The 42,414-nt window shown below is 69.7% G+C and carries 31 protein-coding genes; 19 read left to right on the top strand and 12 right to left on the bottom strand.

Annotated features, from left to right (window positions below):
- Window positions 1–323: 323 nt before the first annotated feature.
- Both QTI51_RS38485 and QTI51_RS38480 read right to left on the bottom strand, forming a co-directional pair.
- Entirely contained in the window at window positions 324–1,601 is a 1,278-nt protein-coding gene (locus tag QTI51_RS38485) for a branched-chain amino acid ABC transporter substrate-binding protein (RefSeq protein ID WP_116914354.1), read from the bottom strand.
- Window positions 1,602–1,627: 26 nt separating this feature from the next.
- On the bottom strand, window positions 1,628–2,317 hold the full coding sequence (locus QTI51_RS38480) for a TetR/AcrR family transcriptional regulator (protein WP_116914353.1): 690 nt from the start codon (window positions 2,315–2,317) through the stop codon (window positions 1,628–1,630).
- A gap of 85 nt (window positions 2,318–2,402) precedes the next feature.
- On the opposite strand from QTI51_RS38480, the gene QTI51_RS38475 reads away from it, so the two are divergent.
- From QTI51_RS38475 to QTI51_RS38460, 4 genes are all read left to right on the top strand, one after another.
- Window positions 2,403–4,064, top strand: coding sequence for an AMP-binding protein (locus QTI51_RS38475; RefSeq protein ID WP_286518393.1), 1,662 nt, complete (start codon window positions 2,403–2,405; stop codon window positions 4,062–4,064).
- Window positions 4,065–4,074: 10 nt separating this feature from the next.
- Window positions 4,075–7,377, top strand: coding sequence for a carboxyl transferase domain-containing protein (locus tag QTI51_RS38470; RefSeq protein WP_286518395.1), 3,303 nt, complete (start codon window positions 4,075–4,077; stop codon window positions 7,375–7,377).
- Window positions 7,378–7,443: 66 nt separating this feature from the next.
- Complete coding sequence (locus QTI51_RS38465) at window positions 7,444–8,766, top strand: SGNH/GDSL hydrolase family protein (protein ID WP_116914351.1); 1,323 nt, start codon at window positions 7,444–7,446, stop codon at window positions 8,764–8,766.
- Between the two features lie 154 nt (window positions 8,767–8,920).
- A complete protein-coding gene (locus QTI51_RS38460; RefSeq protein WP_116914350.1) occupies window positions 8,921–9,292 on the top strand; it encodes a YXWGXW repeat-containing protein in 372 nt (123 codons plus the stop codon).
- 58 nt (window positions 9,293–9,350) lie between these two features.
- Here QTI51_RS38460 and QTI51_RS38455 read toward each other — a convergent pair whose 3' ends face one another.
- A complete protein-coding gene (locus QTI51_RS38455; RefSeq protein ID WP_286547719.1) occupies window positions 9,351–10,646 on the bottom strand; it encodes a S1 family peptidase in 1,296 nt (431 codons plus the stop codon).
- A 72-nt stretch (window positions 10,647–10,718) separates the two neighbouring features.
- Window positions 10,719–11,585 (bottom strand): formyltetrahydrofolate deformylase, encoded by an 867-nt coding sequence (gene purU / locus QTI51_RS38450; protein ID WP_116914348.1) that lies wholly within the window; start codon window positions 11,583–11,585, stop codon window positions 10,719–10,721.
- 70 nt (window positions 11,586–11,655) lie between these two features.
- Between purU and aptA the strand changes: the two genes are divergently transcribed.
- From aptA to QTI51_RS38430, 4 genes are all read left to right on the top strand, one after another.
- Window positions 11,656–12,990 (top strand): omega-aminotransferase AptA, encoded by a 1,335-nt coding sequence (gene aptA, locus QTI51_RS38445; protein ID WP_116914347.1) that lies wholly within the window; start codon window positions 11,656–11,658, stop codon window positions 12,988–12,990.
- A gap of 217 nt (window positions 12,991–13,207) precedes the next feature.
- Window positions 13,208–13,807, top strand: a complete 600-nt coding sequence (locus tag QTI51_RS38440) for a hypothetical protein (protein WP_286518397.1) — start codon at window positions 13,208–13,210, stop codon at window positions 13,805–13,807.
- A 14-nt stretch (window positions 13,808–13,821) separates the two neighbouring features.
- The gene (locus QTI51_RS38435; RefSeq protein WP_116914345.1) at window positions 13,822–15,288 is read left to right on the top strand and encodes a CsgG/HfaB family protein; all 1,467 of its coding nucleotides are present in this window, start codon (window positions 13,822–13,824) and stop codon (window positions 15,286–15,288) included.
- 60 nt (window positions 15,289–15,348) lie between these two features.
- Window positions 15,349–20,673, top strand: a complete 5,325-nt coding sequence (locus tag QTI51_RS38430; RefSeq protein ID WP_165840579.1) for a beta strand repeat-containing protein — start codon at window positions 15,349–15,351, stop codon at window positions 20,671–20,673.
- A gap of 57 nt (window positions 20,674–20,730) precedes the next feature.
- On the opposite strand, the gene QTI51_RS38425 is transcribed toward QTI51_RS38430, so the two are convergent.
- Window positions 20,731–21,618, bottom strand: a complete 888-nt coding sequence (locus tag QTI51_RS38425) for a ChaN family lipoprotein (RefSeq protein WP_116914344.1) — start codon at window positions 21,616–21,618, stop codon at window positions 20,731–20,733.
- Between the two features lie 121 nt (window positions 21,619–21,739).
- Between QTI51_RS38425 and QTI51_RS38420 the strand changes: the two genes are divergently transcribed.
- Window positions 21,740–22,795 (top strand): AbrB family transcriptional regulator, encoded by a 1,056-nt coding sequence (locus QTI51_RS38420; protein WP_116914343.1) that lies wholly within the window; start codon window positions 21,740–21,742, stop codon window positions 22,793–22,795.
- A gap of 103 nt (window positions 22,796–22,898) precedes the next feature.
- On the opposite strand, the gene QTI51_RS38415 is transcribed toward QTI51_RS38420, so the two are convergent.
- Window positions 22,899–23,210: a BTH_I0359 family protein gene (locus tag QTI51_RS38415; RefSeq protein WP_116914342.1), complete on the bottom strand. Its 312-nt coding sequence runs from the start codon at window positions 23,208–23,210 to the stop codon at window positions 22,899–22,901.
- 103 nt (window positions 23,211–23,313) lie between these two features.
- Complete coding sequence (locus QTI51_RS38410) at window positions 23,314–24,546, bottom strand: DUF3108 domain-containing protein (RefSeq protein ID WP_116914341.1); 1,233 nt, start codon at window positions 24,544–24,546, stop codon at window positions 23,314–23,316.
- Between the two features lie 172 nt (window positions 24,547–24,718).
- Here QTI51_RS38410 and QTI51_RS38405 point away from each other — a divergent pair, with 172 nt between their 5' ends.
- The 3 genes from QTI51_RS38405 (at window position 24,719) to QTI51_RS38395 (ending at window position 27,445) form a co-directional block, all read left to right on the top strand.
- A complete protein-coding gene (locus tag QTI51_RS38405) occupies window positions 24,719–25,795 on the top strand; it encodes a fumarylacetoacetate hydrolase family protein (RefSeq protein WP_116914340.1) in 1,077 nt (358 codons plus the stop codon).
- A gap of 154 nt (window positions 25,796–25,949) precedes the next feature.
- Window positions 25,950–26,192 carry a helix-turn-helix domain-containing protein gene (locus QTI51_RS38400; RefSeq protein ID WP_116914339.1) on the top strand — a complete coding sequence of 81 codons (243 nt, stop codon included), beginning with the start codon at window positions 25,950–25,952 and terminating at the stop codon, window positions 26,190–26,192.
- A complete protein-coding gene (locus tag QTI51_RS38395) occupies window positions 26,189–27,445 on the top strand; it encodes a HipA domain-containing protein (RefSeq protein ID WP_116914338.1) in 1,257 nt (418 codons plus the stop codon). The genes QTI51_RS38400 and QTI51_RS38395 overlap by 4 nt, the downstream gene beginning before the upstream one ends.
- A 23-nt stretch (window positions 27,446–27,468) precedes the next feature.
- Here the strand turns inward: QTI51_RS38395 and QTI51_RS38390 are convergent, their stop codons facing one another.
- A complete protein-coding gene (locus QTI51_RS38390; protein ID WP_116914337.1) occupies window positions 27,469–28,245 on the bottom strand; it encodes a helix-turn-helix transcriptional regulator in 777 nt (258 codons plus the stop codon).
- A 98-nt stretch (window positions 28,246–28,343) separates the two neighbouring features.
- Between QTI51_RS38390 and QTI51_RS38385 the strand changes: the two genes are divergently transcribed.
- The 3 genes from QTI51_RS38385 to QTI51_RS38375 are packed head-to-tail and all read left to right on the top strand — an operon-like array spanning window position 28,344 to window position 31,351.
- Window positions 28,344–30,128, top strand: coding sequence for an FAD-dependent monooxygenase (locus QTI51_RS38385; RefSeq protein ID WP_116914336.1), 1,785 nt, complete (start codon window positions 28,344–28,346; stop codon window positions 30,126–30,128).
- A complete protein-coding gene (locus tag QTI51_RS38380) occupies window positions 30,125–30,373 on the top strand; it encodes a hypothetical protein (RefSeq protein ID WP_116914335.1) in 249 nt (82 codons plus the stop codon). The genes QTI51_RS38385 and QTI51_RS38380 overlap by 4 nt, the downstream gene beginning before the upstream one ends.
- 3 nt (window positions 30,374–30,376) lie before the next feature.
- Entirely contained in the window at window positions 30,377–31,351 is a 975-nt protein-coding gene (locus tag QTI51_RS38375) for a Bug family tripartite tricarboxylate transporter substrate binding protein (RefSeq protein WP_116914334.1), read from the top strand.
- A gap of 137 nt (window positions 31,352–31,488) precedes the next feature.
- Here QTI51_RS38375 and QTI51_RS38370 read toward each other — a convergent pair whose 3' ends face one another.
- On the bottom strand, window positions 31,489–32,643 hold the full coding sequence (locus tag QTI51_RS38370; RefSeq protein ID WP_165840580.1) for a toxin-antitoxin system YwqK family antitoxin: 1,155 nt from the start codon (window positions 32,641–32,643) through the stop codon (window positions 31,489–31,491).
- A gap of 96 nt (window positions 32,644–32,739) precedes the next feature.
- Window positions 32,740–33,153 (bottom strand): VOC family protein, encoded by a 414-nt coding sequence (locus QTI51_RS38365; RefSeq protein WP_116914333.1) that lies wholly within the window; start codon window positions 33,151–33,153, stop codon window positions 32,740–32,742.
- 64 nt (window positions 33,154–33,217) lie between these two features.
- On the opposite strand from QTI51_RS38365, the gene QTI51_RS38360 reads away from it, so the two are divergent.
- The 4 genes from QTI51_RS38360 (at window position 33,218) to QTI51_RS38345 (ending at window position 38,315) form a co-directional block, all read left to right on the top strand.
- A complete protein-coding gene (locus QTI51_RS38360) occupies window positions 33,218–34,534 on the top strand; it encodes a TraB/GumN family protein (protein ID WP_286518401.1) in 1,317 nt (438 codons plus the stop codon).
- Between the two features lie 11 nt (window positions 34,535–34,545).
- Complete coding sequence (locus QTI51_RS38355; RefSeq protein WP_116914331.1) at window positions 34,546–34,917, top strand: DUF2946 family protein; 372 nt, start codon at window positions 34,546–34,548, stop codon at window positions 34,915–34,917.
- Window positions 34,918–35,034: 117 nt separating this feature from the next.
- Window positions 35,035–37,371, top strand: a complete 2,337-nt coding sequence (locus QTI51_RS38350; protein WP_503011592.1) for a TonB-dependent receptor — start codon at window positions 35,035–35,037, stop codon at window positions 37,369–37,371.
- Between the two features lie 32 nt (window positions 37,372–37,403).
- The gene (locus tag QTI51_RS38345) at window positions 37,404–38,315 is read left to right on the top strand and encodes a copper chaperone PCu(A)C domain-containing protein (protein WP_116914330.1); all 912 of its coding nucleotides are present in this window, start codon (window positions 37,404–37,406) and stop codon (window positions 38,313–38,315) included.
- A gap of 6 nt (window positions 38,316–38,321) precedes the next feature.
- Here the strand turns inward: QTI51_RS38345 and QTI51_RS38340 are convergent, their stop codons facing one another.
- Complete coding sequence (locus tag QTI51_RS38340; protein WP_116914329.1) at window positions 38,322–40,088, bottom strand: phospholipase D family protein; 1,767 nt, start codon at window positions 40,086–40,088, stop codon at window positions 38,322–38,324.
- Between the two features lie 113 nt (window positions 40,089–40,201).
- Window positions 40,202–42,109 carry an ATP-binding cassette domain-containing protein gene (locus QTI51_RS38335; RefSeq protein WP_116914328.1) on the bottom strand — a complete coding sequence of 636 codons (1,908 nt, stop codon included), beginning with the start codon at window positions 42,107–42,109 and terminating at the stop codon, window positions 40,202–40,204.
- Window positions 42,110–42,414 lie beyond the last annotated feature (305 nt).

Below are 42,414 nucleotides of genomic sequence, written 5' to 3'. Positions count from 1 at the left end.
TCTCGTTCATGGGGCTTCTCCTTCCAAAGGTTTCAGATTGACTTCGCACATCAATCTTGGTACTCGATACCGTGACCAGGAAGCGAGAAGTCCCTTTGCATTCATTTCTCGCAAAGGGGCACCGCGCCGTCGTGATCGTCATGCGCTGCGGTGCTTGATCAGCGGAGCACCGGCAGCGTGCCCAGGTGAGCAGGGCGTCGGGTACTCCCCGCAGCGAAATAAAGGAGGAGGCCGCAGGCCGGGGGACATTCGCGGAGGGGAGTACCCGGCGGCCTTCGCACCCGTCCCGAACAAGAGCGCCCGGAACAGGGACAGAACAAAAATCAGGGACGAACCATCTTGCAGTCAGTGCCCTGTGCCAGCTCGTTCCCCGTGTAGATCGCGTCCGTGCGAAAGCCATAGTTCGTGCCTTCCCAGCCGACCTTCACCGTCTTGCCGTCCACCGGCGCAATGGTGTTGACCACCTGTGGCAACAGCAGCTGGTGGTCTTCGCCGCGCATGCGCACCGGCCCCACCACCGAGTCGAAGTTCAGGTCTTCGAGCGCGTGCGCCACCTTCACCGTGTCGGTGCTGCCCGCCTTGTTGATCGCGGCGGCCAGCAGGCGCGGCGTCATGTCGATGCGCGGCGCCAGAAAGTCCTTGCCCGTCTTCGCCTTGTAGGCCTTGGCCAGCGCGTCGACCTTCGGCGTGTCGGTCTCGCCCGGGTGCCATTCCGCCACCCACGTCAGCTGCCCCAGCTTGGCCTGCGACACCGCCGTGACCGTGCCCGGCACCGAGCCCGCGCTGTGGTTGAAGTAGCGCAGGTTGTAGCCCGCGTCGCCCGCCGCCTTCAGCAGCAGCGTCATGTCCTGGCCCCAGTTGCCGGTGATGACCGAATCGGCGCCGCTCTGCTTCACGTTCGCGATGTAGGGCGCGAAGTCTTTCACGCGGCCGATAGGGTGCAGCGTCTCGCCCACGAACTGGATGTCGGGGCGCGCCAGGCCCACCAGCTGGCGGCCGTAGCTGGCCCACTGCTTGCCGTGCGCATAGTCCTGGTTGAGCAGGTACACCTTCTTCACTTCCGGCGTCTTCTTGATGTAGTTGGCCAGCGCCTTCATCTTCATCGCCGTGTTGGCCTCGGTCTGGAAGTGCCAGAAGCTGCAGGCCTTGCCCGTCATCTCGGGGTCGATGGACGAGTGGTTCAGCACGATCAGTTCGCGGCCCGGGTTGCGCTGGTTCCAGCGCGCCACCGACTGCACCAGCGCCGTGACCACCGAGGAGCCCGAGCCGCCCGTCACGATGGCCTTCGCACCCTGGTCGATGGCCGCCTGCAGCGCGCTCTGGCTCTCCTGCGCCGAGAGCTTGCTGTCGAACTGCAGCAGCTGCAGCTTGGTGCCGCCCAGCACGCCGCCCTTGGCGTTGATGTCCTCGATGGCGTACTGCGTGTGCATCAGCATGAGCTCGCCGACGTTGGCGAAGGGGCCCGAGAGCGGGTCGATGTAGGCGATCTTGTAGGTCTGCTGCGGGGCCTGAGTCTGGGCTTGGGCCGGGTTGGCCGTGGCCATGGTGGCGACCAGGCAGGCAAGGGCGATCCGCGCCAGGGGCGCATTCTTCAACTTCATGGTGTGTCTCCGGGGATGGTGATCGGTCAGTTCTTCGCTTGCAGCCCGATCACGCGGCTGGCGAGCTTCGTCAGTTCGGCCGCGACCTCGTCGGGCGAGAGCCGGCCGCCGGGGCGGTACCAGCTGTACAGGAAGCCGGGCAGGCTGCAGGCCGCGAGCGCGGTGATCTTGGTTTCCGCAAAGTCGAGGTCGCCGTCGCGCCGCGCTTCTTCGAGCAGCGGGCACAGCAGGTCGTAGAAGTGGTGCGCGAGCTTTTTCTGCGCCGCGATGTACTCGGGCCGGTACACCTGCGGCTCGCGGTACGCGAAGAAGGCGCAGGGGTGGTGCGTGATGGTGGCGCGTATCAGTCGCTCCAGGCCCTCGAGCACCTTCTCGCTGGCGCGGCGCGGGTCGTCGGCCGCGAAGTCGAGCGCGGTGAAGCAGTCGACCGCGGGGCGCCACGACAGCGTTTCGAAGATCTCCTGCTTGTCGCGGAAGTAGTAGTACACGAAGGGCTTGGTCACGCCCAGCGCGCGCACGATCTGCGCCATGGTGGTGTTGGCGTAGCCCTGCGCCGCGAAGAGCTGCGCGGCCGCCTGCAGGATGCGCTCGCGCTGCACGTCGGTGCTCTGCGTGGCCGCGCGCTGGCGGCCGGTGCCCTGCGGCAGGTGGGGCTGTGTCGTTGCGTCGCTCTGGTCTCCAGAGGGTTTGTGCCGTGTCGCGGAAGTTATACCCATGGGTAGGATTGTTCGTGCACCATGCGGCATTGGCAAGCGCCCGCCCTGCATGGGCGGCTATCGATAACCCTGAGAAAGTGACGCCATGGAGACAACCAAGCCCGCCGCGCAGCACCTGCGCGAACTGCCACCGCGCCCCGAGCAGCCGCTGCACGAATACCTGCGCGGCCACGCGCGCGAACGCGCCGACAGCGCCGCCTGCGTCTGGTACGGCCACGCCATGAGCTGGGCCCAGCTCGACCGCGCGAGCGACGCCTTCGCCGCGCGCCTGCAGGCGCTGGGCGTGAAGAAGGGCGAGCCCGTGGTGCTCTTTTTGAACAACTGCCCGCAGTACCTGGTGGCGCACTTCGGCATCCAGAAGATCGGCGCCATCGTCTGCCCGAGCGGCCCGTTGAACAAGGAGCACGAGCTGGCCTACCAGGTCAACGACCTGAAGGCGCGCGTGATCGTCGCGGCCGCCGCGCTGCTGCCGGTGGTGCGCAAGGTGCAGCCCGAAAGCGCGCTCGAGCATGTGTTCGTGGTGCACTACGCCGACCTGCTGCCCGCGGAGCCTTCGCTCGACCTGCCTGCGGAGCTTGCAGCGGAACGCAAGGGCGAGCGCACCCTTCCCGAAGGTTGTGAAGGCGTCGAAGGCTGTGAAGACTTCCTCGCCGCGATGCAGTCCGACGCCAGGCCGCAGCCCGTCGCCATCGACATGGACGACATCGCGCTCATGACCTACACCTCGGGCACCACGGGCCTGCCCAAGGGCGCGATGCTGAGCTACGGCAACGCGCTCTTCAAGACGCGCGCCGCGGCCGACTGCAACGGCGTGGGCCCGGCGGACGTGCTGCTGTCCATCGCGCCGCTGTACCACATCGCCGGCATGCTGATGGGCGTGAACGTGCCGGTGCTCAGCGGCGCCACGTCGGTGCTGCTGCACCGCTTCGACCCGCGCACGGTGCTGCAGGCCATTGCCGCCTGCAAGGTGAGCTGGTGGTACAGCATCGCGCCGATGAACGTGGCCTGCATGCAGGTGCCCGACATCGCCGGCTTCGACTTGTCGAGCCTGCAGATGAACCCGGTGACCAGCTTCGGCATCACCTTCACCGAGCCGCTGGCACGGCAGTGGCGCTCGCATGCGCCGAACTGCACGTCCTTCGAGGCCGCCTACGGCCTGAGCGAAACCCACACCTGCGACACCTACACGCCGCACCACGCGCCGCGCTGGGGCACGCAGGGCATCGCGGTGCCGGGCGTGACGATCCGCATCGTCGACGCTGACACCCAGGCCGACCTGCCCGCGGGCGAGGTCGGCGAGATCGTGCTCACCAGCAAGGGCGTGTTCAAGGGCTACTGGAACAAGCCCGAGGCCACCGCCGCCACCTTGCGCAACGGCTGGGTGCACACCGGCGACATGGGCAAGCTCGACGCCGACGGCTACCTCACCTTCATCGGCCGCTTCAAGGAAATGATCAAGGTCTCGGGCTACAGCGTGTTCCCCGAAGAGGTCGAGACCATTCTCATCAAGCACCCCGCGGTGGCGCAGGCGGCCGTCATTGCGCAGCCCGATGCCGAGAAGGGCGAGGTCGTGAAGGCCTTCATCGTGCGCAAGCCCGGCGCCACGCTCGAGGCCGATGCGCTCGTGGCCTGGGCGCGCGACAACATGGCCAGCTACAAGGCGCCGCGCGCCGTGAGCTTCATCGATGCATTGCCCACCACGGGCGCGGGCAAGGTGCTGCGTCGCCTGCTCAAAGACCCAAGCTGAGAGGTTTCGTTTGTTCTCCAAAGTCCTGATTGCCAACCGCGGCGAGATCGCCGTTCGCCTGGTGCGCGCGCTGCGCGACCTGGGCATTGCCAGCGTGGCCGTGCATGCGCGCGACGACGCCGCGGCCCTGCACGCGCAGCTGGCCGACACCGCCGTCGCGCTCGACGCGACCGGGCCCGCGGCCTACCTCGACGTTGCCGCGCTCATCGCCATTGCCCGTGCGCAAGGCTGCGACGCGGTGCACCCCGGCTACGGGTTCCTCAGCGAGCGCGCCGATTTCGCGCAGGCCTGCGCGGACGCCGGCCTCGTGTTCATCGGCCCCACGCCCGAGCAGCTCGGCCTGTTCGGCGACAAGGCGCGCGCACGCGCGCTGGCCACGCAGTGCGAGGTGCCGGTGATGCCGGGCAGCGCGGGCGCGGTCACGCTCGCGCAGGCGCAGGCCTTCTTCGCCGAGCAGCACGCGCAGGGCGCGGGCGTGATGGTCAAGGCCATCGGCGGCGGCGGCGGGCGCGGCATGCGCGCGGTGCTCGACGCGCAGGCGCTGCCCGAGGCGCATGCGCGCTGCATGTCCGAAGCCAGGGCGGCCTTCGGCATCGAGGGCGTGTACGTGGAGCGCCTGATGCGCAATGCGCGGCACATCGAGGTGCAGGTGCTGGGCGATGGCACGGCGGTCGCCAGCCTGGGCGAGCGCGAGTGCACGCTGCAGCGGCGCTTTCAGAAGCTGGTCGAGATCGCGCCGAGCCCGTCGCTGCCCGAGGCCCTGCGCGCGCAGGTCACGCAGGCGGCGCTGCGCATGGCGAAGGCGGTGGGCTATCGCGGCCTCGGCACCTTCGAATTTCTGGTCGACGCGGCATCGACGAGCCTGCCCTTCGTGTTCATCGAGGCCAACCCGCGCCTGCAGGTGGAGCACACGGTGACCGAGGCGGTGACCGGGCTCGACCTGGTGCAGCTGCAGGTCGAAGTGGCCGCGGGCCGCTCGCTGGCGGACCTTGGCGTGCAGGCCGACCGCACCGCGTCGCAGCGCGGCTTTGCGCTGCAGTGGCGCATCAACGCCGAGACGCTCGACGCGCAAGGCAACGCGCGGCCGTCCGGCGGCACGCTCGCGCGCTTCGACCTGCCTTCGGGCCCCGGCGTGCGCGTCGACACGCACGGCTACGCGGGCCTGGCGCCTTCGCCACACTACGACACGCTGCTGGCCAAGCTCATCGTGCAGTCGCCGTCGCCGCGTTTCGAAGACGCGCTGCGCCGCTCGCTGCGCGCGCTGGACGAATGCCACATCGAGGGCATCGCCACCAACCTGTCGCTGCTGCGCGCGATTGCGGCGCGCCCCGAGTTCGCGACGCAGGCGGTGCACACGCGCTTCGTGGAGGCGCACCTGGGCGACCTGCTGGCGGCGGCGGCCGCGCTCGACAAGCAAGCGAAGAAGACGATGGCGGCGCCTGTCGCCAATGTCGCCTCTGTCGTGGTTGCTGACGACGGCTCGGACGAGCTCACCGTGAAAGCGCCGATGCCCGCGCGCCTCGTGCAGTTCGAGGTCGAGGTGGGCGACGTGCTGCCCGCCGGCGCGCAACTCGGCGTGCTGGAGGCCATGAAGATGGAGCACCTGCTGCACGCCCCCGTGGCGGGCCGCGTGGTCGCGCTGCTGGCCGCGCCGGGCGACTACCTCGTCGAACGCCAGTCGCTGGTGCAGCTGGAGGCGGTCGATGCGCACGCCGTCGAGGCCGAGGCGCGCACCACGCACGATCTCGATGCGGTGCGCCCCGACCTGCGCAAGGTCATCGACCGCCACGCGCCCACGCTCGACATCAACCGCAAGGCGGCCGTCGACAAGCGCCACGCGCAAGGCGGGCGCACCGCGCGCGAGAACATCGCCGACCTGTGCGACACCGCCAGCAACCCCGGCAACTTCATCGAGTACGGCGCGCTCGCCATCGCCGCGCAAACGCGCCGCCGCACGCTCGAAGACCTGATTGCCAACACGCCCGCCGACGGCATGGTCACCGGCCTGGGCAGCATCAACGCGAAGCAGTTCGGCCCCGAGGTGTCGCGCTGCGCCGTGCTGGCCTACGACTACACGGTGCTGGCCGGCACGCAGGGCATGCGCAACCACCACAAGACCGACCGCCTGCTGGCGGTGGCGCACCAGCTGAAGCTGCCGGTGGTGCTGTTCGCCGAGGGCGGCGGCGGCCGGCCGGGCGACACCGACATGCCCATCGTGGCGGGCCTGAACAACCACACCTTCAGCCAGTTCGCGGCGCTGTCGGGCAAGGTGCCGGTGGTGGGCATCGTGCACGGCCGCTGCTTCGCGGGCAACGCGGCGCTGCTGGGCTGCGCCGACGTCATCATCGCCACCAAGGGCAGCAACATCGGCATGAGCGGGCCCGCCATGATCGAAGGAGGCGGGCTGGGCACCTTCGCGCCCGAGCAGATCGGCCCGAGCAGCGTGCAGTCGCGCAACGGCGTGATCGACATCCTGGTGGAAGACGAGGCCGCCGCCGTGGCCGCGGCCAGGCAGTACCTGTCGTACTTCCAGGGCGCGACCACCGACTGGCAATGCGCCGACCCGCGCACGCTGCGCCACGTGGTGCCGGAGAACCGGCTGCGCGTGTACGACGTGCGCGCGGCGATGCGCGGCGTGGCCGACACGGGCTCGCTGCTGGAGCTGCGCGCGGGTTTCGGCGCGGGCATCGTCACCGCGCTGGCGCGCATCGAGGGCCGCCCGGTCGGCCTGATGGCCAACAACCCGCACCACCTGGGCGGTGCCATCGACGTGGAGGCGGCCGACAAGTCCGCTCGCTTCATGCAGCTGTGCAATGCGCACGGGCTGCCCCTGGTGTCGCTGTGCGACACGCCCGGCTTCATGGTCGGCCCCGAGGTCGAGGCGCAGGCGCAGGTGCGCCATGTGTGCCGCATGTTCATGGTGGCGTCGCACCTGCGCGTGCCCTTCTTCGCTGTGGTGCTGCGCAAGGGCTACGGCCTGGGCGCGCAGGCCATGACGGCGGGCGGCTTCGACGCGCCGGTGTTCACCGTGGCCTGGCCGACCGGCGAATTCGGCGCGATGGGCCTCGAAGGCGCCGTGCGGCTGGGTTTCCGCAAGGAACTCGCGGCTGTGGCCGAAGGCGCGGAGCGCGACGCGCTGTTCAAGCAGCTGGTGGCGCAGCAGTACGCCAATGGCGAGGCGATCCACATGGCGCAGACGCTGGAGATCGACGCGGTCATCGATCCGGCGGACACGCGCACCTGGTTGGTGCGCGGCCTGGAGTCCGCCACGCGGGCGCGGCAGCCGGTCACGCCCTACGTCGACACTTGGTAACCACGCAACTAGACCCGGTCACGCAAAGGACAAAGGAGCTGCCTAAACTTAGTCGTTTTTGCCTAAATGAAATCGGTTTCCAGTTGGCTCGCCCGCCTGCGCGAGGTTGCTCTCGCGCATTGGGTGGCCGCTTTTTGCCTGGCGGCGCTGGCCGTGGGCGTGCATGCCGTTCCCACCGAGAGCGGTGCGCCCAAGCAGCCGGCGGAGGCGCACTGGGTGGCCGCATGGGCGGTGGCGCCGCTGGACTTTCGTGAGCTGGCCGCGGTTCCGGGCATGGGGCAATTGCCAGGGCTCACCGGCAACGCGTTCAAGGCGCAGACCTTGCGGCAGCTGCTGGAGCCCACGCTCGATGGCGAGCACATCCGCATCCGCTTTTCGAACCGCTTCGGCAAGGTGCCGATGCGCATCGCGGCAGCGAGCGTGGCGCGCAGCACCGGCGCGGACGCTATCTCGCCCATCTCGTTGCGGATCCTGCAGTTCGGCGGGCGCTCCAGCCTCACTATCGCGCCCGGCGCCGATGCCTGGAGCGACGGCGTGGACCTGAAGATCGAGGCCGGGCAGAACGTGACGGTCAGCGCGTTCTTCGACGGCAACACGCCCGCGGCCACCGTGCACATGCGCTCGAGCGACACCAGCTGGGTGGTGCACGGCAACGCGGTCGCGACGCCCAAGCTGCGCGACGCCACCGCGCAGGGCATCAACCACATCGTCACGGGGCTGGACGTGCTGACGTCGAAGCCGGTGCGCACGGTGGTGACCTTCGGCGACTCCATCACCGCGGGCAGCGGCGAGACCGGCGAAGGCGCCTACCCCGACCTGCTGGCCACGCGCCTGCGCGACAGCCCCGAGGCACCGCAGGAGGTGACCGTGGTCAACACGGGCATCGGCGGCAACCGCCTCCTGCTCGACGGCATCGGCCCGAGCGGCCTGTCGCGCTTTGCACGCGACGCGCTGGCGCAGAGCAGCGTGACCCACGTCATCGTGCTGATGGGCACCAATGACATCGGCCGCAGCGTGCTCGCGGGCCTGCCGGGCCTGGCGGTGGCGCCGCGCGACATGCCGACCGCCGAGCGCATCACCGAGGGGCTGGCCCAGCTGGTCAAGCAGGCGCGCGCCAAGGGTGTGAAGGTGCTGATCGGCACGGTGCCGCCGTTCAAGAACACGCCCTATTTCAACGAGGGCAACGAGGCCATGCGCAACGCCGTCAACCGGTGGATACGCAACCTGCAGGACGTCGACGGCGTGATCGACTTCGATGCCGCGCTGCGCGATCCGGCCGATCCGCAGGCGCTCAACCCGCAGTTCGACAAGGGCGACCACCTGCATCCCAACAAGGCCGGGCACGCGGCGATGAGCGCGGCCGTCGACCTGAAGGAACTGCAGGAGTGAGGGCTCGCGCGGCGTGAGGAGAGCGCCGTCGGAGGTCGTTGGGAGCCGTCGGCGTGCGAAACAGCTTTACACAAGACTTCGCGCCCCGCTTACAGGCGGTTCACATGGGCTCGGCAGCATGAAGGCTCCTCCAACAACTCATGAGGAGTCCTTCATGAAAACAATCGCATTGGCTTTTTCCATCGGCGCTGCTTCGCTGCTGTCGGTGGGTGCAATGACCGTTCCCACGACCGCGCAGGCCCAGCCTGTGGTCATCCAGGTCGCTCCGCCGCCGCCGCGCTTCGAACGCGTGCCGCCGCCGCGCCGCGGCTACGTGTGGGCGCCGGGCCACTATGAATGGCGTGGTGGCCGCCACGCCTGGGTGGGCGGCGTGTGGGTGCGCGAACGCCCGGGCTACGCCTACCGCGCGCCGGAGTGGCGCCAGGACGGCGGCCGCTGGCAGTACAGCGCCGGCCGCTGGGACCGTGACGGCGACGGCGTGCCGAACCGCTACGACCGCCGGCCGAACAACCCCTACCGCAACTGACGCTGCGACTGACACTGCAACTGGCGCCACAACTGGCGCCGCACCCCCGCGAAGTCCTCTAGCGAATGTCGACGAGCTCGAGGACTTCGTTGATGTGGAAGACACCGGTCAGGGAGCCGCCACGCGTCTGCACCTCGAAGCGCACGACGCGGCCCAGTTCGGGTGAGAACCAGGCATCGGCCCGGTAGTGGCCGTACTGGTTGCCCACCACGGCGCCCGCATTCGCGAAGCGCTGGGTGAAGCCCCGGTACTCGATGCGCACGACGTTCAGGTTGCGGCCCGCCACCGCGAGGGTGGTGTTGTCCGCCGCCACGGCGTTGAGGTCCATGTTCACGCGCATACCGCCGAGCACCGAGCTGTAGCGCGTGCTCCACACCGTCTTCTGCTTGAGGATTTCGCCGGCCCAGCCGCCGGGCGGCATCACCGCGTCGAACTCCCCGGCGATGGCGGTGGTGACGCCCACGACCTCGCCGCCGGGCTTTTCCACCCAGCCACCGTTGTTGAAGCTGAGCGCTCCGTCCGGGGGACTCGCGTCCGCGCGGTAGACGACCTGGCGCGACATGCCGGTCAGCCGGTCGAGCAGCCGGTACTCGACCACGCTCGGCCGCGCGACCGATGCGCCAGCGGATGACGCAGATGGGGGCAACGCCGCCATGCGCTCGACGGCCACCCGGCCGCGTGTCGGCAATTCGGCGATCCATGACGCGGGCATTGCCAGTTCCGCGGACCCCGTCACGATGGAAGCCGCGCTGACCAGCCCGGCCAGCCGACCCTGCGCGTCGAACAGGCCGGCGCCGCCCATGCCGGCCGCCGGTGCGGTGTTGAGCTGCAGGGCTTCCAATTGGCCCGCGTTGCCGCGCCGCAGCCCGGCCAGCATGCCGATGCCCAGCGTCAGTTCCCTGCCGCGGGGCGAACCCACGGTGTACAGCGGCATGCCGACCTGCAGCGAGCCCGCGGGCGCGAGGGCCAGGGGCGGGCCGGGGAGGTTGGGAACGCGAAGCTGGCAGAGGTCGCGCTCGGCGTCCGGAAACTCCAGCGTCGCGCCATAGCTCACGTTGTCGCGCTTGAGCGTCACGCTCGCGGCCTTGGCGAGCAGTTGGCAGCTTGTTACCGCGCTGCCCGTGCCGGTGGCCACGGCGGTGCCGACGGCGAGCACCTTGCCCTGGGCGTCGCTGGCCTGGAGCACCCAGACAGCGGGCGAGACACGGGCGAAGAGGGCGTCTGGCGCCAGTGGCGCCAGCTGTGTCAGCTGTGCCGGGGCCGAGGAGGCTTGGGCCGAAGCGTTGGAAATCGTCAGCGCCGTGAGGCCGACGGCGAGCGCGAAGGAAAGGGCGAGGTGCGGCAGGTGTCTCATCGATGGGCTTTGCAGGAGCGCCGAGCGGCTCCTGGGCGCCGGATGCTACACCCGCTTACATGCGCCCTGCCCTCAGCGGAAGACGACCGTGCGGTGCCCGTTCAGCACCACGCGGTGCTCGCTGTGCCATTTCACCGCGCGCGCCAGCACCTGGCTCTCGGTGTCGCGGCCGCGGGCCGTGAGGTCTTCGACCGTGTCGGTGTGGTCGGCGCGGGCCACGTCCTGCTCGATGATCGGCCCCTCGTCGAGGTCGGCCGTCACGTAGTGGGCGGTGGCACCGATGAGCTTCACGCCGCGGTCGTGCGCCTGGTAGTAAGGCTTGGCGCCCTTGAAGCTGGGCAGGAACGAATGGTGAATGTTGATGGCGCGCCCGGCCAGGTTGCGGCACAGGTCGTTGCTCAGGATCTGCATGTAGCGCGCCAGCACCACCAGCTCGGCGCCCTCGGCCTCGATGATCTCCAGCTCCTTGGCCTCGGCCTGCGCCTTGGTCGCGGCCGTCATCGGAATGTGATGGAAGGGCACGTTGTAGCTGGCGGCCAGCTGGTAGAAGTCGCGGTGGTTCGAGATGATGGCGCGCACGTCGATGGCCAGCAGCCCGCTCTTCCAGCGGAACAGCAGGTCGTTCAGGCAATGGCCTTCCTTGCTCACCAGGATCACCGTCTTCATCGGCTCGGCGGCGGCATGCAGCTGCAGGCTCATGCCGAAGCCTGCGGCAAAGCCCTTCAGTTCCTCGCGCAGCACCGCCTCGCTGTGCTCGACGCAGGCAAAGCGCACCCGCATGAAGAACAGGCCGGTGCCGTGGTCGTTGTACTGGGCGGCCTCTTCGATGTTGGCGCCGCGCTCGAGCAGGAAGCCCGACACGGCGTGCACGATGCCCGTCCGGTCGGGGCACGAGAGGGTGAGGATGTAGGCGGGTGAGGAAGGCGTAGTGGTCGTCATCAGGGGCGTGATTGTGGCAGGGGTGCCAGAATCGCGATTTTCGTCCACCACATACCCGCAGGAGCGAGACATGGCCCATCAGGACTTCAACATGGACAACCAGTGGTTGCCCTTTACCCCCAACCGTCATTTCCGAAAAGACCCGCGCGTCTTCGTCGCCGCCGACGGCATGGAGTTCACCACGCACGACGGCAAGAAAGTGATCGACGGCATCTCCTCGCTGTGGTGCGTGGGCGCGGGCCACAACCGCAAGCCCATCAACGAGGCCATCAAGAAGCAGCTCGACACGCTCGACTACGCCACCGCCTTCCAGGTGAGCAACGACCGCGCCTTCGAGGCCGCCGAGCGCATCGCCGCGCTCGCCCCGGGCGACCTGAACAAGGTGCTGTTCTGCAACTCGGGTTCGGAAGCCGCCGACACGTCGATGAAGGTGGCGCTGGCCTACCACCGCGCGCGCGGCGAGGGCCACCGCAACGTGTTCATCGGCCGCGAGAAGGGCTACCACGGCGTGGGCTTCGGCGGCATGTCGGTGGGCGGCATTCCGGGCAACCGCAAGGTGTTCGGCTCGGCCTTCCTGCCGCGCGTGGACCACATGCGCTTCATTCACGACCCGGTGAACCACGCCTACATCCACAACGAGGAACCGGTGTGGGCCGAAGACCCGCTGGTCGAGCTCGAGACGCGCATCCTGCCGCTGCACGACCCGAGCAACGTGGCCGCCATCATCGTGGAGCCGGTGGCCGGTTCGGCCGGCTGGTACCTGCCGCCCAAGGGCTACCTGAAGCGCCTGCGCGAAATCTGCGACAAGCACGGCATCCTGCTGATCTTCGACGAGGTCATCACCGGCTTCGGGCGCATGGGCAGCAACTTCGCGTCGGACTACTTCGGCGTGGTGCCCGACATGCTGAACTTCGCCAAGTGCGTGACCAACGGCGTGATTCCGCTGGGCGGCGTGATCTGCCGCGACAAGCTCTACGACGCGATGATGAAGACCGACGCGCCCGAGCACGTGGTCGAGTTCTTCCACGGCTACACCTACTCGGGCCATCCGGTGGCCTGCGCCGCCGCGGTCGCCACGCTCGACCTGTTCAAGCAGGAGCAGCTGTTCTCGCGCGCCGGCGAAATGGGCAAGGTGCTGGGCGACGCCTTCCACAGCGCGTTCAAGGGGCTGCCCAACGTCATCAGCATCCGCAGCCTGGGCCTTGCCGCGGCGGTGGAGCTCGCGCCCATCGCGGGCCTGCCGGGCAAGCGTGCCTACGACATCTTCCTGGACTGCTTCCACAAGGGCGCGCTGGTGCGCGCCGCGGGCGACGTGCTGGTCATCGCGCCGCCGTACATCGTCGAAAAGTCGCACATCGACACGCTGGTGAACACGCTGGCCGATTCCATCAAGGCGCACGCCTGAGCGGCTGAAAATCATGAACGGCGGGGAGCGACGGCGCGTCGCTCCCCGCCGTTTTTTTGTGCGCGATCCACCGGATCCGGTGGCTCCGGCATTGGGGTAGACCCCCTCAATTCCACCGGTTCTCGGGATTCCGACGGCGGGGCCCCCTCCCTAGCATCCAGTCGCTAAACGTAGCACTTTCGGTTTCGAAAAGTGCGGTTTTTCGAAAGGAGCTGCCATGCCTCGCGTCGTTCTTTCCGTCGGCGACCCCACGTCCCGGCGCCACCGCAATCGCCCCGCGCCCCATGCCGCGCCGAGGCTTGCGCTTGCCTTTGCGTTTTCCCTGGCCCTTGCGAGCGCGGTGCCGCTGGCGCGCGCCAACAACGTGGGCGAGAACACGTCGTGGCAGTTCCAGACCAGCACCGACAAGGTCAACCAGGCCGCGGTGCAGGACATGGTGCGCAAGCAGAAAAGCGGCTACTACGCGGCGCCGGTCTACAACACGAACATCGGGCGCCAGTACAACTGCAACGTCTCGGCCACCTCCACCGGCAACGACGGCAACAACAGCACGGTGGCCAACTCGCCGTCGAACGCGGGGGCGCGCTCCGACGCGTCGGGCAACGACAGCCGCACCGCCGTGGGCGCGCTCGGCGGCGCCACGGTGGGCACCTCGCAGGCCAACGCCGGCGCGGTCGGCTCGGCCGTCATCGGCGGCACCAGCACGCAGGTGCAGGGCGCGGCCAACCAGGCGCTGAACTCCACGCAAGGCAACGCCGGCGCGCAGACCGCCAGCGTGGGCGGCAGTTCGGCATGCGCGTTCGGCGTGCTCAATTGAACAGGGCACGCACCATGCACACCCCACGTTCCCTTTCCCTGGCCGCACTGGCCGCCGCGGCGGTTGCCGTGCTCGCCGGCTGCGTCGCCGCGCCGCAGCAGCGCTTCGCCCCGGGCGAAGCGCCCGTGGTGCTCGGCCCGGCGGTGCGCGACAACGTCACGCCCATGGAGGCGGTGCTCGCCTGCTACGCCGACCACGTCGCCGCCACGCGCCGCCCGCCCATCGTCATCGGCGTGGGCGACGTGAAGGACTACACCGGCAAGTACAGCATCAACGAAGGCAACGCCATCACGCAGGGCGGCGCGCTGATGGTGTATTCGGCGCTCGGCAAGCTCGGCGGCGCGGTGAGCATCGCCGAGCGCTTCGACCCCGTGATCGCCGAGCGCGAGCTCGCCTACGCCGACCGCCGGCAGCTCGGAGACGGGCGCGCCCACCAGGTGGGCGGACCCAACGGCGGGCAGAACGTGCCGTGGCTGCCGTACTTCGGCGGCACCATCAACAAGTCCGACTACTTCATCGTCGGCGGCATCACCGAGCTGAACTACAACATCAACTCCGGCGGCGCCGAGGTCGCGGTGAACCAGGTGGGCGTGAAGGCGCGCACCTTCAGCCAGTCGGTGAGCGTGGACCTGCGCATCGTCGACACCAAGTCGCTGATGGTGGTGCGCACGGTGAGCCTCACCAAGCAGTTCAACGGCTACGAAGTGGGCCTGAACGTGTTCCGCTTCTTCGGCAGCAAGCTGTACGACGTGGACATCGGCGCCAAGGGCCAGGAGCCGGTGCAGATGGGCGTGCGCGCCGCGCTCGAAGAAGGCGTGGTGCGGCTCATGGCGGCCGTGACGCAGGTCGACCACCGGCCCTGCATGACGATGCGCCCCGGCGGCGGCGAGCAGATTCCGATGGTGCCCGCCGCCGAGCTGCGCAAGGTCGACAACCCCACCGACGCCACCGTGGGCGGCGCTGCGGCGGCCTCGCCCGTGGCGCAGGGCAACGTGGCCGTCAACGCCACCGGCGCCGGCGGCGCGCGGCTCACGGGCAGCGCCACGCAGGTGGCCTTCGACTTCGGCGCCACCACGCTAGGAGGCAGCTCGCTCGCGCTGATCGACCAGATCGCAGGCGCCGCCAAGAAGGGCGCGACCGACATCGTGCTGGTGGCGCGCGACACCGAGAACTGGGACGCCCGCAAGCGCGACGAGCTCACCGACCAGCGCATTGCCGCCGTGACCTCGGCGCTGGCCAACCGCGGCGTGCCGCCGGGCGCCATCAGCGTCACCTGGCGGCCCGACGCGGCCGACACGTCGATCCACCGCGACGGCCCGGGCCTGCAGGAGATCGCCAAGCTGCGCGTGGGCAGCCCGGTGGTGGGCGCCGCGCCTGCTGCCTCGTCTGCATCTTCTACAGCTTCCTCTTCCACCGCTTCCCCCACCGCTTCCCCCTCCGCTTCCGCCTCGTCGCCAGACGCATCCGCCAAGGGCGGTTGAACCCGCGCAGGCATTCCAGTTTTTCACCCCGTCCGTTTCCTCATATCCAGGAGTCACGCAATGAAAGCACGCAAGATCCAAAGCCGGGCCGCACGCGCGCCCATGTTCAGCCGCAGCCGCATCGGCTCGGCCGTGGCGATGGCGTTGATTGCCAGCAGCGGCGCGCAGGCCGCCGAGACCTCGGTCGACGCCGCCTACCACGGCACGGTAACCGGTACGCCGACGGTGAACTCGGGCAACACCAACGCAGCCAACGTGACGGCCACCGTCACCAGCGCCACCGTCGGCACCACCTCGGTCGGCACGCCGGGCGTGCCCAACCCCGTGGCCGCCGCCACCGCCGGCAACCTGGTCGGCGCCACCGCCACGGGCAACAGCTTCGCCAACGCGATCCAGCCGCTGACGCCGCTGCCGGTGGACAACGCCGCGACGCTGGGCGTGTCTTCGAACACCGGCGTCATCAACGCCAACGTGATCGACACCCACCTGCTGCAGGAGTCGGCCGTGCTGCAAAGCGGCAGCGTGGTGAACGCGGACAACACCATCTCGGCATCGACCACGCTCAACCGCGGCAGCTCGGTGGTGTCGGGCACGGCCTCGGCCAGCGGCGCGGCGCAAGCCGGCACCTCGGTGCTGACCTACCCGGCGGGCGTGCCGCTGTTCGACGCCAAGGGCAACATCGTGGTGACCACGCTGCAGTCGGCCACCGGCGCCAGCTCGGGCGCGCTGGTGCAGAACAGCCTGGTCGACCTGGTGCTGACGACCAACACGCTCAGCCCCCTGACCGTGCAGGCGGCGCTCGACCGCAACTCGATTTCCGCCGTGCTCAAGGCCAACACCGCGACCAACACGGCCGAGATCCAGCCGGGCGGCGCGCCCGCCTTCGCGGGCTCGGCGGTGGTCGCCAACCTGCAGGCGAACGGCAACGGCATCGTCGGTGTCATGCACCAGGCAATCAACGATAAGTCGGTGGTGCTGGGCATCGTGAGCGGCGCGCCTGCGGGTGGCGCCAACACGCTGACGGGGTCGCTGTCGGTGCAGGGCAACGTGATTTCCAGCGCGGCCACCGGCAACGAGGCGCTGGGCGCCACCGCCGGCACGGCGGGCAACCGCATCGTGGTCGACGGCGTGAGCGTGGCGGGCTCGGGCACCGCGGCCACGGCGGCCAACAACAGCACGCACAACGGCGTGGGCCTGACCAGCAGCGTGAACGCCGACCTGGCCATCCTCAACAGCCAGGGCAACCTCGGCGTGACGACGTTCGCGCAAACCAAGGGCGCTGCCATCTTGGCGGGCGTGCAGTCGAGCCAGGGCGCGCCTGTGACGCTCGTGGGCAACAGCATCACGGCCGACGCCACCGGCAACACCGCGTCGAGCGCCATTTCCACGGGCGGCAACGCGGCCTCGTTCGGCGGCACCGCCGCCGTGGCGAACCAGCAGGCCAACTACCAGGCGCCGCTGACGGCCTACGTCATGCCCTCGGTCATCGCCGCGCAGACCGGCGAGGCACCGGTGGGCACCGGCGGCACCAACGGCGCCGCGGTCAAGGTGTCGGGCAACACCGTGGCCGCCACGGCGCAGGGCAACCAGGTGACGCAGGGGCTGTCGCTGGCGGCCGGCACCGTGGCCCTGGGCAACGGCAACGCGCTGCTTTCGGGTGGTGCTGCTTCCGACGGCCGCGTCTCCGCCGGCGGCGCGGCCACGCTGAGCAACCTGCAGGGCCTGTACGACGGCGGCGTGGCGGCCATCAACCAGGGCTCGCAGGTCTGGCTGACTGCCAACGGCGGCGGCGCACCCGTGGCGGACAGCACGCTGTCGCTCACCCTCAACCGGCAGGAAGCAGTGGCGCTGGGCAACGGCGCGACCAACACGCTCACGCTGTCGGGCAACGCGGTGGGCACCGGCGCGGGCATCGCGAGCGTGCAGACGGCCGACGCCAACTCGGGCGTCGGCGCGGGGCTGTCCACCCCCGAGGCACGCATCGCGGTGAACGGCAACCTGCAGGGCGGCTCTGCCTCGCTCACCGACAACCTGCAGCGCGCCATCGCCTACGGCAACACGGCGGGCAACAGCCTGGGCGTGACGGCGGGCAACGTGAGCGCCACGCCGGCAGCCGGCGCGGCCTCCAGCGTGTCGGTCAACCTTGCGAGCGGGCTGCCGTTCGACAACAACGCCGCGGCATTGCCCACGGTGCGCGCGGCCTACGGCGTGCTCAACGACCAGTCGGTGGCAACCAACATCAACACCGCCGCCGTCGGGTCCAACACGCTCTCGGTGACCGTGGCCGGCAGCGTGTCCGACGCCGGCGTGGCGAACGACCGCAACGCCCTGGTGGCCGCCACCTACGGCAACGACGCGGCCAGCGGCGTGACGCTGAACATCAACAACCTGAGCGGCGCGAACGCCTCGGTGGCCAACGTCACCAACACGCAGGCGGTGGCGGGCAACGGCACTGTCATCTCGGCCAGGGCCGAAGGCGGCACGGTGGTGCGCACCGCGGTCACGGGCGCGCTCACCGACAGCACCGTGTCGAGCTCGGGCAACACGGCGCAGGCACTGGCCTACGGCAGCCGCGCCACGGGCAACACCGTGGCGGTGAAGGGCAACACCATCGACACCGCCGGCTTCGGGCTGACGGGCGCCACGCTCACGGGCACCACGCTGAACACCAACGCGGCCTTCAGCGTGCAGAACGCGCAGTCGGGCCAGGGCGAGGTCCTGGCGATGCGCACCGGCGGGCCCGAAGTGCGCACCACGGTCGACGGCAACATCGCCGGCTCGAAGGTGGACGCCAGCGGCAACACCACGGTGGCCGGCGCCACCAGCAACAGCGCGGCCAACGGCGTGAGCGTGGACGGCGTCGGCGTCGCCACCACCACCGCGGTGCAGAACCTGCAGCTCACCAGCGCCTCGGTCACGTCGCAGACCGGGCAGGAATCCGGCGGTCTCGCCAACAAGGACGGCGTGCAGGTGGTGCTCGGCGGGGCGAGCCTGCAGGACTCGAAGGTCAGCGTCGACGGCAATGCCGCCGCCGGCTCGGCCACCGGCAACGCCGCGGCCAACCGCATCGACGTGAAGGGCAACAGCGTGGCGGTGGGCAACGGGTTGCCCATTGGCGGCGCGGCCAGCATCGGCGGCGTGGCGGGCGCGGTGGCGGACCACGCGCTGTCGAACATCCAGCTGGTGACCGGCACCACGGTGTCTTCGAAGGTGGCGGCGGCCTTCGGCGTGGACACCATGCCCGGCGCGGCCATCGGCGGCGCGACGCTGAGCGTGTCGAACAACGCGCAAAGCGCCAAGGCCGTGGCCAACACCGCGAGCAACGCGGTGTCGCTGGCCGGCACCGACGTCGCGGCCCGCTCCGCGCTGCTGTCCGCGCAGGGCAGCGCGGCGGCGGTGGTGTCGCGCTCGTTCACGCAGGCCTTCGCGCCGGCGTCCGTGTCGGGCTCGTCGGTGAGCATCGCCAAGAACAGCAACACCGCGCTCGGCGTGATCAACGACGTGAGCAACACGGTGGCGGTGGCGGGCGGCACCTCGGGCGCGGGCGGCTTCGGCATTCCGGCGGTCGTGCTGCAAGGGCCTGTGCCCGGCGCCAGCCTTGCCATCGGCGGCCAGGTGCTGGCGAACATCCAGTCGGCCGGCGGTTCGGTCACCACCACGGCGGACACCGCGCTCTACAACGAAGACCGTGCGGCGCCCGCCAACGCGGGGCTGGTGAACAGCAGCTTTGCCATCACGGGCAACGCGACCTACGCGGAGGCCTCGGCCAACCGCGCGACCAACGCGGCGTCGCTGAGCGGCGGCGCCTCGCAGTCGGCCACCGTCGCGGTGCTGAACGCGCAGGACAGCAACGCGGTGGTCAGCGCCAGCGGCAACAGCGTGGCCCGGCTGACGCTCACCGGCGCCAACGCGCTGAACGGCAGCAGCGCCACCTTGCAGGGCAACAGCAACACCGTGGCCGCCACCGGCAGCGCCGCGACCAACAGCATCGACGTGAAGGGCAACACCCTGAGCGGCGGCCTGCTGCCGACGGCCGCGGCCACCGCGCTGCCGGGCTCGCAGGTGCTGGTGCTGGCCGACCAGGCGCTGGCCAACGTGCAGCAGGGCACCGGCGCGGTGTCGGCCACGGCGACCGGCAGCGTGGGCGTCGACACCGCCGCGCTGTCGTCGGTGAGCGGCTCGACGCTGAACGTGTCCGGCAACAGCCAGAGCGCCAAGGCGGTGGCCAACACCGCGCTCAACAGCGTGGCGCTGGCCGGGGCGAACGTGGGAGCGCGCTCGGCGCTGCAGTCGTCGCAGTCGGGCACGGCACCGGTCACGGCGTCGTCCACGCTCGAGCTGTTCGCGCCGGCCGCGTCGCGGGACTCGACGGTGCGCCTTTCGGGCAACAGCAACACCGCGCTGGCCGTGACCAACGACGCGACCAACACGCTGGGCGTGAGCGCGGCCAACACGCAGCCGCTCGGCAGCGCGGGCTCGGCCACGCTGGACACCGGCGCGGGCCTTGTCACAGCCACCGGCGACCATGTGCTGTCGAACCGCCAGACGGTCGGCAACCCCGCCGCCACGGTCAGCAGCACGGCCGCAACGACGATCTACAACGACGACCGCGCCGTGGCCGGCACGCAGGGGCTGAACAACGGCGCCGTCACGGTGTCGGGCAACAGCACCTTCGCCGAGGCCTCGGCCAACCGCGCGACCAACACGCTGACGGTGGCGAGCGGCGCAACGCAGGGCGCCAGCGCCGGCATCGCGAACGTGCAGCAAAGCGCAGCGGGCGTGACGGCTTCGGCCACCACGGCAGCGGGCGTGACGCTCGCGGGCCCGGCGCCGCTGAACGGCGGCAGTGTTTCCATCGACGGCAACACCACCGCCGCCCTGGCGCGCGGCAACGCGGCGACCAACGTGCTCGAGTCCAGCGGCGGCAGCGGCTACGGCGCGGCGGCCACGGTGGGTTCGTCGAGCCTGGGCGGGCCGCTGGCGCTGAACGTGGGGGCGAGCGCGGCGGTGCTGAACAGCCAGGTCAACAGCGGCGCGGTGTCGGCAAGCAGCACGGGCGGCAGCTACCAGGTGGCGCTGAACGGCACGGGCGCAGGCGTGTCGGGCGGCACGGTCGGTGTCACGGGCAACACGCTGGCCGCGCAGGCGGTCGGCAACAGCGCGACCAACCGCGTGACCCAGACCGCGTTGAACACCGGCACGCCGAGCGCGGCCATCGGCAACTACCAGGTCAACACCGGCGCGGTGACGGCCACGGTGACGAGCGTGAACTTCGGGGTTGGCATCTCGGGGGCGGTGGGCAACAGCACGCTGCGTACCACGGGCAACCAGATCACCGCATCGGCCACCGGCAACTCGGCGGTGTCGACGATCTCGGCGCGCTGAGCGGCAGCCGCTTCGCCAAGCCGCGGGTCTTCGGGCCCGCGGCTTTTTTCATGGGGCTCAGCTTTTGGGTTGCGCTGCGGGTTGCGCTTTGACCGGGCGCTTGAGCTCGGCGCAGTAGTCCTTCTCGGGCAGCGGCGGCGTGCGCCACGTCTTGTCGTATTCGCCGGGCACCACCTCGGCGGTGGCCGGTGCCGCCATGAGGCGCACGGTGGCGACCTTGATGTCGTCGGGCAGGTGCTGCGGCACGCCCAGCGTGCGCACCACGTGGCCCGCTCCGGCGATCAGCAGCACGGTCTGCCCCGGCTTGCGCGCCTTGACGATGGCTTGCGCCATCGCACGGTCGCGCCCGACCTGGATGCGCGTCATCGGTAGGATCTGCGACTCGGGCAGCATCCGGCAGTGGCCTTCGCGCACGGCCTCCTGCTGCGCGGTGTAGGCCTCGCCGCTGAGCTGGGCGTCGAGCGAGACGTCGGCCATGGCGTCTTTCATGCGGGCCCGCGGCAGGTTGGCGCCGACCACCGGCACGCCGGCGCGCACGGCGGCCATCACCGCCGGGCCGTAGCTGGCCCAGGGCCAGGCCTTGTCGCTCCAGTCGAGCGCGGCCTGCACCTGCGCCTCGGTGGCGGTGGGCGCCACATGGGCGGTGCCGCGGCCTTCTTCGGCCATCTCGAGCGCCAGCGCGGCGAGCTGGCCGCGCGTGGCGAGCGCCTCGACGGCTTCGCGCTCGATCACGTGGTGCTCGGGGGCGTCGTGCTGTTCGCCGAGCAGCAGGGCGTCGACGGGCTGCAGCGCGGCGATGCGGCGCGCTATCGGAGCGTTGGGAGCATCTGGCGCATCAGCGCCCGGCTGGAAAACGCCGCAGCCCGCGATGGCAGCCACGGCGGCGACCGCCAGCAAGGGGAACAGGAACCGGGGAGCCCGAGCGGGCCAGTGTGAAGGAGGCATCGCGCCATACTATGCTCGCCGCGCGCGCCTGCCGTGCCGTCCAAATCCGCTTCTTGCTGTCCGACCTGTCCGCGCTGTTCGCTGTTGGCGAGACCCCGCTTCCTTCTGTTTTCTTCTGTTCGTGTCTTCCCGTTTCATTGTTCGCGTGCTGGCCACGCTGTTGCTGGCGCTGGCCGCCGCGGGCGTGTGCCTAGCGCTTCGCACGCCGCTGCCCTGGATGATCGGTCCGCTGCTCGCGGTGTCGCTGGCCTCGATCGCCGGCGCGCCCACGGCCAGCCACACGCCGCTGCGCAACGCGGGGCAATGGACCATCGGCACCGCGCTGGGCCTGTACTTCACGCCGCACGTGGTGTCGCTGGTGGCCGGCGTGTGGTGGGCGATCTTGCTGGCCATCGCATGGGCGCTGCTGCTGGGCTGGGGTTTCGGGCGCTGGCTGCACGGCATGCACGCCGCGCGCATGCCGCATGTGCCGGCGAAATCCATGAGAGCCACGACTTACTTCGCGGGCGCCATCGGCGGTGCCTCGGAGATGACGCTGATGGCCGAATCGGCCGGCGCGCGCACCGACCTCGTGGCCGCCGCGCACAGCCTGCGGCTGGTGGTGGTGACGGTGACGATTCCGTTCGCCATGCAGTGGAGCGGCCTGCACGGCCTGGAAATCAACCCGCCCGGTGCGCGCGAAGTGAACCTGGGCGGCCTGGCGCTGCTGGCGGTGGCGACCGGCGTCGGCGGCCTCGCGATGCGCGCGCTGAAGCGCACCAACCCCTGGTTCATGGGGCCGCTGCTGGTGGCCATGGGCTTCACGGTGGCGGGGGTGTCGCTGTCGGCGGTGCCGGGCTGGATGTCGAACACCGCGCAGCTGGTGATCGCGGTGAGCCTGGGCGTGCGCTTCAGCCGCGAGTTCCTGCACACCGCGCCGCGCTGGCTGGGTTCGGTCACGCTGGGCACCGTCGGCATGCTGGTGTTGTGCGGCGGCGTGGCCTGGCTGCTGGCCTGGGCCACGGGGCTTCACCCGGCCACGATGATCCTGGGCACCTCGCCGGGCGGCATCGCCGAGATGTCGATCACGGCCAAGGTGCTGCAGCTGGGCGTGCCGGTGGTCACCGCGTTTCAGGTGTGCCGGCTGGTGGCGGTGTTGCTGCTGGTGGGGCCGATGTTCAAGTGGATCTACCGCTGAAGACGGCGCGTTGAATGCAAAAAGCGCCCCGCGGGGCGCTTTTTGTTGCCGGAAGTTTTGCCGGAAGAGGACCGGAACGCGTGAACTGGAACCGGTCAGTGGCTCAGTGCACCAGCACCGGCGTGTGGGCCAGCTCGGCGTAGCCTTCGAGCGTGTCTTCCACTTCTTCCTGGGTGGGGGTGTTGAGCTGCCAGGCCGCGATCTGCTGCTGGAACAGTTCGGCCCAGGAGCCGTCGAGGTACACCTCCTTGCCCGAGCGCTTGTCCACGATTTCGAAGCCGTGGCGCTCCAGGACCGGCACATTGGGCTGTGCCGGCTCGTCGCCTTCATGGGGCTGCACGTGCACGACGACGAAAGACTCCGAGTCATAAAGCATGTTCATGGCGGGCCCTGTAAGGATGTCGATGGCGTTCATGGGGGTTAGATAGCAATCAACGCGCCAGTTTCAAGACAGGTTGTCCTTTTGTAGAACCAACGGGTTAATTTCTGCTTTTGACCTCGATGATGTGACTTTGTCCTCAGTTCGTGGGCCCCGCAGGCAGGGATTCGCGCAATTCCATGTCGGCGAAGTCGCCGTTGGGCTGTGTCTGTTTGATCCGTACGGGCAGGTAGCCCAATGCCGGTGCGAGCCAGACCTCGAGCTTCACGTCGAAGTCTTTTCGCGGGCTGCGCGTGAGCTTGCGCACGGTGTATTCGCCGGCCTGCACGGTCACTTTTTCTTCGTTCTCGATGTTGAACACCCAGGTGCCGGCCTCGCGCGTGCCGGCGGTCTGCACGGTGATCTGGCTGCCGCCGGGGTAGCGTGCCGGGTCGCCCGCCAGCAGGCCGCCGAGCTGCATCACCACGCTCAGCCGGTCTTGCGCGCCGGGCAGCAGCGGCACCGGCGGGGCGTTGTTGCTGAAGACGATCTGGCCCTGCTCGCGCGCGAAATGCGCCGCCACTTCGCCCTTGCGGCTCTCCGAATAGCGCTCGGGCTCGATGCCCGAGGGGCCGATGCGCCCCGCGCTGTGCTGGCTGAGGATGGTGGCGAACAACAGCTTGAGCGTGAGCCGCGCGTCGTAGGTGCTGCCGTCCTGAAGCCATTCGAGCGTGCCGAACACGCCCTGCATCGGCGAGGCGCCGCGCTGGCCGGTGGCCGCGAACGACAGCTTGACCGAGCCCGGGATGCGCAACGACTGCGTGCCGGCGATGTTGCCGGAGGTGGGGCTCGCGGCGCCGGCGGTGCTGCCGGGCGAGCCGTCGCCTGTGCCGCCGGCCGCCGTGGTCGCGCCGGCAGCACCGCCAGCACCGCCAGCTGCGGCGCTGGCGGGCGCTTCGGGTGCGCTTGCTCCTGAATCGGGAGCGGCCTGCGCCGTCAGGTCGGGCGTGTCCGGCGGGGCGGGCATGGACGCGTCGGGTGCCGGCTCCGGCGTGGGCGCGACCTGGGGGGCTTGGGTGGGCTGCGGCTTTGGCTTGGGCACCGAGGGCGCGCGCGGGCGACGCGGCTTCGGTGGCGCTGCCGGCCGGGCTTCCACCGGCGTGGCCGCGGGTGCTGCTGCGGCTTTTTCGGCCGCCGGCGGCGCGATCACGATGGTCCGGGTGATGAACTTGTTCGCCAGCGGCGAGGGCTCCGGGCCCATCGCCATCGGCGCCAGTCCCAGCAACAGCAGGTGCGCCAGCGCCACCACCAGCGTCAGCCCGGCCAGCGCCCGCCACGGGGGGCGCGCCGGCAGGCCGGCGGACAGCGAGGGGGGAGCGACGGACGTCGGCATCGGTGTGTGGAGTGGGGTGCTGGCGCGGAGGTTCACCAAGACCACCTCGGTACACTGCCGCCCGTTCAACCAGTTTAAGTGGGAGCGGCGCGCGGCCTGGTGCCGGCGCGGCGTCTTCCCCGCGGATCCCCGCGCATTCTCCCCACGCATTCACGCAGGCACGCACCGCATCATGAAACTCGCCACCCTGAAGGACGGCTCGCGCGACGGCCAGCTCGTCGTTGTCTCGCGCGACCTCACGCTCGCCCACTACGCCACCGGCATCGCCAGCCGGCTGCAGCAGGTGCTGGACGACTGGGGCTTCATGAGCCCGCAGCTGCAGGACCTGTACGACGCCCTGAACACCGGCCGCGCGCGCCACGCCTTTCCCTTCGACCCGGCCATGTGCATGGCCCCGCTGCCGCGCGCCTACCAGTGGGCCGACGGCTCGGCCTACCTGAACCATGTGGAGCTGGTGCGCAAGGCGCGCAACGCCGAGGTGCCCGAGAGCTTCTATCAAGACCCGCTGATGTACCAGGGCGGCAGCGACGACTTCCTCGGCCCGACCGACGACGTCATCGTGCCCAGCGAGGCCATGGGCATCGACTTCGAGGCCGAGATCGCCGTCGTCACCGGCGACGTGCGCATGGGCGCCACGCCCGAGCAGGCGCTGGAGGGCATCCGCCTGGTCATGCTGGCCAACGACGTGAGCCTGCGCAACCTTATCCCGGCCGAACTGGCCAAGGGCTTCGGCTTTTTCCAGAGCAAGCCCGCCACCGCCTTCAGCCCCGTGGCCGTGACCCTCGACGAACTCGGCGACGCCTGGCAGAAGGGCCGCGTGCACCTCGCGCTGCACAGCAGCTGGAACGGCCGCAAGGTCGGCATGTGCGACGCCGGCCCCGAGATGACCTTTCACTTCGGCCAGCTCATCGCCCACATCGCCAAGACGCGCAACGTGCGCGCCGGCAGCATCGTGGGCAGCGGCACCGTGAGCAACAAGGGCGTGGAAAAGAACGGCCACACCGACTGGCCCAAGGGCTACTCGTGCATCGCCGAGAAGCGCTGCATCGAGACCATCCAGGACGGCCAGCCGTCCACCGAGTTCATGAAGTTCGGCGACACGATCCGCATCGAGATGAAGGGGCTGGATGGGCGCTCGCTGTTCGGGGCGATCGACCAGGAGATCGTGTCGACCGGTGGACGGCCGAAGGAGGCGCCGGTGTCGTTGGTGAAGGCGCAGGGGAACGAGGGAGAGGCGGCCAAGGGCTGACGTTTTTGACCCTATGAGGTCAAAAACCTAGGTTTGATGGCGATGACGGCAGGTTTTGACCTCATAAGGTCAAAAACTTGAATTTGACCCCATAAGAGCAAATGCACTTGATTTGCTTAATTTGAGAGCAATAATGTTCTCATAAGGTCAAATTATGCTGCTCGCCCCTGACGTTCTCCCCGAATTGGCCACGCGACTCACGGCCGAGCGCAAACGCCAAGGCCTGTCGCGCGAACAGGCCGCGTCGGTATGCGGCGTCAGCCCGTCTTTCATTCGGGACGCGGAAAGCGACCCGGGCCGTTGCTCGGTATTGAAGCTGTTGCTCTTGGCGACCGGCCTGGGGCTGAAGGTCAGCCTCGACGGTTGGCAACAAGACGGCGGAGCGAGCGCCCGATGATCAGGCTGCGCATCTGGGCCAACGCCCGCCCGATGGGGTGGTTCGGTCATGCCGCCGCCGAGTACTTCTTCGAATACGACGCCCAATGGCTGGAACAGCCGGGCCACTACGCGCTGGCGCCGCAGTTTGGCCTGACGGCGGAGCGCTACACCGGCCACGCGGTCCGGTCTTTCTTCGAGAACCTGCTGCCTGAGGCCGAGGCGCTCGAGGACATCGTCAGCGCCATTCACTTGCGCGGCGCCTCGTCTTTCGAATTGCTGGGGCGCTTGGGCGCGGAGCTTCCCGGCGTGCTTTCGTTGCTGCCGTCCGAAGCACGGCCGGTGCCGGCGCAGGAATACCGCGCGTTGCCGTTCGAGGTGCTGAGCCGCCGGCTGGCGGAGCGGGACCACACGCCGCTGCTCCTGTCCAATGCCGAGGCGACCATGTCCCTGGCCGGCGCGCAAGACAAGGTCGGCCTGCGCTTCGATCCCGCGGCCCAGCGGCTGAGCGACAGTGTCGGTCATTCGCCGACCACGCACATCCTCAAGCCGGACACGCGCCAGGCGCGCTACCAGCCCAGCGCGATCAACGAATTTGCCTGCATGAAGCTGGCCCGCGCGCTTCGCCTGCCGGTGCCTGACGTCTGGTTGCTGCGGATACCGGAGGCGGCCTATGTGGTCGAGCGCTACGACCGTCTCATGGCGGCCGGCAACATCGTGAGCCTTCACCAGATCGACGGCTGCCAGCTGCTGGGCCATGGCGCGGGCTGGAAGTACCAGCGCGCGGGGGGACTGGTGAGCGTTCCCTTGCTGGTCAAGGCCTTGCGCGGCATTGGCGTGCGCGGCATCGACCTGCTGCGGTTCCAGCGCTGGGTGATGTTCAATTACCTGATCGGCAACTCGGACGCGCACGCCAAGAACGTGTCGGTGCTGGTCGACGACAAGGGCTACGGCCTCGCGCCTTTCTATGACCTGCTGTGCGTGCGCGCATACGGAGATACCGGCCTGGCGCTGTTCATCGGCGACGAGGAAACCTTCGATGCCGTGGGCCGCCATTCGTGGGAAGCGCTGTGCGAAGACTGTGGCTTTCGCCTGCCCGAAACGCTGGCCGAGTTCGCAAAGATGGCACGGGCGCTGTTGCCCGCGTGGGGCAAGGTCCGCGACGCGCTGGACAAGTCGCACGCGCCGAACGACGCCGAGCTGCATGTGCTCGAAAGAATGACGCATGTGTTCGAACTGCATGTTCGAAACGCGCTGTCGATGACCGCCACCTGATCGGTACCAGGCCGCAGCCGCAACTAGGCGACCGCCCCCCGCAGCAACTCCTTCTGCGACCGTATCCCCAACCGCCGGAACGCCCGGTACTGATGCGTGCGCACCGTCGTCAGCTCCACCCCCATTCCCCGCGCCGCCTCCTTCGCCGTCCGGCCGGCCATCAGGTGCCCGATGACCTCGCGCTCGCGAAGGCTCAACGTGAGCAGGCGCGAGGCAAGGGCCGGCTCCACGGCTTCGCGCACGGCCACCGCGCTGCGCCCATGCGCCGCGGTGGCATCGGCCAGCAGGGTGGCGTGCGATTCGATCAGCGCGAAGTCCTGCGCGCCGAACTCCGGCTGCGCCAGGCTGCGGTAGAAGCTCACGGCCACGCGCTGCCCGGTCGGCAGCAGCAACAGCACCGACGCGCGTTCGCGGATGCCCACGTCGCCGTAGCAGGCCGCGCGGTAGGCCGGGTCGGCCACCTCGTCGGCGCGCTGGTGGCCGAGCCACAGCTGCGCGCGCGGCGGCAGCTTGCGCGCGGCGAGCCAGGCCATGTTGGGGTCGAGCAGGTCGAAGCGCTGGGCCACGTAGCGCTCCGACGTGCGCTCGGCCGTGCTGCCGTAGCTGCTGGCGGCCGACACCGCCTCGATGCGGCCCGCGGCGCTCACCGCGAACACGGTGCAGAAGGTGACGGGCATCACCCGCTGCATCGCCTTCAGGTAGCTGGTGGCCAGGTGCGCGGTGCCCACGCCGGACAGCACGTCGCCGACCACGGCGGCCGCCAGCGGGGTGTCGGTGGGGTGGATGCGCCAGCGTCTCATGCGGTGCTCATGCGGGTTGGAATCGGACGATCAAGGGTAAATACCTCGTACGAAGTTATGACATTGACGCGGCCCGCGCATCGGGACAATCCCGTCGCATGACGAACCCTCCCGCAGCCGCCCCGGGCGATGCCGCCAGCGGCCCCGTGCCGCCGCCGGCCAGTGCCACCGAACTGCCGCCCTCGGTCGGCGCCTTCCACTACACCCGCTACAAGCCCTGGACGCCGCCGCTGGAGCAAGTCGACCCTGGCGAACACGGTGAGCTGCGCGGCGTCGAGCCCGGCCGCCACCCGGTGGTGATCGCCGGCGGCGGCCCGGTCGGCATGGCGCTGGCGCTGGGCCTGGCCAACCACGGCGTGCGCTGCGTGATCCTCGAGGCCGACGACACGGTGTGCGTGGGCAGCCGCGCGGCCTGCATCTCGCGGCGCAGCCTGGAGATCATGGAGCGCCTGGGCGTGCTGCCCGGCTTCATGGGCAAGGGGTTGCCGTGGAGCGTGGGGCGCAGCTTCTACAAGACGGCCGAGGTGTTCCGCTTCGAGATGCCGACCGACGCTCAGCAGAAGCTGCCGCCCATGATCAACCTCGAGCAGTACTACGCCGAGCATTACCTGCTGGAAGAAATCTTCCGCCGCAACGAGGCCACGCCGGGGCTCATCGACATCCGCTGGGGCACCGAGCTCACCGGCCTTGCGCAGGACGAAGACGGCGTGACGCTCGACGTGCGCAACCCCGAGGGCGCCTACCGGCTGCATGGCCAGTGGCTCGCGGCCTGCGACGGCGGCCAGAGCTTCGTGCGCAAGGCGATGGGGCTCGCGCTGGAAGGCACGGGCTACGAAGGCCGCTACGTGATCATCGACATCGAGCTGCGCAGCGGCCACCCGACCGAGCGCCGCGCCTGGTTCGACCCGCCGTGGAACCCCGGCTCGACCGTGCTCATGCACCGCCAGCCCGACGACATCTGGCGCATCGACTACCAGCTGCGCCCCGGCCAGAGCACCGAAGAGGCGCTGCAGCCGCCGGCCGTGGCCGAGTTCGTGCAGCGCCACCTCGACGCCATCGGCGAAGGCCACCTGCCGTGGAAGACGGTGTGGACCTCGGTGTACCGCGCCGGCGCGATGACGCTCGACAGCTATCGCCACGCCCGCGTGCTGTTCGCGGGCAACGCGGCGCATGCAATGCCGATCTTCGGCGTGCGCGGGCTCAACTCGGGCTTCGACGACGCGGACAACCTGGGCTGGAAGCTGGCCCTCGTGGCCAAGGGCGTGTCGGACGCGGCGCTGCTGGACTCGTACTCGCAGGAGCGCATCGCGGCCTTCCACGTCAACGCCGAGAACGCGATGCGCAGCACCGAGTTCATGTCGCCGCCCTCGCGCGGCTTCGACCTGCTGCGCGAGGCGGCGCTGTCGCTGTCGGAGGCGCACCGCGGCATCGCGCAGCTCATCAACCCGCGCCAGACGCAGGCGGTGCGCTATGCCGATTCGCCGCTGTCGAGCGACGGCGACACCTTGCCCGCCGGCCCGCTGCCGGGCGAGGTGATGCCCGAGCAGCCGCTCGAACGCGGCCACCTCACGGACCTGGTCGCGCCGGCTTTCACGCTGCTGGTGCTGCGGCCCGAGCTGGCGTCGCCGCCGGCGGCGGACCTTGCCGCGGCACGCGACGGCGCGTTGCCCTTCGCCGTGCGCACGGTCGCCAGCCCCGGCACCGAGGCGGCGGACGCGCACGCATCGCCTGCTGTCTTCGCCGCGCTCGGCGCGCAGGACGGTGCCGTCTACCTGCTGCGCCCTGACGGCCACGTGGCCGCGCGCTGGCACCGCCTGCCGGCCGGCGCCCTGCAACCTGCGCTGGCACGCGCAGCGGCCGCGCGCCTGGAGACCCTGGCATGAGCACCACACCCCTGCAACCGTCGCATCCCCTTCACCCGGACGCCCGCGACCGCCTCTATGCCGAGTGCGCGCGCGCCATCAGCGAAGCCGGCGTGGAGCGCGAATCGCTGTTCCTCGCGCGCCTGGCGCTGCTGCTGTTCGAGCAGGTCGGCGACGAGGCGCGCTGCCGCGCCGCGCTGGCCGACGCGCTGCACGCGCTGCCCGTACCATCCCTGTCCGCTTTCGAATTACAAACTGGAGACTGATCCATGGATCGCCGCACCCTTCTCGCCACGCTCGCCTCCGGCGCCGCCGTGGCCGCCTCGCCCTTCGCCCATGCGCAGGAGTACCCCCAGCAGCTCATCAAGTGGGTCGTGCCCTACCCGGCGGGCGGCGGCACCGACGTGATCGCGCGCGTGCTGGCCGAATCGATGCGCCAGACGCTGGGCCAGCAGATCGTGGTCGACAACCGCCCCGGCGCCTCGACCAACATCGGCGCCGACCTGGTCGCCAAGAGCAAGCCCGACGGCTACACCATCCTGTCGGCCGACAACGCGGTGCTGGCCTTCAACGAGCACCTGTTCAGCAAGCTGCCGTTCAGCCCGGAAAAGGACTTCACCTACATCGGCGCGATCGGCAAGTTTCCGCTGGCGCTGGTGGTGCACCCCGACTTTCCGGCCAAGACCTTCAAGGAGTTCCTGGCCTACGTGAAGGCCAACCCCGGCAAGGTGAACTACGCGTCGCCGGGCAACGGCTCGCCGCACCACCTGGCCATGGAAATGTTCAAGGTGCGCACCGGCACCTTCATCACCCACATTCCGTACCGCGGCGCCGCGCCGGCCATGGCCGACGTGATGGGCGGGCAGGTGCCGTGCATGTTCCTCGACCTGGCCTCGGGCCTGTCGATCATGCAGAGCAACAAGGTGCGGGTGCTGGCCATCGGCTCGGGCGCGCGCAGCAAGCTGCTGCCCAACGTGCCGACGCTGGCCGAAGTGGGCGTGCCCAACACGGAGGTGTTCGCGTTCCAGGGCATCCTGGGCCCGGCCAACCTGTCGCCCGCGGTGGTGACCAAGCTCAACGGCGACCTGAACAAGGCCTTCGGCACGCCCACCGTGCAGAAGCGCTTCGAAGACTTCGGCATGGAAGCCATGCCCGGCACGCCGGCGCAGTTCGCGGCGCTGTCGCGCGCGGAGTCCAAGCGCTGGGGGCCGATCATCAAGCAGGCCGGCATCAAGCTCGACTGACCCGGCAGCAGGCTTTTTTCGGCTTGCACCCGATTTTTCGGGAAACACCGCGGAACCGGCTTCGCCGGGCCGCAGGTGTTGCCCCCGGCAGGGGGTTGGCGAAGCGACACGAAGTGCGCGCAGCCTGGGGGCGAGCCTTATTTGGAGAACGCCTTGCGCGAGCCGTCCTCGAAGACCTCGTCGTCGCGCTGCAGTTCGCCGTTCTCGTCCCAGACCCGCTCGCGCGTCACGCGGCCCTTGGTGTCGAAGGTCGACTCGGCCAGCAGCGTGCCTTTTTCGCTGAAGCGCTGGTGGGTGCCCACGGGCGTCTGCCGGCCGCGGCTCGCCAGCTGGTAGCGGCCCTGCGCGGCGCGCTCGCCGCTGTCGTAGAACTCGGTGACCTCGACCGAACGCGCGTCGCCGGTTCCGCCCCCGCCGCTGTACGCGGATTTGCTGCTCGGCTGGCCGTTCAGGTAGTAGCTGTCGTCCACGATCGGCTCGCCCGCGCTGTTCCAGCGCTGGTCGCGCACCAGCGTGCCTTTTTCTGAAAATGCCTGCTCGCGGATGCGCACGCTGGTGCGCTCCTGCAGCAGGTAGGCCGTTTCGCGGCGCTTCACGCCTTCCGACGAATAGTTCTGCTCGGTGCGCTGGTTGCCGACGGTTTCGTCGAGCACGGCGGTCTTGCCGTTGTCGTAGAAGCTCTGCGAGCGCACGCGCTTGCCCGACACATAGGCCAGCCGCGAGCGCAGGTTGCCGCCCGCGTCGAACAGCTCCACTTGCGAGGGGCCCGTGCCCGAGAAGCCGCAGAGCTTGGCGTCGTCGACCACCGGCGCCAGCGCCGGGGTGTCGGCGCAGCGCAGGGCCGAAAGCTGCCCGCGCTCGGTGAACTCGACCGAGGCCCGCTCGCTGCCGTTGCCGGTGTCGGGGTAGAACATGGCGCGGCGCAGCTTGCCGTCGGGGTAGAAGCTGCGCACCAGGCCGCGTTCCTGGCCGTCGTCGTAGGTGGCCTCGCGCAGCACGCGGCCGGTGGGCGAGAACTCCCGGGCGCGGCCCTGGATGTTGCCCTTGGCGTTGACGCTGTGCTCCTTGGCCAGCTTGCCCTTCTCGTAGATGCGCACCAGGCCCATCGACACGCCGTTCTGCACCTGTTCCTCGCGCTGCAGCTCGCCGCTCGCGCGGTCCTTGCAGCGCAGCAGGCCGGTCTTGCCGGCCGTGGTGGCGCCGTTGGCCGGGTTCACGCCGCGGCCGTTGAGCTCGCAGTCCTGCTGGGCGTGGGCCGCGACGGCGACGACCAGGGGAACCAATGCGGCCATTGCGCGCCCGAACAGCCGTCCCACCCCCCGCGTGACCGGAGCGTCGTCAGCGGCGGGTTGGCGGGACATGGCGCGGCGCGGGCTCACGTGGCGTGCTCACTTGTCGTAGAGGGTGTCCAGGGAACGGAAACCCTTGACCTCGATCGGATTGCCGAACGGGTCGTGGAAGAACATCGTCCATTGCTCGCCGGGCTGGCCTTCGAAGCGCACCTGCGGCTTCAGCAGGAATTCGGTGCTGGCGGCCTCCAGGCGCGCGGCCATGGCCTGCCAGTCGGGCAGGGCGAGCGCCAGGCCGAAGTGCGGCATGGGGACCATCACGTCGCCGACGCGGCCGGTGCGCGCGGTGGCGAAGGGCTCGCCGAGATGGAGCGAAATCTGGTGGCCGAAAAAGTCGAAATCGACCCAGGTGTCGGTGCTGCGGCCCTCGGCGCAACCGAGGACGTCGCCGTAGAAACGGCGGGCACCATCGAGGTCACGAACGTGAAAGGCAAGGTGGAAGATGCTCTGCATGGTTTCGGATTATGGGCAGCGCTGCTGTGAGAATGCCGGACTTTCTTTCATCGTGGAGCAAGCCTTGCGGATACTCCGGATCCTCGTCGCCCAGATGCGCGACATCGACTTTTCAGCGCCCTTGCGCCTCGTGAAGGGGCTGCGGCCTCTGTCGCAGTGGTCGCGGCTGGCGCGACTGCCGCGGCTGCCGCGCCAGCTGCTGGCCGGCGCCTGCTGCGTGTTCACTTTCTCGGCGGCGCAGGCCGCCTGCCCGCCCTCGGCCATCGCCAGCCTCGAAAAGCCCGGCACCGCGCTGCGCAACGGCGTCGACCGCGGCATGCTCTGGCGCATCGAGCGCGACGGGCGCACCTCGTGGCTGTACGGAACCATCCACGTCGGGCGCGGCGACTGGGTGCGCCCCGGCCCGACCATCCAGAAGGCGCTGACCCAGAGCGACACGCTGGCGCTGGAAATCGACTCGCGCGACGAGGCCACCGCCGCCGCCATGGCCCGGCCGGCCGACCCCGAGGCGCTGGCGCGCGTGCTCACCGGCGAGCGCGCCCGTCGCCTGGAGCGCCAGAACGCCGAGGCCTGCGTGCCGCCGGGTGCGCTGTCGAAGCTGCAGCCCATCCTGCAGGTCACGGCGCTGGCCGGGCTGGTGGCGCGCGCCGACGGGCTGTACCCCGAGTTCGGCGTGGACGAAACCCTGGCCGTGTCGGCCCGCAACAGCAACAAGCCGATCGTCGCGCTCGAAAGCGCCGCCGCCCAGCTGAAGGTGCTCACCGGCGAATCGGAGGCCGAGGAGGGCGAGCAGATCGACGCGGCGCTCGACGAGCTGGAGTCGGGCAAGCTGCGCGGCCAGCTGAAGGAGCTGGCCGACGTGTGGGCGCGCAGCGACGCGGCCCGCCTGGCCCGCTACGCCGACTGGTGCGACTGCCTCAACACCCCCGCCGAGCAGCGGCTCATGAAGCGCCTGCTCGACGACCGCAACCCGAACCTGGCCGACGGCATCGAGCGCCTGCATGCCGGCGGCAAGGGCGTGTTCGCCGCCGTGGGCGCGCTGCACATGATCGGCGCGCAGGGGTTGCCCACGCTGATGGCGGCGCGCGGCTTCACCGTGACGCCGGTGCTGACCGACGCGCAGGCCCAGACGGCGGCGCCGATGGCGGCGCTGGCGGCGCCTTCGCCCGCGCCCCGGGCCGTGCGCGGCGGCAAGGCCGTGAAGGGCCAGCGCGGGCAGGCCACTCAAAGGGGCGCAAAGGGAGTGCCGACGGCCAAGGGTGGCAAGGCGGCACCGGCGCCCAAGGGCGGCAAGGCGCCGGCCAAGGCCGCCGGCAAGGCACCCGCGAAGGCCCCGGCCAAGGCCGCGGCCCCTGCCGCCAAGGGCAAAGTGCGCAGATAATCGCGACCGCCATGCACCTGCTGCGCCCCCACACCCGCTTCCTCGGCCTCGTCGGCCGCTGGGTGCTGCTGTGGTTCGTGCTGTCGCTGGGCGTGGCGGTGGCCTCTCCGCTGGTGCATCCGCAGGCGATGGAGCTGGTGTGCTCCAGCGTCGGCTCCATCAAGGTGGTGGTCCACACCGAGGACGGCGCGCAGGAAATGGGCGCCTCCCACATGGACTGCCCGCTGTGCGTGCTGACCGGCGCGCCGCCGCCGGCCCTGGCGGTGCCCGCTTTCGATCTTCCCTTGCCGCTGGGCCGCGTGGTCCAGTCGATTCCCGCCGCGCGCCTGGCCGCGGCCACCGCCGCGCCGTTGCCGGCGCGCGGGCCCCCGACCTTCTCCTGACGCTTTCGCAACCCATGCCGCATGCGCACGACCGACGTGCGCACGCGGCCTGTTCGGCTCGAAGTTTCGTGGAGAAGGTTCCCCTTGAAAAAGCATTCCCGCGCCCTGGCGATCGCCATGGCGTTTCCCATTTTTCCGTTCGCCGCGCCCGCGCTGGCGCAGCAGGCGAACACCGCCGAAAACGCCGAGGTCGCTGAGGTTCCCGGCAACGCCCGTGCTTCCGGGGCATCCGGTGCTTCCGGTGCCTTGAGCACCGTCACCGTGACCGGCGGCCGCCCGACCTCGCTGCCCGCGCAGATCCCGACCACCATCGAAGGCGTCACGCACGACCAGATCGTGGAAACCGTCAACGCCACCGACAGCGAAGACGCGCTCAAGTACCTGCCCAGCCTGGTCGTGCGCAAGCGCTACATCGGCGACTTCAACCACGCCGTGCTCGCCACGCGCGCCTCGGGCACGGGCAACAGCGCGCGCTCGATGGTCTATGCCGACGGCATCATGCTGTCGAACCCGCTGGGCAACGGCGCCACCTACGCGCCGCGCTGGGGCATGGTGTCGCCCGAGGAAATCGAGCGCGTCGACGTGCTCTACGGACCGTTCTCGGCGGCGTACCCCGGCAACTCGGTGGGCGCGGTGGTCGACTACGTCACGCGCATGCCCACGCAGCTGGAGGCGCACGTCAAGCTGAGCGGCTTCGTGTCGAACTTCGACCTGTACAACAGCCACTCGTCCCCGGCCGGCCAGCAGCTGGACCTGTCGCTGGGCAGCCGCAGCGGCGATTGGTCGTGGTGGCTCAGCGCCTCGCGCACCCACAGCAAGGGGCAGGCGCTGGTGTTCGGCAACCGGCTCGTGAGCGCCGGCACGCTCGGCAACGCGGGCACGCCGGTCACGGGCGCAGTGCTCGGGCTGAACCCGTCGAACCAGCCGTGGTGGCTGGTGGGCGGCTCCACCATCTACGACACCAGGCAGGAGCAGGCCAAGCTGAAGGTGGCGTACGACTTCTCACCCACCGTGCGCGCCACCTACACGCTGGGCGCCTGGAACAACACCACGCACGGCGGCGTCGACACCTGGCTGCGCGACGCGCTCGGCCGGCCGGTGTACGGCGGGCGCGTGAACATCGGCGGGCGCAGCTACAACCTCGACGCGCCCAGCGCCGCGCTCGCGCCCACCGAAACCGCGCTCACGCACTACATGCACGGCCTCTCGGTGAAGAGCCACACCGGCGGCGTGTTCGACTGGGAGGTGGCCGCCAGCCTGTTCGACTACGCGAGCGACACCTCGCGCACGCCGACCACGCCGCTGCCGGGCGCCTTCAACGGCGGGCCGGGGCGCACCACCGACATGGGCGGCTCGGGCTGGAACACCTTCAAGGCGGCCGGCACCTGGCGGCCCACCGGCTCGGCCGAGGGCGTGGGCGCGCACGTGGTCGACTTCGGCTTCCAGCAGGACACGGCCCGCCTGCGCACCAGCGTCGGCAACACGCTCGACTGGCTCGACGGCTCGCCCGTGACGCCGTTCTCGGCCTTCAACGGCAACACCCGGCTGCAGTCGCTCTACGTGCAGGACACCTGGCGCTTCGCGAAAGACTGGAAGACCACGCTCGGCCTGCGCCACGAACGCTGGGAGGCCTACGGCGGCCAGCTCGGCAACGCCAGCACGCTGATCGGCTTCGCGCCGCGCAAGAACAGCTACGACTCGCCCAAGGCCGCCGTCGCCTGGCAGGCCACCTCCGACTGGCTGCTGAAGGCCTCGACCGGCCGTGCCGTGCGCATGCCCACGGTGAGCGAGCTGTACCAGGGCTCCATCGACGGCAACCGCATCGTCAACACCAACCCCAACCTGCGCCCCGAGCGCTCGTGGACCACCGAGCTCAGCGCCGAGCGCGACCTGAAGGGCTGGGGGCTCGATGGCGTGCTGCGCACCACGCTGTTCTTCGAGAACACCAAGGACGCGCTGTACAGCCAGGCGCTGAACAACCTGGTGAGCACGGTGCAGAACGTGGACGCCATCCGCACGCGCGGGCTGGAGGTGGCGCTGAACGCGGTCGATGTGGGCGTGCAGGGCTTCGACCTGAGCGGCAGCCTGACGCTCACGCGCTCGAAGATCGCCGCCAACAGCGGCTTCGCGGCCAGCGTCGGGCAGGACCAGCCGCGCGTGCCCAAGGTGCGCGCCACGCTGCTGGCCACCTACCGGCCCGACGCCAGGTGGAGCTACACGGTCGGCGCGCGCTACAGCGGCAAGCAGTACGGCACGCTCGACAACAGCGACCCCAACGGCGCCGCGTACATGGGCTTCTCGAAGTTCTTCGTGGTCGACGCGCGCATACGCTACCGGATCGACCGGCAGTGGAGCGCGTCCTTCGGCATCGACAACCTGAACAACAACAAGTACTGGGCCTTCCACCCGTACCCGCAACGCACCTACGTGGCCGAACTGAAGTTCGACCTTTGACTCTCTCACTCCACCTGCAAGGACGACACGACATGACGAACTATTCGAAGCCCGCGCTCAAGACCCTGGCGGCATGCGCCATGCTGTGCGGCATGGGCGCCGCATTTGCGCACGTCACGCTGCCGCCGGGCGCGGCCACCGTGGGCAGCGACTACAACGCGGCCTTCCGCGTGGGCCATGCCTGCGAAGGCGCCAAGGCCACCACCGGGCTGGCCGTGCGCCTGCCCAAGGGCTTCGTGCTGAGCGACGCGCAGGCACGCAAGGGCTGGAAGCTCGACGTGACGAAGAACGGCGACGGCGAAGTGCGCTGGACCGCCGAGACGCCCGGCAGCGCCCTGCCCGGCAGCGAGCGCGCCGAGTTCGTGCTGCGCGGCAAGGTGCCCGCGGCGCCCGGGACGCTGTGGTTCAAGGTGCTGCAGACCTGCGACACCGGCGTGGCCGACTGGGCCGAGGTGCCGGCCTCGGGCAGTTCGACCGCGGGCCTGAAGAGCCCGGCCGCCAGGCTGAACGTGGTGGCGCAGGGCGTGGCCACGGTCGACGTGCGCGACGGCTGGGTGCGCCAGTCGGTGCCCGGCCAGAGCGGCACGGGCGCCTTCATGAAGCTGACCGCGCCCACCGGCACGAAGCTGGTGGGCATCGCGACCCCGGCGGCGGGCACGGCCGAGGTGCACGAGATGAAGATGGAAGGCGACGTCATGAAGATGCGCGAGCTTCCCGGCGGCCTCGACCTGCCCGCGGGCCAGACCGTCGAGCTCAAGCCCGGCGGCTACCACGTGATGATGATGGACCTGAAGGGCGCGCTGGCCAAGGGCGCGAGCGTGCCGTTCACGCTGAAGTTCGAGGACGCCAAGGGCGTGAAGACCGCGCTGGACGTGACGCTGCCGGTGGGCGCGCCCGAAGGCGCCGATGCCGCCGCCGCGGCAGGGCACCAGCACAAGCACTGAGCTTGCCTAGAGCAGTTCGTCGGGCGCCAGCGGCCCGAAGAGCTTCAGCATCAGCCGCAGCGTGGCGCTGGTGTCGGGCTCGGAGGTCGCGTCCGGCAGCTTGCTGTCCTTCGGGGCTCGCCACACCAGCGAGCCGTCGACCAGCTCCACGTGCCACGAGCGCTCGTCCATGCCGCGCTCGATCTGCTCCGACGCCGCGCGCGAAAGCTCGTTGCTGCGGATCAGCAGCGCGATCTCGGTGTTCTGCAGCTGCGAGCGCAGGTCGAGGTTCATCGAGCCGACCACCAGCAGCCGGCCGTCCATGACCAGCACCTTGGAGTGCAGCATGGCGCGCGATTCGCCCGTGACGCTGCCGGACCCGCTGCCGGAGCCTGCACCCGCGCCGCCGCCGCTGCCGCCTGAAGAACCGAACACGCTGCCGAAATTGCTCTGCTCGCTGCGCAGTTCGTACAGCTCGATGCCCATCTTCAGCAGCGCCTCGCGGTGCCGCGCATAGCCCACGTGCGCCACCGGCGCGTCGTTCGACGCCAAAGAATTGGTCAGCACCCGGATGCGCACGCCACGCGCGCGCGCCGCGGAAAAGGCCTGCAGCATGTCCTTGCCGGGCACGAAGTAGGGGGAAATGATGAGCAGGTCGGAGCGCGCCTGGCCGATCAGCTGCAGCAGGCCCTCGACCACGGTGTCGCCGTTGGCGGCCAGGTCGGACGCGGCTTCCAGCGAGGCCACGCCGCGCGAGGTGCCGGCCTTGTCGTCGGGCTGGCTCACCACCAGGCCCGGCGCCTTGGGGGTGTCGGGGCCGGAGGCGGAATCGGCGGCGATCTTGCCGGGCTTGTCGGCCAGCATCACGGCCGGCGCCCAGACGAAGGTGGCGGTGCGCAGGTCGAGCGGTTTCTCGTCCCAGGCGCGGGCGCGCTGCTCGGCGGTGGGCGGTGCGTCGTCGCTGGGTTTTTCGTCGTGGTCGCGGGTGGCCTGCGCGACCAGTTCCTGGTCGGCCTTTTTCGCGCGGTCGCGCATGGCCTGCAACTCTTCGCGCGTGACCAGCGACTGCACCGGGTAGGCGCGCTCGTTGTTCCAGTAGCTGTCGAAGCTGCGCGACAGGTCTTGCACGATCGGGCCGGCCGCCAGCACGTCGACGTCGACGAAGTTGCCGTTGGTCGCATTGCCGAAGTAGGCATCGCCCAGGTTGCGCCCGCCCGTGACGCCGAGCACGTTGTCGGCCAGGAACAGCTTGTTGTGCATGCGCTGCTGGATGCGCGAGGCGTCGTCGATCGAATTGAACAGGCGGCTGAAGGTCGAGTCGCGCGAGCCGGCCAGCGGGTTGAACAGCCGCATCTCGATGTTCGGGATGAAGGCCAGGCCCAGCACCAGCGCGTCGCGCCCGGTGGTGTGGAAGTCGTCGAGCAGCACGCGCACGCGCACCCCGCGCTCGGCCGCCGCGCGCAGCCCGCGCACCAGCCGGCCGGTGCTGGCGTCGGCGTGAATGGCGTAGTACTGCAGGTCCAGCGTCTTCTGGGCGCCCTCGACCAGCGCGAGCCGGCTGCCGTAGGCGGCCTGCGGACCGCCCAGCAGCAGGAAGCCGGATTCATAACGCGCCTTGTCGGCCTGCCGGCGCTGCTGCACCAGGTCGGCCAGCGCGGTGCCGGTGGTGGGGGAGGCGATTGCGTGGGAGACGGGCCGGTCGACGTTCTGCGGCAGTTGCGCGCAGGCGCCCAGGATCACCAGCGCAAGGAGCGCTGCAGACCGGCGGAACAGCGTCTGGAAGGAAGAAGGCATGCGGCTCCCCCGGGGCTTGGACCGGGGCTTTGAGGGGTTAGCCGCATGTATAGCCTAGTCGGCGCCCGCCGCGCGTCGGACGGGCGGACGACCGGTGCCGGCGGGGTCGCCGGTCAGCGCGTGGCGCCCAATTCTTCCTGGCGCTCGAGGGCGGCGAGCAGTTCGTCGTCGATCCTGGCGTGGCGTTCGGCCAGCTCGGCGGCGCGCGAGGCGTCGCTGGCGTAGAGGGCGCCGCCGTCGAGCTCGAGCATTTCCGTGATGCGCTTCTGCTCGCCTTCGAGGGCGGTGATCTGCGCGGGGAGGGCGTCGAGTTCGCGCTGCTCCTTATATGAGAGCTTCTTGCGCGCGCTTGCCGCCTTGGGGGCGGGGGCTTCGGCGGCGGGCGCGGGGGTGGCCGCTGGCGTCGGGGCAGACGCCGGAGCCGAGGCGGCGCGCTGTTCGGCGATTTCGCGGGCGCGCTTGGACTGGATCAGCCAGTCCTGCACGCTGCCCTCGTACTCGCGCCAGCGCCCGTCGCCTTCGTAGGCGATGGTGCTGGTGACCACGTTGTCGAGGAAAGTGCGGTCGTGGCTCACGAGGAACACGGTGCCGTCGTAGTCCTGCAGCAGGCTTTCGAGCAGTTCGAGCGTGTCGATGTCCAGGTCGTTGGTCGGCTCGTCGAGCACCAGCACGTTGGCGGGGCGGGCGAACAAGCGCGCGAGCAGCAGGCGGTTGCGCTCACCGCCGCTGAGGGAGCGCACGGGGGAGTTGGCGCGCGCGGGGGAGAAGAGAAAGTCCGACAGGTAGCTCTTCACGTGCTTGCGCTGGCTGCCGATCTCGATCCACTCGCTGCCAGGGCTGATGAAGTCTTCCAGGGTGGCGTCGAGGTCGAGCTTGTCGCGCATCTGGTCGAAATACGCCACCTGCAGGTTGGTGCCGCGGCGGATCTTGCCGCTGTCGGGCTCGAGCTCGCCCAGGATGAGCTTCAGCAGCGTGGTCTTGCCCGCGCCGTTGGGGCCGAGCAGGCCGACCTTGTCGCCGCGCAGGATGGTGCCGCTGAAGTTGCGGATCACGGTCTTCTCGCCGAAGGACTTGGTCGCCTCGGTGAGCTCGGCCACGATCTTGCCGCTGGACTGGCCGGACGCCACGTCCATGTTCACGCTGCCCTGCACCTCGCGCCGGGCGGTGCGGCTGGCGCGCAGCTCCTGCAGGCGGGTGATGCGGCTCTGGCTGCGCGTGCGGCGCGCTTCCACGCCCTTGCGGATCCAGATTTCTTCCTGGGCCAGCAGCTTGTCGGCCTTGGCGCTGATGACCGCCTCCTGGGCGAGTTGTTCTTCCTTCTGCAGAAGGTATTGCTCGAAGTTGCCGGGGTAGGAGTTCAGCTTGCCGCGGTCGAGCTCGACGATGCGGGTCGCCACGCGGTTCAGGAAGCTGCGGTCGTGGGTGATGGTGACGACGCTGCCCTTGAAGTCGATGAGCAGCTGTTCGAGCCATTCGATGGAGTCGAGGTCCAGGTGGTTGGTGGGCTCGTCCAGCAGGAGGACGTCGGGGGCGGCCACCAGGGCCTGGGCCAGGGCAACGCGCTTGCGCGTGCCGCCAGAGAGGGAGCCGACGCGCGCGTTGCGGTCGAGGTGGAGGCGGTGCAGCGTTTCTTCCACGCGCTGCTCCCAGTTCCAGGCGTCGAAGGCTTCGATCTTCGACTGCAGGGCGTCGAGGTCGAGGCCGTCCGCACCGGAGAGATAGAGGTCGCGCACCGCAATGACTTCGGCCAGGCCCTGGCTGGCGGCGGTGAACACGTCCGCGTCCATGTCGAGCGCCGGTTCCTGGGCCACGTAGGCCACGCGCAGGTTCTGCTGCAATTGAAGAGTGCCGTCGTCTGTCTTCTCCAGGCCCCCGAGGATCTTGAGCATCGAGGACTTGCCGGCGCCATTGCGCCCGATCAGGCCGATGCGCTCCGATTCAAGAAGAGAGAAGTCCGCGTGATCTAGCAGGGGGACGTGACCGAACGCCAGTTGGGCGTCGAGGAGTGTGATGAGTGCCATGTGGTGCGGATTATCGGAGGAGGCACTCTCTCGGGTCTGCAGTGCGTCAATGTGGGCCCGCGGCCAGACGGGCAACGCGATTGCAAGATTGTTTGGTCGCTGGGCTTGCCGGGCTCAAATCCTGGCATATACTTGCGGGCTGGACTGACAGTCACTGCAAAGTGAGTCGCGGTGGGTTCTTCGGAATTGACTGTGAGTGAGTCGGGTAAAAAAACTTCCTTCGAAGTTGACGCGGTTTGAAAAAGCAGTGCATAATCGAAGGCTTCGCTGAAATGACTTCGGCGGCTGATTGCGAAAAGCGGTTG

The sequence above is a fragment of the Variovorax sp. J22G73 genome (genome assembly GCF_030317035.1).
In the GTDB taxonomy this organism is placed as follows: domain Bacteria; phylum Pseudomonadota; class Gammaproteobacteria; order Burkholderiales; family Burkholderiaceae_C; genus Variovorax.
Note: the sequence above shows the minus strand (reverse complement) of the source record. Positions and strands in the feature narration are given on the sequence as shown.

What these genes read in the sequence shown, in the direction of transcription:
- QTI51_RS38485 (WP_116914354.1), bottom strand. Translation starts at nt 1,601, where the DNA reads ATGAAGTTGAAGAATGCGCCCCTGGCGCGGATCGCCCTTGCCTGCCTG.
- QTI51_RS38480 (WP_116914353.1), bottom strand. Translation starts at nt 2,317, where the DNA reads ATGGGTATAACTTCCGCGACACGGCACAAACCCTCTGGAGACCAGAGC.
- QTI51_RS38475 (WP_286518393.1), top strand. Translation starts at nt 2,403, where the DNA reads ATGGAGACAACCAAGCCCGCCGCGCAGCACCTGCGCGAACTGCCACCG.
- QTI51_RS38465 (WP_116914351.1), top strand. Translation starts at nt 7,444, where the DNA reads ATGAAATCGGTTTCCAGTTGGCTCGCCCGCCTGCGCGAGGTTGCTCTC.
- QTI51_RS38460 (WP_116914350.1), top strand. Translation starts at nt 8,921, where the DNA reads ATGAAAACAATCGCATTGGCTTTTTCCATCGGCGCTGCTTCGCTGCTG.
- QTI51_RS38455 (WP_286547719.1), bottom strand. Translation starts at nt 10,646, where the DNA reads ATGAGACACCTGCCGCACCTCGCCCTTTCCTTCGCGCTCGCCGTCGGC.
- purU (WP_116914348.1), bottom strand. Translation starts at nt 11,585, where the DNA reads ATGACGACCACTACGCCTTCCTCACCCGCCTACATCCTCACCCTCTCG.
- aptA (WP_116914347.1), top strand. Translation starts at nt 11,656, where the DNA reads ATGGCCCATCAGGACTTCAACATGGACAACCAGTGGTTGCCCTTTACC.
- QTI51_RS38440 (WP_286518397.1), top strand. Translation starts at nt 13,208, where the DNA reads ATGCCTCGCGTCGTTCTTTCCGTCGGCGACCCCACGTCCCGGCGCCAC.
- QTI51_RS38435 (WP_116914345.1), top strand. Translation starts at nt 13,822, where the DNA reads ATGCACACCCCACGTTCCCTTTCCCTGGCCGCACTGGCCGCCGCGGCG.
- QTI51_RS38430 (WP_165840579.1), top strand. Translation starts at nt 15,349, where the DNA reads ATGAAAGCACGCAAGATCCAAAGCCGGGCCGCACGCGCGCCCATGTTC.
- QTI51_RS38425 (WP_116914344.1), bottom strand. Translation starts at nt 21,618, where the DNA reads ATGCCTCCTTCACACTGGCCCGCTCGGGCTCCCCGGTTCCTGTTCCCC.
- QTI51_RS38415 (WP_116914342.1), bottom strand. Translation starts at nt 23,210, where the DNA reads ATGAACGCCATCGACATCCTTACAGGGCCCGCCATGAACATGCTTTAT.
- QTI51_RS38410 (WP_116914341.1), bottom strand. Translation starts at nt 24,546, where the DNA reads ATGCCGACGTCCGTCGCTCCCCCCTCGCTGTCCGCCGGCCTGCCGGCG.
- QTI51_RS38405 (WP_116914340.1), top strand. Translation starts at nt 24,719, where the DNA reads ATGAAACTCGCCACCCTGAAGGACGGCTCGCGCGACGGCCAGCTCGTC.
- QTI51_RS38400 (WP_116914339.1), top strand. Translation starts at nt 25,950, where the DNA reads ATGCTGCTCGCCCCTGACGTTCTCCCCGAATTGGCCACGCGACTCACG.
- QTI51_RS38395 (WP_116914338.1), top strand. Translation starts at nt 26,189, where the DNA reads ATGATCAGGCTGCGCATCTGGGCCAACGCCCGCCCGATGGGGTGGTTC.
- QTI51_RS38390 (WP_116914337.1), bottom strand. Translation starts at nt 28,245, where the DNA reads ATGAGACGCTGGCGCATCCACCCCACCGACACCCCGCTGGCGGCCGCC.
- QTI51_RS38385 (WP_116914336.1), top strand. Translation starts at nt 28,344, where the DNA reads ATGACGAACCCTCCCGCAGCCGCCCCGGGCGATGCCGCCAGCGGCCCC.
- QTI51_RS38380 (WP_116914335.1), top strand. Translation starts at nt 30,125, where the DNA reads ATGAGCACCACACCCCTGCAACCGTCGCATCCCCTTCACCCGGACGCC.
- QTI51_RS38375 (WP_116914334.1), top strand. Translation starts at nt 30,377, where the DNA reads ATGGATCGCCGCACCCTTCTCGCCACGCTCGCCTCCGGCGCCGCCGTG.
- QTI51_RS38370 (WP_165840580.1), bottom strand. Translation starts at nt 32,643, where the DNA reads ATGGCCGCATTGGTTCCCCTGGTCGTCGCCGTCGCGGCCCACGCCCAG.
- QTI51_RS38365 (WP_116914333.1), bottom strand. Translation starts at nt 33,153, where the DNA reads ATGCAGAGCATCTTCCACCTTGCCTTTCACGTTCGTGACCTCGATGGT.
- QTI51_RS38355 (WP_116914331.1), top strand. Translation starts at nt 34,546, where the DNA reads ATGCACCTGCTGCGCCCCCACACCCGCTTCCTCGGCCTCGTCGGCCGC.
- QTI51_RS38350 (WP_503011592.1), top strand. Translation starts at nt 35,035, where the DNA reads ATGGCGTTTCCCATTTTTCCGTTCGCCGCGCCCGCGCTGGCGCAGCAG.
- QTI51_RS38345 (WP_116914330.1), top strand. Translation starts at nt 37,404, where the DNA reads ATGACGAACTATTCGAAGCCCGCGCTCAAGACCCTGGCGGCATGCGCC.
- QTI51_RS38340 (WP_116914329.1), bottom strand. Translation starts at nt 40,088, where the DNA reads ATGCCTTCTTCCTTCCAGACGCTGTTCCGCCGGTCTGCAGCGCTCCTT.
- QTI51_RS38335 (WP_116914328.1), bottom strand. Translation starts at nt 42,109, where the DNA reads ATGGCACTCATCACACTCCTCGACGCCCAACTGGCGTTCGGTCACGTC.